The sequence below is a fragment of the Pseudomonas sp. SHLD1 genome (genome assembly GCF_028640935.1).
In the GTDB taxonomy this organism is placed as follows: domain Bacteria; phylum Pseudomonadota; class Gammaproteobacteria; order Pseudomonadales; family Pseudomonadaceae; genus Chryseomonas; species Chryseomonas aestiva.
Window position 1 is genome coordinate 388457 of record NZ_JAQZAD010000035.1, and the last position, 54300, is coordinate 442756.

A 54300-nucleotide genomic window follows, 5' to 3' on the forward strand; every position below is an offset into this window, starting at 1 on the left:
GCGCCATGGACCTGCCTGCCAAGCTGTACCGCCTGCAGGTCTCTTCCTGCACGCTGCCCGCTCAGTGGGGTGGCGATAAGCCGCCGCTGGAGGGCTACCCGTGAACGGCAAAGAGATGACCACCTGGATATTCGGCTTGCTCATGGCCGCCGTAGTGCTCTGCGCACCCGTCGCCTGCACCATGAGCCGCCAAGCGACTGTGGCTGAAGCCATCCGTAACGGCGCCGATCCGATCTCGGCCAAGTGCGCCATTGAGGCGGACACCGGTCAATCGGCCGTTTGCGTGGCCGCCGCGGTTAGGAGCAGCCAGGCGAAAGAGCAGGTGAGGCCATGATCAAGCCTGACAAGCCCTGGCCTCGCCGCTCCGGCACTACCGATGGGTGCTGGCAGGATCGGGATCGCATTGAGGTTCCGGTCAAAGGTTGGGCCGAACAGCCTCCTGCCCCACCAGGACCGCGCTTTGTTAGGGATGGCGACCTGCCGCCACCTCCTACGGTCGAGTACGCATTCCGTACCAGGCCAGCTGACCCATGCGCGAGGCCATCCGCCGGGGCAATCTGGCAAATGCTCGCCGTTATCGCGGTATCGGTGACCATCGGGATCTACATCGGCCGCCATCTCGCGGGCAGCTAAACGTGACATGTCACGAAATCATCTATCGGAGAGTCACCAGTGAGCGACGACCAAAGCATCGAGCAAGAGATCCAAGCCAAGGGCCTGACCGCGCCGCGCGTTACCCCGGCCGACATCGAAGCCAACATCCTCAGCGAGCACTACTTCACCGCTGGCGATGGCTATGCAGGCGCTGCTGCGCTGACCATCGAAGAGGACGGCGTCATCCAGCCGCCGGAGCAGTTGGACCTGATGACCTTCTGCGTGCTGATCCTGCAGAACGGCTACACCGTCACCGGTGAGAGCGCCTGCGCCAGCCCGGAGAACTTCGATGCCGAGGTCGGCCGCAAGATCGCCCGTACCAACGCCGTTAACAAGATCTGGCCGCTGATGGGCTACGCGCTCAAGCAGCAGCTGCACAACGACAAGGAGTAGCGCCATGGTCTCCCAACGCTTCCGCGGTATCGCATTCGCCTTGATCGCCGGCCTGGCATTGGCGCTCAGCCGCCTGGATCGCTGTATCGGTCTCCGCGAGCGAGCGAGCTATGTCTGCCGTGATCTGCCGGCAGTAGCCTCCGCCAAGTTCAGGCTGGTCATGGCCCAGTGGCGGGCCTATGCGGCAGCGCGCTCGACTCGCCCAGGTGCGGATCTGATGGCGTCCAGCAACCACTTCACCCTGGTTGGCGTGCAACCGGTCCGGCCTCGCGTGGTCGGTGACTGGCTGGGCGATGGCTGCTGCTGATGCGCAGTATCGCGTGCTACCAAGCCGAGAAGGCCAGGCGCCTTGACCCATGGCACCCCGCTCGCCGCTCCAAAGGAGAGAAGCGTGACATGTCACGCTTCAAGAGGACTCACCGATGATGAATGCCCAGATCGAAACCCTTGGCGAGATGGCCAGCACCACTCTGCAGGCATCTGTCGCCTACGAGTTGGAGTCAGCGATCGCTTCGACTGTGGCGCTGGTGAAGGAATCGGAGGGCCACTTGGCTGAGCGCCTGAGCCGTCATCTTGACGATCTACTGGCCGAGCAGCTCCGGCAGGTGACTGCTGACAAACCTGTCGAGCTGCAGCCCGTCGAAGCCTGAGGCCAGGGCAAATGATCAAGATCACTGCCCAAGGCCTGACCGACCAGCTCTCCGAGCTGACCGACCTTGAGCAGCGGCAGATCCCATTCGCTACAGCACTCGCGCTCACCCGCACTGCCCAGGATGTGAAGGCCGCCATCGAGGCAGAGATGCCCACGGTGTTCGACCGCCCCACCAACTGGACGCTGAACAGCCTGCGCCTGATCCCTGCTCGCAAGGACAGGCTGCTGGCCAGGGTGTGGATCAAGGACGAGGCGGACAAGTCATCGCCCGCCACCAAGTGGCTAGCACCTGAGGTCTACGGTGGTGATCGCCCGGACAAGCGCAGCGAAGCGATGCTGCGAGCGCGAGGCATCCTGCCCGCCGGCAAGTACGTGGTGCCAGGCGCAGGGGCTGACCTCGATCAGTACGGCAACATCAAGCGCGGCCAGCTGACCAAGGCGCTGTCCGGCATCCGAGGCTTCGGTGAGACGGGCTACAACGCCAACGCCACCGACAGCAAGCGCAGCCTGGCCAAGCGCAATGCTCAGTCGTTCTTTGTGCTGACCAAGGCGGGCAAGCCCATCGGCATAGCCCGACGCACTGGTCGCAAGCGAGAGGACCTGAGCATCTTCCTGGCCTTCGTCGACAAGCCGACCTATCGCAAACGTCTGGACTTCTTCGGCATCGGTGAGCGCGTCGCCAATGAGCGACTCGCGTTCCACTTCGAGGAAGCCATGGCCCAGGCCCTGCGCACCCGCCGTCGATAACGACGCACCACTATGGTGCAGGGTGGGGTCTTGGGTCCTTCCCGGGGGAGGGCCCATTGGGGGTGATTCGAGCCCCGCCAGACACACATGTATGACCTTTTTTCGGAGGTTGGTTGTTGTTTAGTCATGGCTAAAAACGAAACAACCAGGCAGCCGGGATGGTTGAACAAATCCGAGATGGCCAAAAGCCTCGGGATATCCCCGCAAGCCTTTGATAAATGGGGCGTTGAGCCCATTTCTCGGATTGGGCGCGAGGCGTTTTATCGGGTGCAAGATGTGGTGCAAAACCGCGTCGACCATGCCACTCGGAAACAACAACCTGAGGTGGGTGACAGCGAAGGTTTCGATCCGATGATCGAGTACAAGCTGATGCAGGAGAAGCTGCGACTCACTACTGCCCAGGCGTATGCCATCGAGAAAAAAAATCAGGTGAATGATCGCCTGTTGGTGCCGGTGCCGTTCGTGACGTTCGCGCTGGAGAAGATCGCCTCGAAGATCGGAGCAAAGCTTGAGACGGTCGGTAAGACCATCAGCCGCCGACACCCTGACATCGATGCCCGAATACTCGAAACCACGGAGCGGGAGATCGCCCTGGCTCGCAATATCGCCATGACGTTGGGCGATGAACTACCGGGATACCTCGATGAGTACCTTGCAACCCTGGATGACTGATCTCGGTAAAGCCGTCAGTCTAGGTCTGCAAGGTCTGTACAAAGAGCCGCCCATGACCGCGGTCCAGTGGGCGGACGAGCATTTCTACATGTCGTCCGAGTCCTCCTACCACGAGGGCAAGTGGACAACCGACCCCTTTCAGGTGGCGATCCTTAATGCGATGGGGAATGACCTCATCGCCGTGGTCAACTTCGTGAAGTCGGCCCGGATCGGCTACACCAAGCTGCTGATGGCGAACATCGGCTACAAGCTCCACCACAAGCGCCGCAACATCGTGATGTGGAGCCCGACGGATACCGACGCCAAGGGCATCAGTAAGCGGCACGTCGACGGCATGATCCGTGACGTGCCAGCGATCAAGGAGCTGGCGCCCTGGTTCGAGAAGAAGCACAAAGACAACACCATTGAGGCGAAGACCTTCGCCAATCGGAAAAGCCTCTGGATCCGCGGTGGTACCGCCTCCGGTAACTACCGGGAGCTTTCGGCTGACGAAACGATCTACGACGAGCTCTCCAACTTCCTAGCCGACATTGACGGCGAGGGCGATGCGGTCACCTTGGGCGACAAGCGCCTCGACGGAGCGACCTACCCGAAATCGATCCGCGGGTCGACGCCGAAAAAGGCCGGCACCTGCCAGGTCAGCAAGGCGGCCGAGGAATCGCCGATCCGGCTGCGCTTCCACGTCAAGTGCCCTCACTGCCAGGCGGAGCAGACGCTTAAGTTTGGCGGCAAGGATTGCGATTTTGGCCTGAAGTGGGAAAAGGACGAGCTAGGTCAGGCGACCCGCGCCTGGTATGTCTGTGAGCACTGTCACAAGGATTTTCATCACCAGGATATGGTCGCCGCGTCCCCAGAAGGGCGATGGATCTGCGAGCAGACCGGGATCTGGACGCGCGATTCCATGGACTGGTTCGACAAGAAGAGCCAGCCGATTCGGACTCCGCTGTCCGTGGCGTTCTACTGCTGGGCCATCTACAGCACCTGGTCACCCTGGGTAAAGATCGCCAGTGACTGGCTGAAGATCAAAGGCGACCGCGAAAAGCTGGTCACCTTCACCAACACCACGCTAGGCGAAACCTGGGAAGAGGACGAGGGCGAGAAGGTCGAGTGGGAGCTGCTCCATGCTCGGCGCGAGATCTGGCCGGCAATTCCTGAGCGAGCCGTCATCCTGGTGGGCGGCGTTGATACCCAGAACGACCGCTATGAGGGGCGAGTCTGGGCATTCGGGCCTGGCGAGGAGAGCTGGCTAGTAGATCGCTGGATCCTCTACGGAGACCCGGCAGGCGAGGAGCTGCGCCGGCAGGTTGGGGTGCGCCTGCACAACACCTATCGCCGTGCCGACGGGCAGATGATGAGGGTAGCGCTATGGGGCTGGGACTCCGGCGGTCACTACACCGACGAGGTTTACAAGGAAAGTATCCGCCACGGCATTCGTTGGGTGATACCGACCAAGGGCCACTGGCAAGCTGGGCGCCCGATTGCTGACTTCCCGCGCAAGACGCACAAGTCGGGCACCTACCTGACGATGATCGGCACCGACAACGCCAAAGAACTCATCTACAGCCGCCTCAAGATCCAGCCTCAGCCCGGGCAGGCAACGCCTGGCTGCATCCATCTTCCGCTCGATGACGACCTGTGCGACGAAGCTGAGATCAAGCAGCTCACCGCCGAGAAGAAGGTCTTCCGGTTCGAGAAGGGTAAGCGCGTTCACAAATGGGAGTCCGGTGGCCGCCGTAACGAGGCGCTCGACTGCTGCGTCGGCGCGTTGGCGATGGTCCGGATCGCGCAGCAGCACTTTGGAATTGATTTGAGCGTGGTCCTGGCGCCGGCTAAACCCCGAGCGACTCGAGGAACCCGCAGCACTGTTCGATGAGGAGCTCCATGATCAACAAAACTGATGCCCAAGTACGTCTCGAACAGGTCCGCCTTGCTATCACCAAAATCCTGACCGGGGCCCAGTCGGTCCGCTATGGCGAGCGTCAGCTGACTCGCGCTGACCTCGGCGAACTGCGTCAGCTGGAGATTCAGTACCGACAGGAAGTCGAGGCCGAGCAGAGCGTCGCAAGAGGCCGGGGCCGCAACCGCATCACCTACCTAGGAATCTGATATGGCCTGGTTCAAACGAACGCCGGAGGAGAAAGCCCTCCGCGCGGCGCTGGCGCTCGTCCAGAGCCAGCCGCAGGCCCAGGGTGGGGGCGGTGGTAGCGAGACCCGGTGGCGCGGCGCCTCTCGGGTGCTGCGCAGCATGGCCAGCTGGATCCCCTACCTTGGCAGTCCTTCCAAAGACCTGTCTACGGTAGAGCGCAAGACCCTAGTAGCGCGGTCGCGCGATGCCATGCGTAACCACCTGATCGGCCGCGCCGCAGTCATGCGTCTGCGTACGAACGTGGTGGGTACCGGACTGATCTGCCGGCCTCAGGTCGACTTTGAAGCCTTGGGCATCTCGGAGGACGAAGGCGAGCGAATCAACTCCATGCTCGAGCGAGAATGGGGGCTCTATGCCGAAGACCCGCGCGAGTGCGACGCCGAGGCCAGTAGCACCCACTACCAGCTCCAAGGCATTGCCTTGATCTCGGCGCTTACTGGCGGCGACGTATTCGTCACCACGCCGGATGTGGAGCGGCAGGGCACGATCTACAGTACTCGCCTGCAACTGGTCGAGACCGATCGGGTGAGCAACCCGAACGGAAGTCCCGATACCGATACGCTGGTGGAAGGCGTCGAGTTCGATACCGCCGGCGCCCCGGTCTTTGTCCATGTGTGCAGTGGCTACCCGGGCGAAAAGAAGCTGTCCAAGACGCTGACCTGGCAGAAGCTCCGGGTCTTCGGCGAAGCCACCGGCCGCCGCCGGGTGCTGCAAGTCTGGTGCGACAAGGAACGCCCTGGGCAGAAGCGCGGCGCGCCGTACCTTGCCCCGGTGCTTGAACCGCTGCAGAAGCTGGAGCGCTACAGCAGCGCCGAGCTGATGGCCGCGGTGATCTCCGCGATGTTCACCGTATTCCTTAAGAAGGGTGACGGCTTTAACCAGGGATCGCTGCCGCTCACCGCCTTTGGCAATGAGGAGCAGCTGAATCAGCCGGGTGGAACTCCTGACCTTCCCCCGGTGCAACTGGGCGAGGGCGCCGTAGTAGATCTAGCACCGGGTGAAGAGCCCATGGTGGCTAACCCGGCACGGCCCAATGCTCAGTTTGATCCGTTCTTCACTGCGGTCGTCAAGGAGATCGGCGCCGCGCTGGAAATTCCGCTCGATGAGCTGATGCTGCACTACAACAGCAGCTATAGCGCCGCGCGCGCGGCGATGCTCCAGGCCTGGCGGATGTATCTGACCCGGCGCTGGTGGCTGGTGTGCGACTTCTGCCAGCCCAGCTATGAGCTGCTGGTCGACGAGGCGGTGGCACGTGGGAGAGTGCGCCTACCGGGCTACTCGGACCCTGCGCGCCGACGGGCTTATACCCGGACGGTATGGATCGGTCCAGCCAAGGGTGCAATCGACGAGCTCAAGGAAGCCAATGCTGCCGGCCGCCGTATCGAGATTGGCGTCAGTACCGAGACGATCGAGGCTGCCGCCATGACCGGCGAGAACTGGCATCAGATTTACCGCCAGCGCCGGCGTGAAGTGCTACAGCGGCGAGCGGATGGCATGGAGCTGGACGCTGCGCCTGTCGCTGCCACGCAGCCGGCTGAACCCAAAACACCAGAAGAGGAATGACGATGCCCAGGGCATTTGAACTGGCAGCGTCTCAGCCGTGGCTGATGCTGCCTGAAGCGCTCGACAGCCTCCTGGCCGTCGCCGATGGCATGGGTGATCCCGTGGCATTGGAGACCCGGCTGGGCCACCGCCTCGAGAACACCCGCACAGTCACCGTCAAGAACGGAGTGGCTGTGATCCCGGTTGTAGGACCGATTTTCCGGTACGCCAATCTTTTCACCCAGATCAGCGGCGCCACCAGCACCCAGGTGCTGGCAACCGATATCCGGACAGCGTTAGACGATCCGAGCGTCAAGGCCATCGTGCTCAACATTGATAGCCCGGGTGGCGTGGCGTCCGGGATCAACGAACTGGCCGAGATGATCCACGGTGCCCGCGGGCAGAAGCGCATCAGCGCCTATGTCGGCGGCACAGGTGCGAGCGGTGCCTATTGGCTCGCTTCTGCCGCGCAGGAGATCGTCATCGACGAAACCGCGATCCTCGGCAGTGTCGGGGTGGTGGTAGAGGCGGTCAGCGAGGCTGAGGCCAGCACTGGCAAAAAGCGTTGGCAGATCGTCAGCAGCCGGGCACCGAACAAGCGCCCAGACATGGGCACCGAGGAAGGGCGTGCCAAGGTCGGCGAGACCGTGAACGCCTTGGAGGAAGTCTTCATCAGCAAGGTCGCCCGCAACCTGGGCGTTTCTGCCGACGATGTGCCCGCGATGGGCGATCACGGCGGCTTGCGCGTCGGGGCAGAGGCGATCGACGCCGGCCTCGCCCACCGTTTGGGCTCTCTTGAGGGCCTGATCACTGAGCTGGCGAAACCAGCAGCCACTACCCAGAGGAACCGCAACATGACGAAAGTCAGCACCACCGCGGAACTGCAGGCAGCACTCGCCGCCGGCACCGATCCGCAGAGCATCGAAATCACTTCCGTCGATACCGGCGCCTTGAAAGCCGAGGCCACCCAGGCCGGCGCGAGCGCCGAGCGCGAGCGCATCCAGGGCATTCAGGCATTGGCCGCCCCGGGCTTCGAACAGGAAGTCTCTGCTGCCATCAGCGGTGGCCTGACCGTCGAGGCTGCCGGCCTGTCGCTGTTCAAAGCAGCTTCCGATCGCGGCATCACGCTCGCCGGCATCAAAGGCGACGCCACCAAAACCAAAGCTTCCGCGCCGCCCCAGGGTAGTGAGCAAGCCAGCATTTCCACCTCGGCCATCTGGGCCGGTCGCAAAGGAGCGAAGGCATGACCATTCTCAACGAAGGCGCTCGCGCCGGTGATTTCCTGCTGAGCGAGGCTGCCGGCCAACGCTCCCGCGAACAGATCACGCTGCTGGCGATCACCGAGGCTGCTCCCGCAGGCACCGTGGTCGTGCTCGACACCAACGGCTATAAGCCGTATGTCGCGCCCAACCCGGTCGTGGCGATCACCAAGCAGGTGGCCATCCTGTTCAACAACAAGCCGGTCAGCACCGAAACCCAGGACGCCGCCGTCATCATCCGTGATGCCGAGGTGGATGGCGAAGTGCTGTTCGGTCTGAACAGTGCGGTGGCCAGTGCCCTCGCCAGCCAGGGCATCATCGTCCGCTGACCGCTGTTCACCATCCCTTTTGAAGCCCGCCACTGTGCGGGCTTCGTCGTTTTTGGAGAAACCACATGGCTTCGCTCGACGTATTCAACGACAACGCCTTCAGCGTCACCGGCCTGACCGCGGCTATCAACCAGCCGCAGGAAGGCCAGCAGCAACCCACCCGTATCGACGCGCTGTTCGAGGAAGAGGGTGTTACCACCACCTCCGTCTTCATCGAGCGCGAGCACGACACCCTGACCCTGGTGCCGGCCAAGGATCGCAATGGCCCGGCTGATCCCACCAGTGGTGATCGCCGCGACATGATCCCCTTCAGCACCATCCACCTGCCCACCCGCGCCACCATCATGGCCGATGAGGTTCAGGGCGTGCGTGCCTTCGGTTCCGAGTCCGAGCTGGAGACCGTCCAGGCCCGCGTCCAGAAGCGCCTGGACAAGATGCGCAAGCGCCTGGACGCCACCATTCGCTTCCAGCGCGTGGGCGCCATCACCGGCAAGGTGTACGACGCCAACGGCACCAAGCTGCTGCTGGACCTGCACAAGGCCTTCGGTATCGAAGAAAATACCTCGGACCTGAAATTCAGCGTCAACGAGACCAAGCTGCTGTTGGCGATCAACGACGCCAAGCGCAAAGCCGAAGACGTGATCGGTGGCAGCGGCATCATCACCGGCTGGCTGGGCCTGGCCGGTCGTGGCTTCTTCGACGCCCTGGTCACCCACCCGGTGGTTGAGAAGGCCTACGATCGCTTCAACGACGGCCAATTCCTGCGTGACGGTGGCTGGAATGCCTTCCGCTACGGCGGTGTGGACTGGGAAGAGTTCTACGGCAAGGTCGGCGATGTCACCTTCATCGACTCCAACGTGGCCTACCTGATCCCGCTGGGCATCGACGGCATGTTCATCACCCGCTTCGCGCCGGGTAACTACATGGAAACCGTCAACACCGAGGGCCTGCCGTACTACGCAAGCCAAGAGCTGTTGCCGCACAACAAGGGCGTGGACCTGGAGGCACAGAGCAACCCGCTCAGCATCAACACCATGCCCCGCGCCATCGTCAAGCTGACCAAGAGCTGATCATGGGCAGCGAGTTCGATCAGCTCGCCACCGAGATGGACGCCGAGTTGTTTTCGGCGTTCGCCGAGCAGGAGCGCACGGTCTTCCGCCCGCAGGATGGTGGGCCAGAGATCCAGGTGTCTGCGGTCATCCAGCGCAACGTCGCCGTTGCTGGGCCGGACGGAATGTTCGTCAACGTGCAGTTGATGGCCGATCTGCGCCAGGCGGAAGTAGCTGCACCTCGCCGCGGCGATCTGTTGGTGGTCGGCTGCAAGCGCTACGTGCTCGAGCAGCACTATGGCGGCGACGGCTTCGTCAATCGCTTCTCGCTGCTCATCCAGAGGTAGGCCATGGCCAACAAGCTGTCGCTTATTCGCCGTGCCCTGCTGGCACGTCTTGGCACCATCACCCCTGCCAATGGCTACCGAACGGAAGCGGGCTCAAACGTCCAGGCCGGCTGGCTGAATGAGCTGATCGCTCAGGAGGGTACTTCCTACCCACTGATCGTCGTGCAGCCAGCGAAGGACCAGGCACCCGGAAAGGGCCCTGCTGCGCTACGGATGGCTAGGGGCTTCCACGTCATCCTGGCCGTTTCCAGCCAGTTCAACGACTACGAGGATGAGCTCGACGAGATCGAGCTGGATGTCCTCGAAGCGCTGATGCCAATTGAGGGCCAGTTCCCGCAATGGGGGCGTCCTCATCTGGCCGGCATCACTGTTGGTGCGCCGGAGCGCCATCCGCCTGGCGACGGGATGAGTCCTGCCGCTGTTCTGATCCCTGTTTACCTTCACACCGTCATTGAGGGCCGCATCCCATGACCGACAAGACGCAAGAAACTACCGATCGCGAGCCCCAGCGCTTCGAGGTCACGCTCATCAAGCCGCATACCCACGCCGGCGAAGAGCTACAGCCCGGGGCGAAGATCCGGGTGACGGCCGAACAACGCGCCTGGCTCCGCGAGTCCGAAGTGATCGAAGAGCCCAAATCCACCGCCGACATCTCGAAGGAGAAATAAGATGCCGTTGAAGAAAGAGACATTCGTCATCGGCGGTTGGCTGAAGGCCCGCGAGGCCGGCACCAACCTGCCGTTCCAGAAGTGCGGCTTGGTCTCGACCATCCAGCACACCGTCGAAACCAACGACATCACCCTGGGCGACACCACCACCCCGCAGGGCGGTGAGTACGACTCGGTATCGCGCGTCACCAGCGTGGGCCTGTCGGTGAACTTCCGCGAGCTCTACACCTGGGTGCTGGGCGCCCTGGTCTGGGGTGACACCACCAGCGTGCCCTCGACGACCATCACCGACGAGACCCACCTGGCCGGCGTAGATGGCACCATCGCCCTGGCGCAGATGCCGCTGACCATCGCCAGCGTGGCGGCCGGCACCGGCTCGACCACCTTCAAGGAAGACGACGACTGGGTGATGACCGGCAGCGGCATCGAGCCGGTACCGGGCGGCGCCTTGGAAGCGGCCATCAAGGCGGCTGGCACGACGCCCTACAGCGTGAAGGTCAGCTACACCTCGGCCACCGTGGACGTCGTCCAGGCGCTGACCAACAGCGGGAAGACCTTCGAATTCCTGTTCGAGGGCGAGAACGCCGCCGGCACCCAGAAGCGCATCGAGGCCCGCTACTTCCGCGTCCGCCTGAACCCGGCATCCAGCTTCGACTGGATCAACACCGAGGACTTCATGGGCGCCGAGACCACTGCCAAGGTGTTGCTGGACTCTTCGAAGGTCGGCGCCGGTCTTTCGAAATACTGCCGGATCCGCAAAGAGGTCTGACGGCCTACAGGAAGGCCTGCTTACTCGGCAGGCCCTTCGCTCTCACTGGGCGCTGGTTCGGAACCCCTAAGGCGACTTAGCTCCTCAGAGGCCTGCTTTATAGCCCGCAAATGCTCTTCCATGCGCTTTTGCATCCTGGCTTCAACTTCTGCAAAGGCAGCTACGGTTGCGGTGGTCAGCTGTCCTTCGCGGGTCTCGTCGAAGTACGAGGCAGCCAGGCGCGCGATGATTTCCGCGTGCAAGGAGCGGTTGCCATCCCTTGCGCTGGCTTCAAGCCGATCCCGGAGTTCTGGAGGCATACGGATTGGGTAGGGGCTGATGCTGTGGCGGTCGCTCATGGGGGTGTCGCCTTGGATGAATAAGCGAGTTTACATTCGTGATCCAAAATGACTCAAGAATCCACTTGACTCATGCTGAGCCTGTGGAGTTAATATGAGTCATCGTTAACAGGAGACGACGATGAGCGAAGAGAAGAGAGCAACCCCCTTTCCGTTGCGGCTGAAAGACGAGGTGCGTGAGCAGGTCGGTACGCTGGCTAAGCAGAATCGCCGGAGCCAGAACGCAGAAATTGGACTTTTGATCGAGGAGGGATTGCGGTGGCGGGAAATGAAGAGCGGCCGAGCAGTGGCCTGAAAAAACAAAGCCCCAGCGAGGTGAGAGTCGCCAGGGCTTCAGGTGTGAACAATTCGGAGGTCATTCACGTGGAAAATCATAGCACGAACGTTATCCCTTTCAAGTTCGATCAGCGCGATGTTCGAACCATGCTGATCAACGACCAGCCCTGGTTCGTAGCTGGTGACGTGGCTGCCGCACTTGAGTATGCCGAAGCCAAGGATATGACCCGCAACCTTGATGACGACGAAAAGGGTCGGCAGATTGTGCCGACCCTTGGCGGGGATCAAGAAATGACGGTAATCAACGAGTCCGGCCTGTACTCAGCCATCCTGCGCAGCCGAAAGGCCGAGGCCAAGCGCTTCAAGAAGTGGGTGACCGCTGAGGTGCTGCCGGCCATTCGCAAGCATGGCAGCTATGAAGATGAGCAGCGCAAGATGCCGACGCTGGTCAATGAACTGATCGGCATGAGTGAGCTGAACGTCATCAAAGGCACGATCCGAGACAAGGCAAAGGACGTGCAACCTTCCAAGCGCCGCAGTTTCCATGCCGCTATGTGCAGCCGTCTGCATACGCGCTTCAACGTGCCTCGACTGGAGATGATCCCAGCCGACCAGTTCGAAGCGGCCTGTAATTTCGTGGCCGCATATGCCATGGAAGGCGAGTGGATGGGATCTGACCGTGTCGACTTGGATGGCGGTATAACCCTCACGAGGGCAGAGACTCAGGATCTCTACCTCCTGATGTCCAGATTCGCCGTGATGCACAAGCACAAGGACGACTTCCTGATCGCGGCAAGAGCTTTCCGATCTGAGGTCTTCATGACCATGTTCGATCAACTGCGGGACGGTGCCTTGTCCTTCAGAGTTCTGGATCGCCGCCGCGACGAGATATACGCGGCTTACCGTTCCTTTGGTGCAGAAGGCGGTTATGTCGCCAGGGGTGAAGCAGCATGAGCGCGGTAGCCAAGCAGGCGACAATGACCAGTCGCGAAATCGCAAAGCTTTGCGAGAAGCGCCATCCGGATGTGAAGCGCGACATTGAGAACATGCTGGGAGAGCTGGGCCTCAATGTGAGCAGTTTTGCTCACATCTACCGGGATACCCGGAACAGGGAGCAGACCGAATACAGCCTGGACCGGGAGCTGACCGAGACCTTGATCACCGGCTACAGCATCCCGCTCCGCCACAAGGTCGTGAAGCGGTTGCGTGAGTTGGAGACAGTTGTGCAGAGAGGTCTTCCGCCTGCTGCTAACGACTCAGCAGTAGAATTTGGCAAGCTAGCCCTGGCCCATCTGCCGAACCTGGGCGACAACAGCAAGCAGGCACTGCTCAGTCACCTGTCAGAACTGGCCTTCGGTCAGCGGCTGATTCCGCTACCCCTTGTCGAGCAGCATTTGATGCCGGCCGGGGAGGTCGGAGAGCTGCTTGGGATAACACCCAATAAGGTAGGTCGCCTCGCAAACGCTCACGGGCTGAAGACCACCGAGTTTGGCGAGTACCGCTTGGACAAGTCCCGCCACAGCTCGAAACAGGTTGAGTCGTTCTTCTATAACCAGGCCGGCCTGGCCAGACTTCGAGAGATTGTCGAAGCGAGCGTCCCGGTCAGCTGATTGGCCCGTCCATCAGAACCCAGCCCCGTGCTGGGTTTTGGTGCTGTACCCGGATTGATACATTCCTCTCATTTTCTTGGGAGGAACAGCCTTGAAAAAATCAGTGTTGTTGATCTATCTGGCGCTGGGTCTTGGTCATCAGGCGAGCGCAGAGACGATATTCAAGTGCGTGGACGATGCAGGGAAGATAACTTTTACAGCTCGGGCGAACTGTCCTGGCGGGCATGAGCTGGAGTCTTCAGCGAAAAAAGTAAACGTCAGGCCCAGCGGGGATGATGAGTCAGTCGTTATGGCGGATCCATCGCGCCGGTCGGCGACTGTCCCTCAGCAGCAGGTCGTTGTGGCGGGTAAGGTTCCAAAGCGCGTTGTTACCGACCCCAATGTTGAGCAGGCCTGGTCGAAGACAAGCACCTATCGACGAGGCTATGTGCCTCCCGCCCGCGTCAGAATTGTCGAGAAAACCATCCGGTCTTCCGGCAGAAACAAGGATGGAAGCACCTGGGGATCCGCTACGAGGGTTCAGGTGCCAATTATCGAATAGAGCCACTGGCCCGCCTCGGCGGGCTTTTTTATGCCCAGGAGAAAGCAATGTCCGAACTATCCAGCTCCCGAGTTTTGAATATGGATGGGCTCGAGGTGATCGTGCGAGAGCTGACAGTGGCCGGCGTACGCAAGATGCTTATGGCCGAGATCGGTGAAGACGTGGTGAACCTTCAGCTCTTCAGCGACGTTCGACTGGAAGATCTGGTGCAAATGACATCTTTGACCGCTGATCAGATTGATGCAATGCGACCCAGCCAGCTGGAGCAAGTAGTCAAGGCGTGTAAGGAGATGAACCCGGATTTTTTCGGGATGCTGGTGCGCCTGGAGGCACTCCGCGCCAAGCGCTAAACCAGCTAGATCAAACCATTTGCACGCTCATTCGCCTTGGTCATCACCAAGCGTTCAGCTACCCATGGCGACTCTTTCTCCGCTCCCTAAAGGCCTGATATGACTGACGTAGAACTGCGGCTACAGGCCGATGTGAGCGGCGCCCAGACGAATTTGAGTGGCTTCCGCAAGGAATACCAGGCCCTGGTGCGAGAGGTGCAGAAGCCCCTACAGCGGATTGATGCCTTCCGCGATATGGAGACCTCGCTTGAGGGAACCCAGAAAGCCGCCAGCTCTGCCCGCGACCGCATTCGAGACCTTGGCAACCAGATCGCCACAGCCGTAGCGCCCAGTAAGGCTCTGCAGCAGTCCTATCGCGACTCAGTTTCTGAGCTTCAGCGCCTAGAGCGCGCAGAGGCAAAGCAAATCGTCACGCTTGCCGCTATGCGCGCTGAGATGCAGGCCGCCGGCCTTGATACCACCAAGCTTGCAGCTGAGCAGGCGCGGCTTCGAGCGCAGCTTAGCACTCGGCTAGGTGTTGCCGAGCGCGGTACCGCCTTGCAATCGGCAGCTCAGAGCCTGGGCGTCAATCGCTACCGGGAACTGGGCGCCGAGTTGGGTAGCCTGCGGGGACAATATGATCTGCTGCGCAAGTCGGGGACGCTGAGCGCGGGCGAGCTGGCGATCGCACAGCAGACGCTGACACGGCGGATCAAGGAAACGAAGGCTGAGATGGATAGCCTTCAGGGCACCACCTCGCGCTTCAAGGTCACCGACGTTGGCACTGGCGCGCTAATCGCTGGCGCTACCGGTATCGCCGCCGTCGCCCAGATTGCCAAGATGACCGATGCCTACCAGCTTATGAATGCGAGACTCAGGCTTGCGACGGGCAGCCAGGAAGAGTTCAACACTGCGCAGGAATCGCTTAGGGAGATCTCGGCCCGCGCGGCGGTACCCTTGGCCTCGATGGTCAACCTGTTCACGCGGATCAACACGCCTATGAAGGAGGCGGGTGCCACTCAGAAGCAGACGCTCCAGATCGTCGAAGCGGTAGCGCTGAGCTTCCGCGTTTCAGGAGCATCAGCCGAGGAAGCGTCCAACAGTGCGACCCAGTTTGCTCAAGCTTTGGGTTCCGGTGCGCTGCGTGGCGACGAGTTCAATAGCGTGGCAGATCAGGCTCCGCGACTGATGCAGGCCCTGGCAAAGGGCCTGGGTGTCACCACCGGCGCGCTTAAGAACATGGCCGATAACGGCATGTTGACCGCCTCCGTTGTGACCAAGGCGCTCTCGGGTCAGCTGGAGACCCTGAGGGAAGAGGCCGCGAAAATGCCGGAGACGGTAGGCGGCGCCATGACCCAGCTGGGAGATGCGCTGAATGCGGCCGTGGGATCGTCTGACCTGAGTCCTTTGATCAGCCAGATCAAGGAGCTAACTGAGGTTGTGAAAGACCCTGAAGTTAAAGCAGGGCTTGTGGCTCTCGCGTCGGCTCTAGTTCAGCTGGCTAGTTGGGGCGTAAAAGGCGCAGCCGGTTTTGCAAAGTTCGGCGAAAGCATTGCTTATAACGCGGCGAAGATCACCGGCAATCTAGCCAAGATGGATTCAGTAGATAAGCAGATTGAACAGCTTAAGCAGGCTATCCAAAGTCCAGGGCCTACGTCTGACCCGCTAGGTTTCTTCGGGGCTTTGATAAGTGGCAATGACGCCGCGTTGGTTAGAAGCAAGGAACAAAACGAAGAACTGCTCAAGCAATATCAGGCCTATCGGCAGAAGTTGCTGACCGAGATGACTGGACTGACCGAGGATGCCCGCACTGCGGCCGCTGAGCGAGCAGCTCTTGAGAAAAAGCAGCAGGAGGACTTGTTTGAGGCCAATGCTGAGGCGCTGGTAAACAGGCGGACGCAGCAGAAAGCAGGCCTGAATCTGCTTTTGGCGGATGCCAAGCAGTACTTCGCGGCTCAAGAAAAGCTGGAGCAAGAACAGCTTTCCAAGATTGAGGCGATCGGCGAAAAGCGGAAGGAGATCAATAAGAAGTACTCGACCACCGTATCGCAGCTGCGTAACGGTACCGCTGAGCCTAGCTATGGCGCGGCCCAAGATCTTAAGGTGTCGGCGCAGAATGCCCTGCGCAGTGGCGACTTCAAGACGGCCATGGAGCAGGCCGAGGCGGCGCGCCAAATGCTTCTGGATATGCAGAAGGCCGGCCAGAGCACCTATGGCCTTGAAGGTTTCGCCAAGCAGCTGCAGGCCATTGAGCTGGGCGCCAACGACCTGGAGAAGAGTCAGGCCGACGCCAAGCTGGACAGCATCCGCAACAAGCTGGTGGAGCTGCAGCAAGAGGCCTCGCGCTTGCAAAACATCCAAGTCACCCCGCTCATGAGTGATGAGGCCGCGAACAAGCTGCTAGACGACATGCGGGCATTGGCGAAGAAGATCGGCAGCGAGGCCACGGTTGAGCTGACGTTCAATCTGCTTCCGCCTACCGACAACATGAAGTCGATGGGCTTGATGGGCACCCCGCTGGACTTAACCGGGAGCCTGAAGGGGTTGGGCGTAACAGTGCAGCCAACGCTGGATCAACAGGCTGCTGCGCAAGCTCAGTCCGACATGCAAGCGCTCATCGAGCGGATCACCGCCGCATCGAAGGTCGTCATCACTCCGGTGGTGGCACCTGTATCTGCTGGCGACCCTGCTGCAGCAGTTCCTGGATTCGCCACCGGTGGCCAGATCTCCGGCCCTGGCACCGGCACCTCGGACAGCATCCTGGCGCGGCTCTCCAACGGGGAGTTCGTCATGCGTGCGGCCGCGGTGCGGCACTACGGTCCCGATCTGCTGGAACAGCTGAACGCCCGGCGCCTGCCGCGTTTCGCTACCGGCGGAGCGGTAGGTCGGGTGCCGGCAATCCCCCCGGTGGCTGCGGCGCTGCTGCAGGGCGGCGATCAGGCCTTCCTCGGCACCATGGATCTGGCCCTGCCCGGCGGTGACAGCCTGACCGTGTCGGTGCCGGCCAACCAGCGCAGCGAACTGGAGATCGCCCGGAAGAAGTTCGGTCGACCCCGGACACGTGGATAACCTGGCCCGCCTCGCGCGGGCTTTTTCTTGACTGGAGTCGCTATGGCCGTTGCGCGCGTGATGCTCGGCGGAATCCCGCTGGTTGCCCATGATGGGCCGCCAAGCCAACAGTACAAGGTAGGCGCCGAAGGCCGCGCCCGGGTTCGTTTGAGCCAAGGCGCGCTGGTGAACATGCGTCACTGGTCAAAGACAGCTATCACTGTCAGCGGGAGCGGGTGGATGGGCCCAGGCCTGGACGGCCTGAACTTCGACCAGCCTCTGGAGCTGCGCTGCACCCAGCCGCGTTCGATCCGGGGCACAGGAACCAGCTTCACCCTGACCAGCACCCCGCGGCCTGACGTCGCGCCCTGGGCTCTGGCCCTTGTTGACACCGAGTGGGTCACCACCCCGGCCAGTGTGGCCGGCCAGGTGGCCACCGTAACCCCGGTCAATGGCGCCACGCTCTACCAGGTTCAGTGGATGCCCATGTTCAGCGTCTACGTTGACCGCGAAGAGGCGATGGACGCCAGCGCTGCAACCTTCGACTGGACCCTGACCGCCGAGGAGGCGTGATGCTCAACGCCTACCCGCTGAACGCCCAGCCGCTGAATGCTGGAGGGTCAGGCCAGGGCGATGGCCCTGGGCCCAATCCTCCGGTACCAGTGACGCCCGCGCTTTCCTTCACCTGGCGTCTGGTGCTGATGATCGGTGGCGTGGACTACTCCTCGCAGCTGACCGGTTCGGTATCGGTGGACCGCGAGGAGGGCGCCGCCGGCCTGGCCACGGTCATCATCTTCCTGCCGCCTGGGCCTGTCGTGCCCACCGACTGGATCGGCCGCCCGGTGACGCTCGACTATGTGAGCGAACAGGGTGGTGTGGTCACGCAGTCCCGGCGCTACACCGGCCAGGTCTCTGACCCTTCCTACGACGCTACCCAGCGCCTGCTGACTCTGAACTGCAGCGACCAGCTCCAGAAGCGGGTTGAGGCCATGGCCATAACCGACATCGACGCACTGGTCGGCGGCTACTGGTCGGAAGATGTGTTCGAGCCCACCGAGGGCCGTAGCCGCTGGGATTATGCGGGCGAGCGCCTGGGCACCATCCCTTCGAGCCTGGATGCCTCGGCCGCTGGCGCGCTGCGCGTCACATCCTGGTTCGCCAAGGCGCCGGCATTCGAGTTCGGTACCGGCACCACCGTTTACCAGAGCATCCGCGTCGAGCTGGCGCAGCTGGACCGGCTGACCAACGTCGTCGAGATCGAGGGCGGCTATCGCTACGCACGGCTCTGGCAGCAAAGCAACGGCTACACCTGGGTGCATCCCGAGACCCAGGGCGCCAGCGGTCTGGGCGGCTTCTGCCAGTGGCGCAAGGAGTCTTCGGAGACGCCAGACGTCGACATGATCGAGTCGGCGGTGAGTGGCAGCGGCCAGGCCCTCGTGGCCGGCAGCTACTACACCATCCCGCTGAGCATGCCGAACCCTTGCGGCGATGGGATCCCCTGGGTCAACGTCTACGAAGGGCTCCTGCTGTCGGCCACCTTCACCGGTGCCCGGCGCTGGACGCAGCAGGTCACCGAGACCCTGACGCTCAAGGTCTACGCACCCACCAGCGTGGCACAGGCCGGCGAGCAGGTGTCCCGCGATCGCCTGGCAGTCCAGATCGAGGATGATCGAGCCGATGCTTGGGAGAGCGATGAGGTAACCGGCGGTACTGATGGCTTCACCGACCTCGGCAATTCTGCCCGTCGCGCTGCGGCCATTGAGGTCCTGCTGCACCAGGCCCAGACCACAATCCTCAGCAGCCACCGTGACAGCACTGTCAGTTGGGACTTCCCCGCCAGCATGTGCTTGGGCGCAGATCTCGACCAGACGCTCAGCCTGGCCGATCAGGGCGTGAAGGCGGTTGGGAAATGCCGGCGGCTGGAGGAAGCCTACGACCTGGAGTCAGGCAGCGCCCTGATCACCACCACCATTGCGGTAATGCGCGGCGGTGGTACCGATGCGGACGCCCTCAGCGCGCCGGCGGAGACCACCAGCAGCCCGAGCAGCGGCAGCCGGAACTACGCGCTGGATACCCAGCTCGGCGGGCACTTCGATAGCGGCGATTATGACGAGGACCGGGACGGCTTCTCGGGGATGTACAGCAACGTGCAGGACAGCACCCTGGAGAAATTTCCACGCCGCATGAAGGTCACGGCGCCGGAGATTTCAGCCGCCCTGCGAGATGAGCAGGCCTACACCACCACCGCGGAGTACCGGGTGGTCATCCCGAACGACACCCTGGAGCTCTGACATGGCACTTGGAGACGCCCGGCGCGCCAGTGGCAAGGCGATGGAAGCCGCACGGCGCGCCATTGGCACATCGAACGAAGCGGAGCGCCGCGGGATCGGCGCAGCCATGGAAGCGTCCCGACGCGGCACCACGGTGGACGATATCAATGCCGTGGTTGCGCCGCCCCGGGCGAGCAAGTCGCTTCCTGATGTGCAGGCTCGCGGCGGTGTCCCCGCCGCCAGCGGAACCGGTGAGTTCAAGCCTCGGACGCCGACCAACACCGGCGGGGGTATCGCGAGCCCGCTGACCGAGAAGACCAAGTCGGTCGAGGGAAAGACCGTGCCCGATCGCGAGTATTACGCCGGCGGACTCACCAGCAGCGATGGCCTATTCATCCTGCCGGCCATCAAGACCATGAACATGACGGACGCCAATGGCGCTGCAGTCCAGTTCCAGTACGCCGACCCGAACGGGACGGTGGCCACCGAGGTGCCGACATGACCTCGCTCGTGTGGGGCTGCCCCTATCACGGCCTGGTCGAGGGCGGAAAGCTCAAGCTCTCCAACGGCAAGACGCTCAACCACCCGCACAAGTACGTCGACAGCTACCCTTTCACTGGATCGACCATGCTGGTCAAGCACCCGCTGGCCGAGGCGGTGGAGCGGAGCGAGGAAGAAGCCGCCGACGATGCCGAGCGCGGCTGGCAGTGGTGGGACAGGGCGATCATCGGCGGCGGCCAGCTCCATGGCGGCCAGCTGTACGGATGGATCTACATTGATCCAGACGGCGCCTGCTGGAGGGTCACGTTCAACTTCGTGAGCGCAGACTGGAGCATCAAGCTCGACAGGTTCGGCGTGCTTTCCGGCAAGCCAGAGTCCTACACCTACCCGGTCGCCCAGCCAAACCTCGGCCAGGACACGCCGGCGGTCACCCAGCCGCCTGGTACCGACGCCGGCTACGCGAAGTTCCTGCACCACGCCACGGTGACTGGTGACCGCGCGGCGATTGAGCTGGCGATGGATTTCGGCTCTGAGCAGCCCTGGCGCTATCGCCCGGTCGGCTGGCTTGAGGTGAGCCTGAAAGGGAAGGGGACTGAGTGCCAGGCCACGGTGACGACGCTCTACACGCGCGCACAGACGCTGGGACCAGCCAGCGAAGCCCTGGTGACCGGCCAGGCCAGTGACTGGTACCTGGACAACGACCAGCTCATCAATGGCCCGCGGCCGGCTGATAAGTACCTGATTGATCATCGGGTCCGCCAGGGCACTGAATCGCGCGGCTTTACCGGCTGGGTGGTGGGCATCTACTACGACCCGGATGGCATACGGCGGATCTGGAAGCTATCAATGCTCTACCAGCGGGTGCTGAACATCCCCGCTCTCGAACATGAAGGCCCAACCAGTTTCCCTAATGGCGCGCCGCTCGTGGGCAAGTGGACGCTCAAGTACTCGATCTCGGATAGCTTGAGGGCTGCGGTGTCGCTGGATGGCTCAGAGGTGGCGGGATGGAGCATTTCCACTTCCCAGCAGCTGGAAGAGACCACCGAGTTCACTGGCGACAGCACCAGAACATACCGGAGCTCGATTCAGGGCCAGGCGAACTACTCGACCGGCGAATCGCAGACGATTAATGACTCAGCCACGCTGGAGCCCGGGGACCGCCCCATCACGATGGGTGGCATCGTCGCTGCATCGCCCGGCGCGGTCGCGACTGTGCCCGGCGATGTCCCGTACTGCATCAGCAACAACTCCAGCAGCTGGTTGAAGGATGGTCAGTCGGTGGTGGTGCGCATGATCCCGCACCGGATCTCCTACCAGATGTTCGGTGCGGCTCTGGCCTATGGGTCGGTAGACCAGGGCGAGACCCACTGGCACACCGACGTGGCCGCACCCTCTGGCCTACTGCAGCTGCCGGCCATTGATTCCGACGCCAGCTTCTTCCGCGAGGGCGGCCAGCTGTATGGCAGCTGGTGCCCAGTCACCTTCGCTGCTACCCGCTCCTACAAGCCGGTCTGCTACATCTAAGGACACACCATGAACTTCGTGAACAACTGGAGCCAGGCGATAACGCTGGGCGCTGACGTTACCTCCTGCGCGCTCGGCCTGCCCGACGGTGACTACCGTCTCACCATCGCGGACTCGGCAACCAAGGCCACGGCCTGGGAGATCGTAGACGCCTCCGTGTCCGGCGGGACCGCGGCCCTGTACCGCGCCCAGGAAGGGACGCAGACCAGGGATTGGAAGTCGGGGAGCGTTATCTACTGCTCGATCACGGCTGCGATGCTCAGCCTCCTGTTTGAAGGCCAAACCAGCATCGCCAGCCTGTCGGCGCGGATTGCCGAACTTGAAGGGCGGGTGAATGCGCTTGAAGGCGGGGTCGCCCTGAGCTCCGAGTTCAAGAGCGGCGAGTTCTACGGCTTCACCATCAACCCGAATGACTATGCCTATCCGGCCGGATCAATCAGCCCGAGCGGTGCGTCCACCATCCCGGGCGCCGCTGCGGCGCCGGGCGCCGACGGCGAGCTCATGGGGCTCATCTGGAACAGCCAGTTCCAGAACCTGATCATCACCATCCGCGGCAGCTACGCCTCCAAGGCCGACCTGCCGTTCACCTCCTTCAAGATCGGCTCCCAGCAGTACGAAATCTCTAGCTTTGGCAACCTCAACCAGCTAAATGGCGCGGTCTCGTGCTTCGTGAAGGTCTTGGATAACCCTCTGCCCGAGGGTACCCACAAGATCAGCTTCAGCTAACCCCACCCAGTTCTGGAGTAGCCAGCTATGACGCCGGCCTGCATTCCCCTGCGCATCATCCAGGGAACGACGCTCAACAAGGTCCTTCGGCTGATGCAGCCGGGCCGGATCTACCGCGACATCACCAGTATCGCCGCCACGGCGCCGGTGCGCATCACGGCGCCTGGCCACGGCCTCATCGGTACCTGGCCGGCCTGGTTCGCCGGCGTGGTTGGGCTGCCGAATCTCAACCGCGATCCGGCCAGCGCCCGCCCGCATATGGTCAAGGTCATCGACCAGGACACGCTTGAGGTAAATGTCATCGATGCCAGCGCCGCAAAGCCATCGGCTGGCCGCCTGATCTACCTGCCGCCGCTGGACCTGACCGGCGTAACCGGTCGCCTGCTGGTGCGCCCTGAGATCGGCGCCGCACCGGTGCTGGAGCTGACCACGGCGAACGGCGGGCTGGTCATCGACGGCCTGGGCCTACTGCGCATCCATCTCGGCGCAGCAGCGACCTCCGTGCTCGGCTGGACCCGCGCCACCTGGGATCTGGAGCTCACATTCGCCGATGGCACGGTGACGCGCTTCGCCCAGGGCGAGGTGGAGGTCGGACTGGAGGGCTGCCCATGAGCTGCGACTCTCCTGGCCTGATCGTCGTCGAGGACGAGCACTGCATCGTCGTGGAGCCGGAGCCCGACATCCTGGTGGTTGCCTTCGGTGACCAGGGCCCACCCGGGCCGCCGGGAAAGTCCGGCAGCGGCTCCGCGATGATCAGCACCGACCGCGACAACCAGCTTATCGAAGGCTCCGACGAGGGCCTTTTCGTACCCGAACCTTCCGGCGCCGACTACCTGGCGCTCTACTACCTGGCCAGAGGCTGACCACGAATGAACATGAACCAGCGCATTACCCTGTTGGCCCAGGCCATTGCTGCCGACGTGAAATCGCTCAAGGCCTCTGTCGGCGACCTGACCGGTCTGAGCACTACGGCCAAGAGCAACCTAGTGGCAGCGATAAATGAGCTGCGGGGAATGATCACCGCCAACGCGGCAGTGATCGACGACACCAAGGGGAATGGCGATACCGGCTTCACCTGGTCGGCCGACAAGATCTACGACACCATCGAGGCGGCCAAGGCTGCGGTAAAGTCGGACATCCTGGGTGGCGCAGACGCGGCATACGACACCCTGAAGGAGCTGCAGGACATCATCAAGGCGGATGAGACCACCGCCGCTGCCCTGGCCACCGCCGTCAATAACCGCGTGCGCTTCGACGATGCCCAGACCCTGACCCAGGCCCAGAAGGCCCAGGCCTGTGCCAACATCGGGATCGGTGACCCCGACACCGACTTCGCCGCTGCCTACGCCACGGCAAAGGCCTAAGCCATGGCCACCCTAGCCGCGCGGGTAACCGCGCTCGCCCAGGCGGTAGGGGCTGACATCAAGGCTCTAGCAGCGTCGGTAGCCGGCAAGGCAGCTAAGGGCGCCAACAAAGACATCACGTCCATTGAGTCACTGACGACCCCTCTTTCGATCGGACAGGGCGGCACGGGATCTGCAAACGCCGCTGGCGCGAGGCTCAACATTGGGGCTGTTGATGCGTCGATGCCGGCTATGCGGAACGCCTTTATCAATGGCGGTCTTTTCATCAATCAAAGAGCGTTTGCGGGTGGATCGCTGGCCGCTGGGGTGTACGGCTTTGACCGCTGGAAGGCGGGACCCAACGGGGCATCCCTGACAATATCTGGCGCGACTATCACGCTATCAAGCGGCGCGATCGTGCAGGTGATCGAGGCGGATACTGCGGCCTATATGGCTGGGAAATCGGCCACCTTCAGCGTCGAGGACCCTTCCGCAACGATCAGTGTCGCTATGGCCTTCTCGACCACAGACACCACGGCGGTCAGTGGCACCATAGCTGCTGGAAGCGGGCGGAGAGGTGTCACGCTGGCACTGCCTGCTGGCACCGGGAACCTCACGGTGACCGTATCGGTGTCGGCTTCAACCACCTTCAAGCGGCTGCAACTTGAGCTTGGTGTGGTGGCGACTGGCTGGGACGCTCGACCCATCGCCCTGGAGTTTCAGCTCTGCAAGCGCTACTGCTTCCGCATCCAGCGGGGCTCTGTTTTCGCACCCACCGCCGTGCGCGGGATCATGATCGTCGAGTACGACCCAATGCGGATATCGCCATCCGCGACCGCAACGGGCGCTGTGACGATCACCGACACCAGCAATGACTACACCCAGAGCGCAGCGGGCATCGTTGTGAGCTATCTGTCGACTACGGGCGGCCAGATCTACTTCGACGGCTTCTCCGGACTGACTGCCTATCGGATTTACATCGCCCATGGCTCCAAGGGTGGCGCGGTGATACTGGATGCTGAGCTATGAAAGCTTATCGCTTAACGATCAATCCCGATGTGGTGGTTCGTACGTCTGACGGAACAGCTATCCCTCTGGGCCACCGCTGGTGGGATGACTACCAGGCTTGGCTCGCTGCCGGTAATGCACCTGATCCTGCTCAGACCCAGGAGCAGGCGCTGGAGGATCTATCCAGCACCTTCGAGCAGGCGATCCAGGGGCGCCTCGACGCAGAAGCGCGCGCCCGCGGCTATGACTCGATAGCGACAGCGGTCAGCTATGCGGAAGAACCGGCAGTAGCCAAATTCCAAGAAGACGGCAGGGCCATGCGCGCCTGGCGCTCGCTAGTTTGGGCATACGCCTACCAGGAGCTGGCCAAGGTGAAAGCAGGAGAGCGTGAGATTCCGGCGCTGGATGCTTTCTTGGCAGAGTTGCCAGCGGTCCCTGGCCAGGAGGCGGCATGAACCGATTCCCCGAGCCACTGCAGGCCGAACTGCAGACCGACCGCAAGACGTGGCGCCTCCTGGCGCCATTTTCGTATCTGGACCCCGATCAGGGGCTGCTGACCGTGCCGCCCGGCTTCGAGACCGACTTCGCCAGCGTGCCGCGCCTGCCGGTGATATTCGACCTGGTGGGTGCCTATGGCCACGCTGGCGCGGTGTTGCACGACTGGCTTTACAAAAGCTGCCTGCTGACGCGCGAGGACGCCGACCGCGTCTTCTTCAATGCCCTGCGCTCGAGCGGAATCGCCCGCTGGCGTGCATGGCTCATGCTCCTGGGAGTCAGGCTATTCGGCGCAAGCCGCTACGGCGCCTCCTGAAATCCTCACGGCCGAGCGGAATCGCCGCGCCTGACACCGACTGCCTACTTGATTCCTCACGATCATGAGGACAGCCCAACTACTCAGGATTCCTTGGTAGTTCACCAGCCCGCCCCGCGCGGGCTTATTTTCGCCTGGAGAAAACCTATGCCCATCACCGAGCAGCAGCTCGTTGCCATTCTGCCGCGCAGCCGGTCGGTGGCTGCGGCATTCGTCGGTCCGCTGAACGCCGCCATGCAGCGTTACGCCATCGATCAGAACCCGAAGCGCATGGCCGCCTTCATAGCCCAGTGCGGCCACGAGTCGGCCCAGCTCACTGTGCTGGTGGAGAACCTGAACTACAGCGCGCAGGCCTTGGCCAACACCTGGCCAAGCCGCTACGCCGTGGCACCGGCAGCCAGCCCCCGGACGCCGAACGAGCTGGCTGCCAAGCTGGCCCGGCGCCCGGAGGCAATCGCGAACAACACCTATGCCAACCGGAACGGGAATGGCCCCGAGTCCTCCGGTGACGGCTGGAAGTATCGGGGCCGCGGGCTGCTGCAGGTCACCGGCCGGGCGAACTACGTCGCCGCCGGCGCAGCCCTGGCGCTGGATCTGGCTCAGCATCCCGAGCTGCTGGAGCTGCCCTGGAACGCCTGCATGTCCGCTGCTCACTTCTGGTCGGTGAATGGCCTGAACGCGCTGGCCGACGCCGGCAACACCCTGGCGATCACCAAGAAGATCAACGGCGGCACCAAGGGCTTGGATGAGCGTCTGGCGCTGACCGGTCGCGGGATCGAGGTGCTGGCGTGAGCGCTCTGTTCGAGCAGTACAGGGCGGCCGTCATCGCGGTCGCCGTTGTCGTCTTGCTCGGCCTGGGCGCGCTGGCAGGTGCCGGCGCCGCCTACTGGCTCACCGTCGATCATTACCGACCCGTCGTCGAGAAGCTGCAAGACCAGGTGACGGCCTCTGCTAGCACGCTGGCGTCCTGCCGCACTACCAGCAGCACTCTGGAAGGGCAGGTGGGCCAGCAGAACCAGGCCCTGGCCGATCTGCGCCTAGACGCCGAGAAGCGCGCCAAGGAGGCCGAGCCGATCCAGCGGCAGGCCGCCAAGGCAGCCGGCGAGGACTACCAGGCAGCCAACCGCCTGCAGCAGGAGCGCACCGGGGGCGACCCGGCGGCGGCCGCCGCGGCCATCATCGACAAGGAGCTGGGCCTATGAGGTGGATCATCGTGGGATTGGTGGTCGCGCTGGCGGGGTGCGGCAGTCGGCCCGTTGCCGAGCCCGAGCCGCGCGTGGTGCGCGTAGAGGTGCCGGTCCAGGTGCCGTGCCGGGTGAAGGCGCCGGCGGTGCCGGCCTGGGCGGCGGATGGGCTCCGTAGAGAGGATAGCCTTGAGGTCAAGGTGAGGGCTTTGCTGGCGGAACGGCGTCAAAGGCAGGGATATGAAAAGGTGCTGGAGGCTGCCAATCGGAGCTGTCAATAATTCCGTGCCTGTTGAGGATTTCAATCGCGCTAACAAATGCCTTCAGCATATGTCTATTTAAATACAGCGTGTAGATGCCTATACAGAAAGCGATGTCATCCTCAAATATAGATTGCTGAATGAGCTCATTGGATCTGTAAACAACGCTTTTTCCATAAGCGATGTTAAATGATATGTATGAGTTTTGTATTCTATGCAGTGGTGAGTCAAGGTGGCACATGGCATTTCTGGCGACTGAAATGAGGTCAGAGACATCTTTTATTTTTCCTAATTGTTCTACATCATCGGTCCAATCAACCGGATCTCCAATGGCCTTGCATTGCATAAGCAAGTCTCTAAGGTTTATAACTGCGCCTGTAAATGCAGACTTAAATAGTGGTGATGAGCGGTTTTCTCTTTCAAATATCCTGGTGTTGATAATTCTCTCGAATTCCTTAGCTGATAAGTAAACCTCTGAATTTCTATGGAAGTTCTGTTCATCTTCTGCCTGAGGGAAAACCATAGATAGCGCCATGCAGTGACTCTCCTAATTCAGGGGTACCTCTTTCGTACATGCTATACGGGTTGCCGCTTATCGGGGCAAGGGTTGATGCCTGGTTGTCTTTTGAATACTGTATAAAAAAACAGTATCGGTTTTTTCTATGGAACAGATCGACGAATTCGGCAGCTTCGGGGGCGATGACTTCGACCCGGACTGCCTGGAGATGATCAGGAATCAGCGCGACCTCTACGTCGAGGAGATCGCGATCATGCGCGGCATGATGGCTCGCCTACGCCAGAACCTGCTGACGGTGCTGGCCGAGCGCGACCAGCTGTGGACTGAGGTTCGCATCGTCCGGGGGTTCAAGCAGCTCAGCGTGCAGAAGTGGATGGCCGGGGGAGGTGATGGAGCCCCGGCGCCGGCGCTGGAAGAGATCGACGTGAAGTATCACGAGCTGCTGCTTGTGGTGAACGTCACCCAGAAGGAGAACGAGCACCTTCGCCAAGAGTTGGCCACGGCCCGGGCGATGGCCGTCGACGAGAAGATGGACGCCGATCGGCTGCGCAGCCAGGTCAGTTGGCTGCAGGGAAAGCGGTAGGGGATTGGTGTCGGCAGAACGCCGGAGGAGGGGGAAAGCCTTCCCCAAAACTGGCGCGTAAGTATGCGTCAGCAAAGGAAAGTATCGAGCAGTAAAACGACCTATCGGAATAGGCCGTTTTCGGTCTGCAACCCTTGCGCTAGCTGGGTTTCGCCTGATTTACCATCGCATTCCAGGCCTTGATGCTAGGGTGATTCAGCATCCTGCTGGAGGGCTAGGCACTCCCTCGCAAACTGTAATGCTTCGCTGCGATCACCTAGGTACCTCGAAACACTGGGGACCTTCAAGAATCCCCCAATCTGCTTGGTTGTGTGGCCGATTATCAGCCCACCATGGCTATCATCTGAGCTGCATTTAGAGATAAATTGTGCATTGTTTGTGATGAGCATATGTTCTGGTCGCACAAGAACTTCGACGCCGTTCCTGAGGAATCTGCCTCTAGTTATCTGAACCTTATTTGGTGGACAGAAAACGAACTCAATAAGGATCTTTCCCGGGCCTTCCCTTAGTGTCAGCGTCCTGCCTATGAGCTGTATGTCCCATGGTTCAGTAGAATAGATAAGTTGGTTGCTCATGATGTGCAGCACGGGTACGTTGCACTCGTCGTAGATGACAACGCTTAGCAGAAAATGGCCGTCGGACAATACGATTGCGATGAGCGGTGTGTCATCTACCAAGAGCGGAATCATGAATGTCCCATTGCCCCTGTCTTGGCAGGTGAACGAATTTCCTCCTATCTCTACCGTCGCTTCCGATCCAGTGAAGTGAAAGGTATAGGGACTCGATGCGCCATTTCGGAGATTGTAGGGGTCTGAATTCGCTGCTCGGACCGCCTCCTTTGGAAGGAGTCCGCTGGTTTTTTCACGGTGATGCTGGTCGCACAGCAGGGTTATCTCTGCAGCTACATGCCGCTTTACTTGAGCCCACTCCTCCATGTGCTCGTACTCATATAGCGGCATGCCACATATCACGCACCCAAATCCACAGCGCTGCCGCACCTCTCTCTGGATCGGGTAAGGGATATTCCGACTAGTTGGAGGCTGGTCCATGGCGATAAATGTCCTATGCATGGGTTTGATTTTTTAGGTTAGCAAGGAAGCGAAAGCTGTCTAATTGAAACGCGGGAAACCGCGCCAATGCTGGGGCAAACTAGGCCAAATCGGCGAAACCAGATTAGACAGCTTTCGGAGCGAAGCCAGCAGCAGAGCGGCATCCAGAGCCTAGACACAACTACTGCTGCATCATGGGCGTGTGCGCGGAGAGATCGCTCATGCGGGTGTTTCGATCCGGTTGCCTGTGGATAGCCGCGTATTGTCCACCAACTGGCGGCGTTTGTCGGCCCCGCTCGGCTCAGGGCAGCGGTATCAGGCCTGCGGCCCCCGTTCGCGGGCAGCCAGCAGCTGGTCGATGCGCGCCATCAGCCTTTCCAGGGTGAAGGGCTTGGCCAGTACCCCGACGTCCGGAGCAGGCAAGGACTCCCCAGGCAGGTCGGCCTCGGCATAGCCGGTGATCAGCAGCGTCATCAGGCCCGGACGGCGTTCCCGGGCCAGGGCGGCGAGCTGGCAGCCACTCAGGCCGCCCGGCAGGCCGACATCGGCGATCAGCAGATCCAGTGGCGTATCTGATTCCAGTACCTGCAGCGCAGCGGCGGCATCGGTCGCTTCCAGGGTATGGATGCGATGTTCGCGCAGGGCTTCGTCCACCAGCATGCGCACCAGGGGTTCGTCGTCCACCACCAGGACCGTCATGCCATCCGGGTAGCGCGACGACGGAGCCTGTGGCGTCTCCACCGACGACGCGGAGGATTCCACCAGGCGCGGCAGATAGAGGGTCACCGTAGTGCCCCGGCCGGGTGCCGAGGCGATGTGGGCGACGCCGCCGGACTGCTTGGCGAAGCCATAGATCATCGACAGGCCGAGGCCGGTGCCCATGCCCACCGGCTTGGTGGTGAAGAAGGGATCGAAGGCCCGTGCCAGCACTGCGGGGGGCATCCCGGCGCCGGTGTCGAGCACCGCCAGGGTCACGTAGTCGCCAGCCGGCAACTCCAGCGCCGCGGCCTGGGCCTCGTTGAGCCGGCGATTGGCGGTGACGATGCGCAACATTCCGCCTTCGGGCATGGCATCCCTGGCGTTGATGCACAGGTTGAGCAGGGCGTTCTCCAGCTGGTGGGGATCGCAGAGGGTGAGATTCAGCGTCTCGGCCAGTTCGATATGGATCTCGACCTGGGGGCCGACCGAGCGGCGGATGAGTTCTTCCATGCCCAGCACCAGCGTATTGGTCTGGGTAGCCGAGGGGTCCAGCGCCTGGCGACGGGAAAAGGCGAGCAGGCGGTGGGTCAGGGCCGCCGCGCGCTCGGCGGCCCCCTTGGCGCCACTGGCATAGCGTTCGAGATCGGTGAAACGACCCTGTTCGAGTCTCAGACTGAGCATGTCCAGGCTGCCGATCACGCCAGTCAGCAGATTATTGAAGTCATGGGCGATGCCCCCGGTCAGCTGACCTACGGCTTCCATCTTCTGGCTCTGGCGCAGCTGTTCCTCGGTCTGGCGCAGGGCTTCCTGTTGCTCGCGGATGGCCGTGACCTCACGCACGGCGGCGTAGATGAGGCCGTCCTGCAGCACCGCGTTCCATGACAGCCAGCGATAGCCACCTGCGCGATGCCGATAGCGATTTTCGAAGCCGAATACCGGTTCACCGAGCTTGAGGCGCTCCAGCGCTGCCTCGGTGCGGGCGCGATCCTCGACGTGCACGAAGGCCATGAAGGGCTCGTGGTGCAACTGCTCGACGCTCCAGCCCAGGGTGCTGGTCCAGGCGGGATTGAGGTCCAGCAACTGGCCTTCCAGGCTCGCCGTGCAGAGCAGGTCGGGGCTGGCCTGCCAGATCAGGTCGCGCTGACGGGTACGCAGGGTCACCTCTTCGCCGAGATTGCCGGCGAAGCGATAGAGGGACTCGAGGCTGCGGCGCTGGGCGGCGCAGACCAGCGCCATGATGACGTTGACCAGCACGAACAGCGCGTGGGACACCCAGCGCTCGGAAAATAGCGCGAAATAGGCCGGCGCCTTGACGAAGAGGGTCTCGGCCAGCAGCACCGACAACAGGGTGGCGAAGATGCCGGGACCCAGGCCGAACCAGAAGGCCCCGGCCATGATGAAGGGAATGAACAGCAGATAGGGCAGGCTATCGATGCCCAGGCTCAGCCGGATTCCGGCCGCGATGGCGATCAGCAGGGTAGCGCCCAGATAGCGCAGGGGCGCCGGGGCGTCCCGCGGGGCCGGCTTGAGCAGCCGGCCGAGCAGGGTGTGGGTGGCAATGGGCACTGGCGCTAGACCTCGGGGCGCTGGTCCTTGACGTTACCGAAAGAGTTCACGACCGGCAGGCCGGATCAGGTGCCCTCGTGCCGCTCGAATTCCTCGACGGCGCGTACCACGCCGGCGTTGTCCGCCGCCGTGCTGCGCGCCTGGCGTTCGAAGGCGGTCGCCAGTTCATTGACCAGTTGCAGCAGACGCGGGATGTCGCCGCTGCGCTCGGCATCGGCGGCCTGCTCGCGTACACGGTTGACGAAGGCTTGGGGATCGTCGAAGGCGGTCATGGGGCATTCTCCGTTGGGATGATACTTGTCTGACCACAAACGACGCCCAAGGCTCACTCACGCCGTGTCCAGACCTGCGGATTGACCAGATTCGCCGGACGCCGACCGCCCAGGGCGGCCAGCAGGTTGTCCACCGCGCAGCGGGCCATGGCCTCGCGCGTCTCGCGGGTCGCCGAGCCCAGGTGTGGTGTCGGCACCACGTTGGGCAGCTGCAACAGGGGCGAATCCGGCGCCACGGGTTCGCGATCAAAGACGTCCAGTCCGGCGCCCCGCAGCCGGCCTTCCTGCAAGGCGGCGATCAGGGCGGCTTCGTCGATGACCGGGCCACGCGAGACATTGATCAGGATGGCATGGGCCGGCAACCGGGCCAGTTCGGCGGCGCCCAGCAGGTGATGGGTCTCGTCGCTCAGGGGCACGGTGACGCAGAGGAAGTCGCACTCCGCCAGCAGCTCGGGCAGCGGCAGGAAGCGGGCGCCGAAGCGCTCGTCCACCTCGGGCTTGGCGGCGTGGGCGGTGTAGTTGACCTGCATGCCAAAGCCTAGGTAGGCGCGGCGGGCGATGGCCTGGCCGATGCGGCCCATGCCCACCAGGCCCAGGGTCTTGCCATGGACGTCGCAACCGAAATGCGCCTCGCCCAGACTGGCCTGCCACTGGCCGGCGCGGACCCAGTCCGCCAGTTCGACGATGCGCCGCGCGGTGGCGAGCAGCAGGGCGAAGGCGGCATCGGCGACGCTTTCGGTGAGCACATCCGGGGTGTTGCAGAGCAGGATGCCGCGCTGTTCCAGATAGGACAGGTCATAGCTGTCGAAGCCGACCGAGACGCTGGCGATGGCCTCCAGCCGGGGGGCCAGGTCCAGCAATTCGGGCGTCAGCTTGAAACTGGAACCGAGCAGGCCCTGGGCCTCGGGCAGGCGTTCGCGCAGCCGGGCTTCGCCGCCCGGCGCCTTGACATCGACGTATTCCAGGTCGAAGGCTTCTTCCAGTCGCGCGGTCAGCGCCGGCGACAGGGCCTTGTAGTGGATCACCTTCTTTTTCATGGACAGCGTTTCCTCTAGTGACTGGTGGCGGTCTTGAGCGCCGCGGCGCGGGTGACCGGTTCCTGGCGCAACAGCAGGGTCAGGACCACGGCCACCAGCAGGGCGCCGCCCATGAAGCCGAAGGACGCACCGGGACCGCCGGTCACGCCATTGAGATAGCCCACCAGGTAGGAACCGGCAAAGGAGCCCAGGGCGCCCATGCTGTTGATCAGTGCCATGGCGCCGCCGGCGACGTTGCCGGGCAGGATCTCCGGAACGATGGCGAAGAAGGGGCCGTAGGGCGCGTACATGCAGGCACCGGCGACCACCAGCAGGGCATAGGACCACCAGAAGTGCTGGGTGCCGAGGGCAAAGGAGCCGAGGAAGGCCAGGGCGGCGATCAACAGTGGCGGCCAGACGAACAGCTTGCGATTCTGCATGCGGTCCGAGGCCCAGGACACCCCGAGCATGGCCAGTACGGCAGCCAGGTAGGGCAGCGAAGACAGCCAGCCGGCCTGGACGATGTCCAGGTGGGCGCCCTGGCGCAGGATCGACGGCAGCCAGATGACGAAGCCATAGACGCCGATGCTCCAGCAGAAGTACTGCAGCGACAGCAGGATGACCTTGGGCGAGCGGAAGGCTTCGGCGTAGTTCTTGACCGGCTTCATGCCCTGTTGCTCGGCCTTCAGCGCCTCCTCCAGGCGCGCCTTTTCGTCAGCGGCGAGCCACTTGGCATCCTTGGGTCGCTCGGCGGCCAGACGCCACCAGATAAAGGCCCAGATCACCGCCGGCAGACCTTCGATGATGAACATCCAGCGCCAGTCCAGGGCGTGGATCAGATAGCCCGAGACCACCGACATCCAGAGGATGGTCACCGGATTGCCAAGGATCAGGAAGGTGTTGGCCCGCGAACGCTCGCGCTTGGTGAACCAGTGGCAGAGATAGACCAGCATCGCCGGCATCACCGCCGCCTCGACTACTCCGAGCAGGAAGCGGATGGCGATGAGCAGGGTGACGTTGGGCACCAAGCCGGTGAGGGTGGCCAGGCCACCCCAGGCGATCAGGCTCCAGAAGATCAGCCGCTTGACGCTGCGCTTCTCGGCGTAGATGGCGCCGGGCACCTGGAAGAAGAAGTAGCCGAGAAAGAACAGCGCACCGAGCAGCGAAGACATCGCCGGGGTGATGCCCAGGTCGTCGGCCATGCCGGAGGCGGCGGCGAAGCCGTAGTTGGCCCGGTCGAGATAGGCCAGACTGTAGGTGATGAAGACCACCGGCATCAGATACCACCAGCGGCGTGGAGCGAGAGAAGAAGCGTTCATGGGGTCACCTGCTTGATTGTTCTTGTCAGGGGGTTGGCGTCGATCAGGGGAGTTCGTGGCGGTAGGGCAATCCTTCCATGTCGCCGACCACCTGTACGGCGCGGGCGCCGATCCAGTTGCCACGGGCGACGGCCGCGGCGACATCGAGGCCGTCGAGCAGGGCGCTGACGAAGCCGGTGGCGAAGCCATCGCCGGCACCGACGGTGTCGACCACCTCGGCCACCGGTACGCCGGGGATCTCGCCCTCGGCCTCGGGCGTGCGCCAGTAGCCGCCCTCGGGGCCGAGCTTGATGGCCACGGCCTTGGCGCCGCGGTCGAGGTAGAAGGCGGCGATGTCCGCCGGGGTGTCGTAGCCGGTCAGCAGGCGACCCTCGGCCAGGCCGGGCAGCACCCAGTCGGCCAGGGCGGCGAGGTCATTGAGCTCGCGGCGCATCCGGTCTTCGCTGTCCCACAGCGAAGGTCGCAGATTGGGATCGAAGGAGATGCTGCGGCCGGCGTCGCGCATGGCTTCCAGTAGATGGCGGCTGAAGGCGCGGGCGCTGGACGACAGCGCGGGTGGAATACCGGTGGCGTGCAGATGACGGGCCTGCAGGAGACTGGGGTCGAAGTCTTCCTCGATGTTGAGGTGGCTGGCCGCCGAACCGCGGCGGAAGTACTCGACCACCGGATCGCTGCCATCGGTGGCGCGAGACTTGAGCTGGAAGCCGGTAGGGTGCCGGGGATCGACGGTGAGCCGGTGGCAGTCCAGCCCTTCGGCTTCGAGACTGGCGCGCACGAAGCGGCCAAAGGAGTCATCGCCCACTCGCGACAGCCAGGCGACCTTGAAACCCAGGCGACTCAGGCCGATGGCCACGTTGTTGTCGGCGCCGGCGATGCGTTTGCCGAACTGGCCAACCGTGGCCAGCTCGCCCGGCGTCTCGGCGACGAACATGGTCATGGTTTCGCCAAAGGCGAGGATGTCGATGTCAGCCATGGCGGCGCTCCTCCCGGGCCTGCCCATCCAGGGTGCGCAGCGCCGCTACCTGGCGGCGGGTCTCGGCCAGCAGATCCGTTCCCATCAGCGGAAATTCGATGGCGCGGCGCAGGGCGCTGGGGAAGTGCGCCAGCAGGCCTTGCCAGGCCAGCAGGTCGGCGGCTTCCGGCGGCACGGCGTGCAGGCCACCGGCCCGCCGGCGCACGGCCTTGCAATGCAGGTAGCGGACGTCGGGGCCGAGCAGGCGAGCGGCCTGCAAGGGATCTTCGTCCTGCCAGCGCCAGTTGCCGACGTCGAAGGTCAGACCTACCGGCAGCTGGATTGCCCGGACCGCCTGGATGAAGGCGCGCAGCGGCTCGACCCGCCCGCCCTGGGCGGTCTGGTCGTTTTCCACCAGCAGCTGCGGACCGTCGCCGGTCAGCAGGCTGGCGAGCGGCGCCAGATCGATCGCCGTACGGTAGTGCCCGAGCGACACCTTGAGCGTATCGGCGCCCAGCAGGCGGGCCTCGGCGAGGGCCGAGGGCAGACGCGGCGAGAGGGCCGCGCCGGCTTCGGGCCAGAGTTCGAGGGGGACCGAATAGACACAGCCCAGACCAGCCGCCTGGATGGCGGCGCCCAGGGCGGCGAAATCGGGCGCATCGGTGAAGAGTTCGGCGCGGATTTCCACATGGGTGGCGCCCGCGGCGGCGATCAGGTCGAGCCAGGCGGCCTGACCCTGGGTACGGACCCCGTCGGCGCCAAAGGCCGAGGTGGTGATGGCGATCTCCAGTGGCATTGTTGTTCTCCTGAAACCGGTTTCAACAAAAGACGAGCAAAAGGGCGAAAGGTGCCGCTAGGTTCGGACGCGAGTCGACTGACGGATGCGCAGTTCCGCGCCGAAGGTCTGCTGCACCGGTGCGCTGCGATCCCCGTCAATACGCCGCTGCAACCGCTCGAAGGCGGCTATGCCCAGGGCATGGGTCGGCTGGGCGAGGGCGCTGATGCCGCCACCCACCAAGGGAAACCAGTCGAGGTCGTCGAGGGCCAGCAGGCCGAGGCGCTCGAACAGGGGCTCGCCCAGGGCCTGCAGCGCCAGGGTCGTCGCCAGGGTCGCCACGCCATTGGCGGTGAGCAGCGCCTTGGGACCGGGCCCGGGGCTGGCGAGAAAGGTGGCCAGCGCCCGCTGCAGCGCCAGGGCATCGTCGGCCTGGGCGCAATGCCCGCCACGACCGCCGGGGTATTCGGCCAGGGCCGCGTCGAAGGCCGTCAGCCGCTCGCGGCGGGAGCTGGTGCCGTCCAGGGGTTCGCTGACCAGCAGCAGGTCGCGATACCCCTGACGCTGCAGGTGGGCCACGCCGTCGGCGATGGCCTGGTGGTTGTCGAGGCCGACCAGATCGGCCTCGACGCCCGGCAGTTCGCGATCCAGCAGCACCAGCGGCAGGCGACTGCCCAGGTGGTGCAGGTCGGCGGCGTGCTGGCCAAAGGTGTTCACGATCAGGCCTTCGATGCTGTAGGACTGCAGCGCGGCCAGTTGCTGGCGCTCCTGGCGAGCGTCCTGGTCGGTGTTGCAGATCAGCAGCGAATAGCCCTGCTGGCGGCAGGCGGTTTCCACGCCATGCATCACCGCGGTGGAATAGGGATTGAGCAGATCGGCCACCAGCATGCCGATCAGGCGGCTGCGACCGCGCTTGAGGCCACGGGCCATCTGGTTGGGCTGGAAGTCGAGGGCGACCACGGCCTGCTCGATGCGCGCGGCCAGGGAGTCGGACAGCAGGCGGCGATCGCCACTGATATAGCGGGACACGCTGGCCTTGGACACGCCGGCGGCAGTGGCCACTTCGGCGATGGTCGCACGGGTGGCGCGCGGACCGGGGAGAAAGACATCGTTCATGGCGTACCGCTGTTAGGATTTTGTAGGTGCCTGAAACCGGTTTCAGTAAATCTTTTCCCACGCGGGCCGGCAAGCCGGTCTAAGGTGCAGGCCGACCAGTGGTCGCCGCAGGCAGGCGCTTGCCGCGGTCACCTTTTATGTTCCCCTTTGCACAGGAAGGTCTCGATGGACTCCCTCGACAGTCTCGCCCGGCAGCTGGGTGAGGCACTACAGGCCGCTGGCGCCCAGGTTACCACCGCCGAATCCTGCACCGGTGGCGGCATCGCCGAGGCGATCACCCGCGTTGCCGGCAGTTCGGCCTGGTTCGAGGCCGGCTTCGTCACCTATTCCAATCGCCAGAAGACCCTGCAGCTGGACGTGCCCGAGGTCCTGTTCGATCAGGTCGGCGCGGTCAGCGAAGAGGTGGTCACGGCCATGGCGCTGGGTGCGCAGCAGCGCGCCGGTGCGCGCTTCGCGGTCGCGGTGAGCGGTATCGCCGGGCCGGGTGGCGCGGTGCCGGGCAAGCCGGTCGGTACCGTCTGGCTGGCCTGGCGCGACGGCGAAAAGTTGCACACCGAACGGCAGGTCTTTGCCGGCGATCGCGCTGCCGTTCGCCAGCAGACCCAGGTCCGCGCGCTGCAGGTTTTATTGACCTTTCTGGCCAAGGAAAAAGGCCCTCAGGTGTAGCAACCGGAGGGCGACTATGGTTTAATACTGTTCACTTATACAGGTATCCACGGCCGTCTGGCCCTTCTTTCTCCGAGAGGAATCTAATGGACGACAACAAAAAGCGTGCCCTGGCCGCGGCCTTGGGACAGATTGAAAAGCAATTCGGCAAGGGCACCGTGATGCGCATGGGCGATCACGAGCGCCAGGCCATTCCGGCGATCTCCACCGGTTCCCTGGGCCTGGACATCGCCCTCGGCATCGGTGGTCTGCCCAAGGGCCGGATCGTCGAAATCTACGGTCCCGAGTCTTCGGGCAAGACCACCCTGACCCTGTCGGTCATCGCCCAGGCTCAGAAGCAGGGCGCCACCTGCGCCTTCGTCGACGCCGAGCACGCGCTGGATCCGGACTACGCCGGCAAGCTGGGCGTCAATGTCGACGACCTGCTGGTGTCCCAGCCGGATACCGGCGAGCAGGCCTTGGAAATCACCGACATGCTGGTGCGCTCCAATGCGGTCGACGTCATCATCGTCGACTCCGTGGCCGCCCTGGTGCCGAAGGCCGAGATCGAAGGCGAGATGGGTGACATGCACGTGGGTCTGCAGGCGCGCCTGATGTCCCAGGCGCTGCGCAAGATCACCGGCAACATCAAGAACGCCAACTGCCTGGTCATCTTCATCAACCAGATCCGCATGAAGATCGGCGTGATGTTCGGCAACCCCGAGACCACCACCGGCGGTAACGCCCTGAAGTTCTATTCGTCGGTCCGTCTGGACATCCGTCGCATCGGCGCGGTGAAGGAAGGCGACGAGGTGATCGGCAGCGAAACCCGCGTCAAGGTGGTCAAGAACAAGGTGGCACCGCCGTTCCGCCAGGCCGAGTTCCAGATCCTCTATGGCAAGGGTATCTACCTGAACGGCGAGATCATCGATCTGGGCGTGCAGCTGGGTCTGATCGAGAAGTCGGGTGCCTGGTACAGCTACCAGGGCAGCAAGATCGGCCAGGGCAAGGGTAACGCTGCCAAGTTCCTCGAAGACAATCCCGAGATCAAGGGCGCCGTCGACAAGGCGATCCGCGAGAAGCTGCTGAGCCAGCCGACCAATCAGAAGGCCGAAGTGGCTGTTGAAGAAGGCGCTGACGTCGATCTTTGATCGCCTGCCAGTGCTCCAGACGACCCCCGCCCCGTGCGGGGGTTTTCGCATGAGGAGGATCACCCTTGGGCAATCCGCTGGATACCACCGCTGCCATCCGTTTCGCCGCCATGGATCTGCTGGCGCGTCGCGAGCATGGCCGTGAAGAGCTGTCGCGCAAGCTGCGTCGGCGCGGGGCCGAGGAGGAGCTGCTCGGTCCGGTGCTGGATCGCCTGGCCGAGGATGGCCTGCTCGACGAAAGCCGCTATCTGGAGAGCTACATCGCCAGCCGTGCCCGTTCCGGTTACGGGCCCATGCGCATCCGCGAGGAACTGGGCCAGCGTGGCCTGAAAAGAGAGCAGGTGGAGATGGCCCTGCGCGAAGCGGATGTGGACTGGCAGGCGCAGCTGGAAGAGGTATGGCGCCGGAAGTTCGGCACGCCACCGGCCGACGCCAAGGAGCGCGCCAAGCAGGGGCGTTTCCTGGCCTACCGGGGCTATGCCATGGACGGGATCAACCGGGTGCTGAGCCGGCGGTAGTGGCTTGTGGCTTGTGGCTTGTGCTGTTGGGCTTCGCTGCGCTCAACCCAACCTACGAGAGCAGCTGGGGTAGGTTGGGTTGAGACGGCCCCCTCGTCGAAGCCCAACATCAGGTCCAGTGCCGGGGAACGTCGGGCTTCGCTGCGCTCAACCCAACCTACGAAAGCAGCTGGGGTAGGTTGGGTTGAGACGGCCCCATCGTCGAAGCCCAACATCAGGTCCGGTGCCGGAAAACGTTGGGCTTCGCTGCGCTCAACCCAACCTACGAGAGCAGCTGGGGTAGGTTGGGTTGAGACGGCCCCATCGTCGAAGCCCAACATCAGGTCCGGTGCCGGGGAACGTCGGGCTTCGCTGCGCTCAACCCAACCTGAGAGCAGCCAGCGTAGGTTGGGTTGAGACAGCCCATCGTCGAAGCCCAACATCAGGTCCGGTGACGGGGAGCGTTGGGCGTCGCTGCGCTCAACACGACCTACAAGGGCAGCCGGGGTCTGGTGCGCCAACCTAGGTGGATGCCCAATGCTCCGGCCGATTGAGCTCGTCCACCAGTTCGCGCAGGCGGCCATAGTGGCGGCCGTGGAAGTCGAAGGCGAGGCGCGTCAGGTGGGCGAATTCCGCTTCGTCGGGTTGGCCTTCGCCCGGGGCCAGTTGGGTAAAGCCCGGGGTACGGCAGAGGTCGCCGAAAGCCGTGGCCAGGTGTTCAAGGCAGGCCGGTGTAATGGCGTGCTTGAGGCGGATATGGAACAGGCCGTCACGTCGGCGGGTGGAGTGGTAGTTGCCGTAGAAGTGCTCGATCTCGGCGGCAGCGGCTTCCGGTGAACGTACCAGCCTGACCAGCTTGAGATCGGCGGGCAGGATGTAGCCTTCCTCCAGCAGATTGCGCTGCAAATAGGCCAGGGTGTCGTCCCAGAAGTGGCCATCGGGGGTGTCGAGCAACACCAGCGGTACCAGCGGACTCTTGCCGGTCTGGATCAGGGTGAGCACCTCGAAGGTCTCGTCCAGGGTGCCGAAGCCGCCGGGGCAGAGCACCAGGGCATCCGCCTCCTTGAGAAAGAACAGCTTGCGTACATAGAAGAAGTGGAAGGACAGCAGGTGATCCGTGCCCTCGATGGTCGGATTGGCCCGCTGTTCAAAGGGCAGGGTGATGTTGAAGCCCAGGCTGGCCTCGGGCCCGGCGCCCTCGTGGGCCGCGCCCATGATGCCGGCGCCACCGCCGGTGATGACCATCATGTCGCGGCGGGCCAGGGCGCTGCCCAGTTCGCGGGCGAGGGCATAGAGGCCATGATCGATGCGGGTCCGCGCCGAGCCGAACACCGTGACCTTGCGCCGCCGGCGGAAGCGCTCCAGGGTGCGGAAGGCCTGCTCCAGCTCCTTGAGGGTCTGCAGCATGATCTTGGCGTCCCAGCGTGCCGGATTGGTCTGCGCCATGCGCACCACCGTCACCAGCATCTCGCGATAGAGGCCCAGGTTGGGGCTGCCGCCCGGCAGGGCGTGCTCCAGCAATTCGTCGATGCGCTGACCCAGGTCGGCGGCGCTGGGCTCCACGTGGCGGGCCAGGTAGCTGTCGTCGCTGTCCTCGGTCATGGCCGCGGTCTCCGCTTACTTGCCCAGGCCGCAGTCGGCTGCCTGGAAGCGCTCGACCATGACCGGCTTGTTGGTCTGGTATTCGGTGAAGTCATAGACCAGGGTGGCGCCGCGGGCCAGCAACTGGCGATAGCCGTTGTTCTGGCAGACGCTCTCGGCGAGCTGCACCCGCACCGTGGCCGGATTCTCGCGCATGCGGGCGGCATGGGCCGGGCGGACGCTGAGGTTGTTGATCAGCTGCTTGCCCTGCACGGTGTAGCCGCGGTCGAGGATGTCTTCGTTGATGGCGCGGGGCGTGCCCTGGCTGCTCTCGGTGGCGACCTTGCGCAGCATCTGATTGAGCTCGTGGTCCTTGAGCGACTCGGCCGCCTGGACGGTGAAGGGCAGGGCGAGGGTCAGGGCGAGCAAAGCAAAACGAGGCATCGTGTTCTCCAGCGTAGAGGAGCCCGTTTCGACCGTGGTCGCGGGCGGGGGTTCGCAAGGCGTCTGCGCAGGGTAACCTGCCTGGCCGCCACGGGCATCCCGATCGCTCTGGTAAACTGCGCTTTTGCCCGCGAGCCCGGCATGACCACGATCAGCGACACCCCTCTGCATGCCGTGGCCCGTCTGCGCCAGGAGCGCCTGGCGCGCAGCATCAAGCCCTTCATCGCCCGTGGCTCGCGCATGGCGCGCTGCCCGAATTGCCGCCTGGCCCCCAGCCACTGCCTCTGCGACCTGCGTCCCCTGCGCCAGACCCACGCCGGCATGTGCCTGCTGATGCACGACGTCGAGCCGCTTAAGCCGAGCAACACCGGTTGGCTGATCGCCGACGTGGTGGCCGATACCCATGCCTTCGGCTGGAGTCGCACGGCGGTGGATCCAGCGCTGCCGGCACTGCTCGCGCAGCCGGAATGGCAACCGCTGCTGGTGTTTCCCGGTGAGTACGCCGCGCCCGAGCGGGTGGTCGAGAGCCTGCCGCTGGCACCCGGTCAGCGCCCGCTGTTCGTGCTGCTGGATGCCACCTGGACCGAGGCGCGCAAGATGTTTCGCAAGAGTCCCTATCTGGACCGCCTGCCGGTGCTGAGCTTCCAGCCCAATGCCCTGTCGCGCTATCGCCTGCGGCGCTCGACCCGGGGCGAGCACCTGTGCACCGCCGAGGTCGCCGCCCTGTGCCTGGAGCTGGCCGGCGAGGCACCGGCCGGTCGATTGCTGGAGGCCTATCTGGATGTCTTCAGCGAACGCTACCTGGATGCCAAGCATCACCTGCCGCTGGCGGCGGACAGCCCGGCCAGCCTGCAACTCAAGGCCCTGCGGAGTTAGTTGACCGGCTTGATCTCCACCGGCGCCTGGCGCGGCCAGAGCTGGGCCGCGAGCATGCCGGCGAACATCAGGCCGCAGCCTAGGTAGCCACGCCCGCTGAGGGCCTCGCCCAGCAGCCAGGCACCGAAGAAGGCGGCGAACACCGCCTCCAGGGAAAAGATCACCGCCGCATGGGAGGCGATGGCGCCGCGCTGGGCGAACACCTGCAGGGTGTAGCCGATGCCGGCGGCGATCACGCCGCCATAGAGCAGCTCGGGCAGGGCCAGGACGATCCCGGTCGACTGGATCGGCTCGAAGGCCAGCGCCAGCGCCAGGCTGAGCACGGCGCAGACGCCGAATTGCAGGATCGACAGCACCGTGGCGTCGTGGCGACTGGAATAGTGACCCACCAGCAGGACATGAATCCCCCAGGCCAGGGCGCCGGCCAGTTGCAGCAGATCGCCCGAGGCCACGTGGAAGTTGTCGCCGATGCTCAGCAGCCCCATGCCGACCACCGCCAGGCTGGCGCCGATCCAGGTGCCCAGGTGGCTGCGCTGGCCGAGCAGCAGCCCCAGCAGCGGCACCACGATGACATAGAGACCGGTGATGAAGCCGGAATTGGTCACGCTGGTGAACAGCAGGCCGACCTGCTGCAGGTTGATGCCCAGGGTCAGCACCAGGCCCATCAGCAGGCCGCCCTTGAAGGTGTCGCGGGTCAGGCGCTGCTGGCGGCCGCGGCGGCGCAGGAACAACAGCAGCGGCAGCAGGGTGAGGGCGCCCAGGGCGAATCTCAGGCCGGTATAGAGAAAGGGGCCGATGTGCTCCATGCCGCCGGTCTGGGCGACGAAGGCGCTGCCCCAGATGAGGGCGGTGAGCAGCATGAGCAGATCGGCACGCAGGGCGGTGCTGGGCATGGGACGTCTCTTGGGCAAAACGGCAACTGTGCCGCAAACCGCAGGGCCTTGCCTACCGTCGGCGGTCCGCCCGGCCTTGCCCCCGTCCGCGCCGTTCGGCATGCTTGCGTGCAGCCCGCGCGCCAGCTAACTGGTCGACGTGGGCGCTCACGACAACAAGGAAAGCTACACCATGGCGGCTGCCTACCAGATACTGATCGCCGACGATCATCCGCTGTTTCGCAGCGCGCTGCAGCAGGCCCTGACCCTGGGCCTGGGCGCCCAGGCACGGCTCACCGAGGTGGCCGACATCGCCGAGCTCCAGGCCTGCCTGGCCGAGCGCACCGACTGGGATCTGGTCCTGCTCGATCTCAACATGCCCGGCGCCTATGGCTTTTCCGGCCTGGTCCTCCTGCGGGGTCAGTTCCCCCAGGTGCCGGTGGTGATGATCTCGGCCCAGGAAGAACCGGCGGTGGTGCAGCGTGCCCGTGAATTCGGCGCCAGTGGCTTCATTCCCAAGTCCAGCGATCTGAGCACCCTGCAGCAGGCGGTCAGTCAGGTGCTGGATGGCGATACCTGGTGGCCGCCCCAGGTAGAAGGCGCCGCCGCCCTGAGCGAGGAAGCCAAGGCCGCCAGCGCCGGGCTCGCCAGTCTCACCCCACAGCAATTCCGGGTGCTGACCATGCTCTGCGAAGGCCTGCTCAACAAGCAGATCGCCTTCGAGCTCAATGTTTCCGAGGCCACGGTCAAGGCCCATGCCACGGCCATCTTCCGCAAGCTCGGCGTCCGCACCCGCACCCAGGCGGCGCTGCTGCTGCAGCAACTGGAGAGCACCTCCAGCTGACCCCGGCGCTATCGGCGCCCGCGCCGGGCGCGACCGTCGACTTTCACTTTCTGGCAGCTGCCGTCCACCCGGATCGGCGGTTCGCCCCTGCTGGATGGAGCTTTCGGTGATCTCTCCCTACAAAGGCAAGACCGGTCTGCGCCGGGTCATCAATGCCACCGGCTATTCCCTGGCCGGCCTGCGCACGGCCTTTCGCCAGGAAGCGGCCTTTCGTTCGCTGGTGATGCTCAATGTGGTGCTGGTGCCCCTGGCCTTCTGGCTGGACGTCAGTCGCGGCGAGCGGGCGCTGCTGGTGGCGGTCTGCCTGCTGTCGCTGGTGGTCGAACTGTTCAACGCCGCCATCGAGGCGGTGGTGGACCGCATTTCCCTGGACTGGCACGAACTGTCGAAGAACGCCAAGGATCTGGGCAGCGCTGCGCAGTTCGTGGCCATGATCATCATCGCCGTGGTCTGGGGCATCGTCCTGCTCGGTTGAGCAGGACCCCGGTCAGAGGGTAGCGCCCAGGGTGGCACCCGCCGTGGTGTCGTCCGCGGCCAGGCCCTGTTCCAGCATGCTGGGCTGGGCCGAGTGGATGACCTTGTGGATGAAGTGCAGCTTGGCGATCACCGGGGCGGGCAGGGCGAAGGGATAGAAGTCCGGCTGGCCCATGCTGCGGGACAGCTCGTTGAGCATGGCCGCCAATTCGATCCAGGCATTGGCGAAACCGAGGAATTCGTCGTCGCTGCGATCCTCGGCCTCGTACAGCGCCTCGCGGGTGAAAGGCTGGAAGTCCAGGTGCAGGCTGCCGGCGTTCATGCCCAGGCTGGCGGCGGTGGCCAGGGTGTCCATCATGTGCAGGTAGTGCGCCCAGGTCTCCGCCCAGTCCTCCCAGGGATGCATGGTGGCGTAGGCGCTGACGTACTGGCTTTCCCAGCCTGTCGGTGCGCCCTGCTCGTAGTGGCGCTGGAGGGCCTGGCCATAGTCGGCGCGTTCGTCACCGAACAGGGCGCGGAAGGGGGCTTCCCAATCGGTGCCGGCGACCAGGCGATCGAAGTAGTAGTGCCCGACCTCGTGGCGGAAGTGCCCGAGCAGGGTGCGATAGGGTTCGTGCATGTCGGCACGGACCTTTTCCCGGTGGGCATCGTCCGCTTCGAGGATGTTCAGGGTGATGAGGCCATTGGCGTGCCCGGTGGTGGGGGTGCCGGTGGCATCGGGGGCGAGGAAGTCGAAGGCGAGTCCGTGCTCGGCATCCACGGTCTGGGGGATCACCTGTAGCCCCAGGCCCAGCAACTGGGCGACCAGTTGCCGCTTGGCCAGCTCAAGCTTGCGCCAGCGCTCGCCGTTGCCCTCGAAGGACAGGTCCGGGATGGTGTGATTGAGCTGGCAGGCCACGCAGAAGTTTTCTCCCGAGTCGGCCGGTACCAGCCAGTTGCAGGCGGCGGGCATGTCCAGGTTGGCGCAGCGGCGATAGAGTGCGCTGGTCGCCTCGGGCAGTTGCCAGAGGCCGCCTTCGCCTGGCAGCAGCGCCGTCGGCGTGCCCTGGTCCGGGGCGTAGCCCAGGGCGTTGCCGCAGGCCAGGCACTCGCTGTTGGGAAAGAAGATGGACTGGCCGCAGGTGCAGTTGGCGACCTTGCGCTGGACGGGCAGGGCGCGCAGGGCATTGCGCTGCTGACGATTCGAGCTGTAGCTTCCGAGAAAATTGCGCATGGGGCTGATACCTGGCGAGAGCGGCCGCGTCGGACGCCGGCGGAGCGCCGGCGTCTTGCTAGCGGATTAGTAGAGCGGCTCGACCCTGGAGTTCCGGGTTGTTCGTCGCCTGGGACGGCCGGCGAGGGCTCTGGGATCGGCTCCTGCACCGGATGGCGCGCCACAGGCAGCGGCGGCCAGCGTTAGCGGTGGCGCATCCCGACGCACATCACTACCCTAGGTTACCGGTCGCGACCGGCGCGTGCGTTCTGGCGTGCCCGTCGAGGCGACCTCTCCGAACCTGCTCGCGTACCCTGTCAGCCGTCTTCCGACCATGCCCCCGAACGCTTCCCGCAATGCCAGTGACATGACCGGCAGCTACCACGAACTCTGGAGTCCGCGGGGCGGCGTGCGGCCGCCATGGCGCCGCTTCTACGGCCATCTGGCCGGACTGCGACCCGCGCAGCTCGATCAGCGCCAGGCGTTGATCGCCCGGCAGATCCAGGAAAACGGCGTGACCTACAACGTCTATGCCGATCCCAAGGGCAGCGACCGGCCCTGGGCGCTGGACCTGCTGCCGCAACTGATCTCGGCGGAGGAGTGGGCACCCCTGGCGGCGGGCGTGGCGCAGCGGGCCCGCCTGCTGAACCGGGTACTGGGCGATCTCTATGGCGAGCAGCGCCTGCTGCACGAGCGGCTGCTGCCGCCGGAGCTGGTGTTCGGTCACAACAACTTTCTCTGGGCCTGCCAGGGGTTGCGCCCGCCGGGCGATACCTGGCTGCACGTCTATGCGGTGGATCTGGCGCGCGCGCCCGATGGCCGCTGGTGGGTGCTGGCCGATCGCACCCAGGCGCCCTCCGGCGCCGGCTATGCCCTGGAGAACCGCCACATCGTGGCGCGGGCCTTTCCCGAGTTGCACCGCGATCTGCAGGTCCAGCCACTCACTGGCTACTTCCAGGCCCTGCAGCGTACCCTGAGCACCGGCCTGGACACCGGCGAGGAGGCACCGCTGGCGGTGCTGCTGACGCCGGGACGCTACAACGAGACCTACTTCGAGCACCTCTACCAGGCCCGGCAACTGGGCTTTCCGCTGGTGGAAGGCCAGGACCTCACGGTGCGCGACGCCTGCCTCTACCTGAAGACCCTGAGCGGGCTGAGGCGCGTCCACGCGGTGTTCCGCCGGCTGGACGACGACTTCTGCGATCCGCTGGAATTGCGTACCGATTCGGCGCTGGGCGTACCCGGCCTGCTGGAAGCGGTGCGCCAGGGCAACGTCATCATGGCCAATGCCCTGGGCAGCGGCCTGCTGGAGTCGCCCGGTCTGCTGGGCTTTCTGCCCGGCGTCTGCCAGGCGCTGCTGGGCGAGACCCTGGCGCTGCCCTCCGTCGCCACCTGGTGGTGCGGCGAGACGCCGGTGCGGGAAGCGGCCCTGGCGCGGCTGGCGGAGCTGGTGATCAAGCCGGCCTATCCGGCCCAGGGCTTCGAGCCGGTGTTCGGCAAGGCGCTGGATGCCGAGGGACTGGCCGAATTGCGCGCGCGCATCCTGGCCACGCCCCATGCCTATGTGGCCCAGGAGCGCATCCAGCTGTCCCAGGCGCCGGTCTGGCAGGGCGGCAGTCTGCAGTCGCGCGCCATCGGCATGCGCGTCTATGCGGTGGCCAGCGAAGACGGCTACTGGGTGATGCCCGGCGGCCTGACCCGGGTCGCCCACGAGGGCGCCGCGGTGGTGTCCATGCAGCGCGGCGGGTCGAGCAAGGACACCTGGGTGCTGGGCGGCAGCCGCGGCGCCGCCGAGGTGCCCGGGGCGCGGGTGCTGGGGGTGCGCGACCTGGTGCGCAAGGACCCCTTCCTGCCCTCGCGCACGGCCGAGAATCTGTTCTGGTACGGTCGCTACAGCGAGCGCTGCGAAGATGCCGCGCGCCTGCTGCGAATCGTCCTGAGTCGCTACCTCGACGCCGACGACGGCGGGCCGGCGGTGCAGTCGGCCATCGATCTGGCCACGGCCCTGGAATTGCTGCCGGCGGGCGACCGGCTGGCGGAGCAACTGCGCGCGGCCCTGGGGCCGGGTGACTTTCCCAGCGGCCTGGGCGCCAATCTGCAGCGGCTGCACTGGGCCGCGGCCCAGGTGCGTGGACGACTGTCGCCGGAGAACTGGCGCGCCATTCGCGAGGTGGAGCGCGAGGCCCATGGCCTGGGCCAGGTCGGCAGCGAGCCGGGCGAGGCGCTGCAGAGTCTCAACCGCCTGGTGATGGCGCTGGCGGCGGTGGCCGGCTTCACCTTCGACGACATGACCCACGACGAGAGCTGGCGCTTCCTGATGATCGGCCGGCGCATCGAGCGGGTGCAATTCCTCGCCGGCAGCCTGGCGCACTTTCTCGAAGGCGGGGCCACCTGGGACGCGGCCGGCCTGGAATGGCTGCTGGAGCTGGGCAACAGCATCATCACCTATCGTTCGCGCTACCAGGCGGCGCCCCAGCTGATCCCGGTGCTGGACCTGCTCATGCTGCACGAGCACAACCCCTATTCGATCCGCTTCCAGCTGCATGCGCTGATCAACGCCGTGGAGCACCTGGAACGCTACTACGGCCTGCCCCGCGATCCGGCACTGCACGACGCCTACGATCGCCTGCGCCGCTTCGACCTCGCGACCCTGGAGAGCACCCTGTTCGGCGATGCCGGTCGGGTCGAGGTGCAGCAAGGCGTGGCGCGGCTGCTGCGACAGATCGCCGAGGCCAGCAGCCAGCTGTCCGAGCGGGTCATCTATCGCTGCTTCGCCCATGTCGACGCCGTCAGTCAGCGCACGGTATCCATGTGATGAATCGGGTCCGCTATCGCATCCAGCACGACACCCACTATCGCTACGCGGCGCCGGTGTCGCTGTCGCAGCAGTTGCTGCATCTGTTGCCGCGCGACTGTGGCTGGCAGCGCTGCCTGTCCCGGCAACTAGTGATCCTGCCGCAGCCGACCCAGCGCCAGGACGCCTGGGACGCCTTCGGCAATCCGCTGACGCGATTGTCCTTCGAGCGGCCCCACGACGAACTCTATGTCGGTACCGAGCTGGAGGTGGAGGTGGATTCCCGCGCCGGTCTCAGGCTGGCGGATTCGCCCGCCTGGGAGGGGGTCCGTGACGGCCTGCGCTATCCCGCCGCCCGGGTGTCGCTGGACGTCCATCACTTCCGCTTCGAATCCCCGGCAGTGCCGCTGGACGGCATCTTCGCCCGTTTCGCCGAGGACTGTTTTCCACCGGGTCGGCCCCTATTGTCGGGCTGTAGCGCGCTGATGGAAAAGATCCACCGCGAATTCCGCTTCGACGCCACCGCCACCCAGGTGGCGACGCCGCTGCGCGAGGTGCTGGAGCACCGCCATGGCGTCTGCCAGGACTTCGCCCACCTGATGCTGGCCTGCCTGCGCGCCCTGGGGCTGGTGGCGCGCTATGTCAGTGGCTATCTGCTGACCCGTCCGCCACCCGGCAAGCCGCGGCTGATCGGCGCCGATGCTTCCCACGCCTGGGTCAGCGTGCATTGCCCGCGGCTGGGCTGGGTCGACTTCGATCCCACCAACGACGTCCTGCCGGACCTGGAACACATCACCCTGGCCTGGGGCCGCGACTTCACCGACGTCTCGCCGCTGCGCGGGGTGATCCTCGGCGGCGGCGACCACGATCCGGTGGTCGAGGTGACGGTGACACCGCTGTAGCGTGTTTGGCTTGGCAGGAATTCCAGCTATGGAACACCTACCTACAGCGCCGTAGCGTGGAAAACGGCGCAGCCTTTTCCACTGGGACTTCGTGACGAGGGCGCCCTCACCCCAACCCTCTCCCGAGGGGAGAGGGGATTGTCCGAGCAGGTGTTCAGCTCTACCAGCCCTGACAAGATCGCGATCGGCTGTCGCGCCCGCTTATAGACGCGGCACTGATAGTGGCGATCTTCAAGATGGCGCCATAGGTGCGGTCAGCCTTTGGGTTGTAGCAACAGGCGACTCGCTTCTACGTCTCCGCAGATTCCTTATTGTCTATACAAAATGAGTGTCGTCTTTACCCGCAACTGAGCTTCCGTTGTCTCGCTATCGTCGTTCCTCCAGCATCGAAGCTAAGGAGCAGCTCCACTGCTTGACGATTGATCGGCTCTGGATTAAATGTATATACATTAACCGGGGAGGTCACCATGTCCGTCGCTACCCAACCGCTGCTCTGGCGCCACGTCACCCTGTTCGATGGCCTCCAGACCCGGCCCACGCCCATGGCCGTGCGGGTGGACGCTGGCCGCATCGTCGGGCTCTGGCCGGAAACCGACTTCGACCCCGCGCTGGGCGAGGGGGTCGAGCTGGCCGGGGAGGGCGGGGTGCTGACGCCCGGCCTGGTGGATTGCCATACCCACCTGGTCCATGCCGGCCAGCGCGCCGGGGAATTCGAGCAGCGGCTGGAAGGCGCCAGCTACGCCGAGATCGCCCGCGCCGGTGGTGGCATCCTCGGCACGGTGCGCGCCACCCGGGCGGCCAGCGAGGCGGAACTCTTCGCCTTGAGCTTGCCGCGCTTGCAGGCCCTGGCCGAAGAGGGTGTCACCACCGTCGAGATCAAGTCCGGCTACGGCCTGACGGTGGCGGACGAACTCAAGCTGCTGCGCGTCGCGCGCCGGTTGGGCGAGGCGCTACCGGTCCGGGTGATCACCACGCTGCTGGGCGCCCATGCCGTGCCGCCGGAATTCCAGGGCGATGCCGACGGCTACGTCGACCTGGTCTGCCAGGCGATGATTCCGGCCGCGGTGGCCGAAGGGCTGGCCGATGCGGTGGACGTCTTCTGCGAGGGGATCGCCTTTTCGCCGGCCCAGTGCGAGCGGGTCTTCCAGGCGGCACGGGCGCACGGTCTGCCGATCAAGGCCCATGCCGAGCAGCTGTCCAACCTTGGCGGCAGCGCCCTGGCCGCACGGCTGGGAGCCTTGTCGGCGGACCATGTTGAGTATCTCGACGAAGCCGGGGTACGCGCCCTGGCCGCCGCCGGTACCGTCGCCGTGCTGCTGCCTGGCGCCTTCCTGATGCTGGGCGAGACTCAACATCCACCGGTCGAACTGCTGCGTCGCCACGGGGTGCCCATGGCGCTGGCCAGTGACGCCAATCCCGGCACCTCGCCGCTCTATCTGCCCACCCTGATCGCGCACCTGGGCTGCACCCTGTTTCGCCTCACGCCCCGCGAGGCCCTGGCCGGCATGACCGCCCACGCCGCCCAGGCTCTGGGGCGACCGGAGTTGGGTCGTATCCAGGTGGGTGCCCCGGCGGATCTCTGCCTGTGGGACGTCGATCAGCCGGCGGAGCTGGCCTATGAGGTGCGTCCGGGGCGCTTGCGGCAGCGCATCTTCGCCGGGGAGGTGCAGCATGTTCGCTGATCGCCAGACCCTGGAACTCTGGACCGGCCGGACCGATCCTGAAGCCGACGCCCTGCGCTGGCACCAGTGCATCCAGCCGCTGGCCGCAGGCAGCGCGCCGGGTATGGCGCTGCTGGGTTTCGCCTGTGACGAGGGGGTGCGGCGCAATCAGGGTCGCACCGGCGCTGCCGAGGGGCCCGTCGCGCTGCGGCGCGCCCTGGCCAATGTCGCCTGGCAACGTCAGGGTCCGGCTTATGACGCCGGTGATATCCGCTGCGCCGACGGTGATCTGGAAGGCGCCCAGCAGCGCCTGGCCGAGGGCGTGTGCCTCTTGCTGGATGCCGGTCACCTGCCGCTGGTGCTGGGAGGCGGTCATGAGGTGGCCTGGGCCAGTTGGTCGGGCCTGGCGCTGCACCTGGCCAAGACCCTGCCCAAGCCGCGCATTGGCATCGTCAATTTCGACGCCCACCTGGATCTGCGCGATCCGACTCGGGGAGCTACCTCCGGTACGCCCTTCGCCCAGATCGCCGCTCACTGTGCCCACCACGACTGGCCCTTTCGCTATGCCTGCCTGGGCCTGAGCCTGGCGGCCAATACCCGCACGCTGCTCAGGCGTGCCGCCGAGCTGGACGTGCTGATCCGCGAAGACCATGAAATCCGCGAAGGCAGCCTGGAGCGGATCGGCGCCGAGCTGGACGCCTTCGCCGCCGGGTGCGACGCCCTCTATCTCACCTTCGACCTGGACGTACTGCCCGCGGGCGAGGCGCCCGGGGTCAGCGCGCCTGCCGCTCATGGCGTGAGCCTCGCGCTGCTGGAACCCCTGATCCGCCGGCTCAAGGCCAGCGGCAAGTTGCGCCTGGCCGACGTGGCCGAACTCAATCCCGCGCTCGACCAGGACGGCCGCACGGCCCGGGTCGCGGCGCGGCTGATCCATACCCTGGCACTGGACCTCCAGGGCCTGTCGCGAACAACAAGAGAGGAAGATCCCCATGACCCGCTTTCGTGAAGGTGAGATCCGCGCCCCCCGCGGCACCCAGCTCAATGCCAGGAGCTGGCTGACCGAGGCGCCGCTGCGCATGCTGATGAACAATCTCGATCCCGCGGTCGCGGAAAATCCCGAGGAGCTGGTGGTCTATGGCGGCATCGGCCGGGCGGCGCGCGATTGGGAAAGCTACGACCGCATCGTCGCCACCCTCAAGGAACTGGGCGACGACGAGACCCTGCTGGTGCAGTCGGGCAAGCCGGTCGGGGTCTTCAAGACCCACGCCGACGCCCCGCGGGTGCTGATCGCCAACTCCAACCTGGTACCGCACTGGGCCAGCTGGGAGCACTTCAACGAACTGGATGCCAAGGGCCTGGCCATGTACGGCCAGATGACCGCCGGCAGCTGGATCTACATCGGTAGCCAGGGCATCGTCCAGGGTACCTACGAGACCTTTGTCGAGGCCGGGCGTCAGCACTACCAGGGTGACCTGCGCGGCCGCTGGGTGCTCACCGCCGGTCTCGGCGGCATGGGCGGTGCCCAGCCCCTGGCCGCGACCCTGGCCGGCGCCTGTTCGCTGAACATCGAGTGCCAGCAGAGCCGTATCGACTTCCGCCTCAAGACCCGCTATGTGGACGAACAGGCCAGCGACCTGGACGACGCCCTGGCGCGCATCGCCCGGCACACCGCCGCCGGTGCCGCGGTCTCCGTCGCCCTGCTGGGCAACGCCGCCGAGATCCTGCCCGAACTGGTCCGCCGCGGCGTGCGCCCGGATATGGTCACCGACCAGACCAGCGCCCACGACCCCCTCAACGGCTATCTGCCGATCGGCTGGACCTGGGCCGAATACCGGGATCGCGCAGCCACCGATCCGGCTGGCGTGGTCCAGGCTGCCAAGCAGTCCATGGCCGTGCACGTCCAAGCCATGCTCGACTTCCAGAAGAGCGGCGTCCCGACCTTCGACTACGGCAACAACATCCGTCAGATGGCCCAGGAAGCCGGCGTCGCCGATGCCTTCGCCTTCCCGGGCTTCGTCCCGGCCTATATCCGCCCGCTGTTCTGCCGCGGCATCGGCCCCTTCCGCTGGGCCGCGCTGTCGGGCGACCCCGAAGATATCCATCGCACCGACGCCAAGGTCAAGGAACTGATCCCCGACGATGCCCACCTGCACCGCTGGCTGGACATGGCTCGCGAGCGCATCGCCTTCCAGGGCTTGCCGGCACGCATCTGCTGGGTCGGCCTGGGCCAGCGGGCCAAGCTGGGCCTGGCCTTCAACGAGATGGTGCGCAGCGGCGAACTCAAGGCGCCCATCGTCATCGGTCGCGACCACCTGGACTCCGGCTCGGTGGCCAGCCCCAACCGCGAGACCGAAGCCATGCAGGACGGCTCCGATGCCGTCTCCGACTGGCCGCTGCTCAATGCCCTGCTCAATACCGCCAGTGGCGCCACCTGGGTCTCGCTGCACCACGGTGGCGGGGTGGGGATGGGCTTCTCCCAGCACTCCGGCATGGTCATCGTCTGCGACGGCACCGACGCCGCCGCGGCCCGTATCGCCCGGGTCCTGCACAACGACCCGGCCACCGGGGTGATGCGCCACGCCGACGCCGGCTATGACATCGCCATCGACTGCGCCCGCGAGCAGGGCCTGAAGCTGCCCATGATTGGCAAAGGAGTCTGATCGATGCACACCCTGACCCTCAAACCCGGCACTCTCGACCTGGCCCAGCTGCGCCAGGCCTATCAGCAGCCACTGCGCGTCGAGCTGGATCCGGCGGCCTACCCGGCCATCGATGCCAGCGTGGCCTGCGTGGAAAACATCCTGGCCGAAGGCCGGACCGCCTATGGCATCAACACCGGGTTCGGGCTGCTGGCCTCGACGCGGATCGCGCCGGCGGACCTGGAAAAGCTGCAGCGCTCCCTGGTCCTGTCCCATGCCGCCGGGGTGGGCGAGGCGCTGGACGACGACCTGGTGCGGCTGATCATGCTGCTCAAGGTCAACAGCCTGGCCCGTGGCTTTTCCGCCATCCGCCGCCAGGTCATCGAGGCCCTGATCGGCCTGATCAATGCCGAGGTCTATCCGCACATTCCGCTCAAGGGCTCGGTGGGCGCCTCGGGGGATCTGGCGCCGCTGGCGCACCTGTCGCTGGTGCTGATCGGCGAGAGCAAGGCGCGCTACCGGGGCCAGTGGCTGCCGGCCCGCGAGGCGCTGGCGGTGGCGGGTCTCGAACCCATAACCCTGGCCGCCAAGGAGGGCCTGGCGCTGCTCAATGGCACCCAGGTGTCCACCGCCTATGCCTTGCGCGGGCTGTTCGAAGGCGAAGACCTGTTCGCCGCGGCCACGGTCTGCGGCGGCCTGAGCGTCGAGGCCATGCTCGGCTCCCGGGCGCCCTTCGATGCGCGCATCCATGCCGCGCGGGGCCAGCGCGGCCAGATCGACGTGGCTGCGGCCTATCGCGAGCTGCTCACTGACAGCAGCGAGGTCTCCCGCTCACATGCCAACTGCGACAAGGTCCAGGATCCCTATT

General features: G+C 64.5%; 64 protein-coding genes (2 of these 64 only partly in view). 50 read left to right on the forward strand and 14 right to left on the reverse strand.

Annotated elements, in window-relative coordinates:
- From PVZ77_RS25475 to PVZ77_RS25555, 17 genes are all read left to right on the forward strand, one after another.
- Positions 1-104 carry the 3' end of a hypothetical protein gene (locus PVZ77_RS25475; RefSeq protein WP_273808787.1) on the forward strand. The gene continues 148 nt to the left of window position 1, outside the view, so the window shows 104 of its 252 coding nt (coding positions 149-252); its start codon lies beyond the left edge, outside the window; its stop codon occupies positions 102-104.
- A complete protein-coding gene (locus PVZ77_RS25480; RefSeq protein WP_273808788.1) occupies positions 101-334 on the forward strand; it encodes a hypothetical protein in 234 nt (77 codons plus the stop codon). Before PVZ77_RS25475 ends, PVZ77_RS25480 begins: the two co-directional genes overlap by 4 nt.
- 338 nt (positions 335-672) lie before the next feature.
- Positions 673-1047 carry a Gp49 family protein gene (locus PVZ77_RS25485; protein ID WP_273808789.1) on the forward strand — a complete coding sequence of 125 codons (375 nt, stop codon included), beginning with the start codon at positions 673-675 and terminating at the stop codon, positions 1045-1047.
- A gap of 4 nt (positions 1048-1051) precedes the next feature.
- On the forward strand, positions 1052-1354 hold the full coding sequence (locus PVZ77_RS25490) for a hypothetical protein (RefSeq protein WP_273808790.1): 303 nt from the start codon (positions 1052-1054) through the stop codon (positions 1352-1354).
- A gap of 118 nt (positions 1355-1472) precedes the next feature.
- A complete protein-coding gene (locus PVZ77_RS25495; protein ID WP_273808791.1) occupies positions 1473-1697 on the forward strand; it encodes a hypothetical protein in 225 nt (74 codons plus the stop codon).
- An 11-nt stretch (positions 1698-1708) separates the two neighbouring features.
- A complete protein-coding gene (locus tag PVZ77_RS25500) occupies positions 1709-2446 on the forward strand; it encodes a hypothetical protein (protein ID WP_273808792.1) in 738 nt (245 codons plus the stop codon).
- Between the two features lie 126 nt (positions 2447-2572).
- On the forward strand, positions 2573-3118 hold the full coding sequence (locus PVZ77_RS25505) for a terminase small subunit (RefSeq protein WP_273808793.1): 546 nt from the start codon (positions 2573-2575) through the stop codon (positions 3116-3118).
- A complete protein-coding gene (locus tag PVZ77_RS25510) occupies positions 3090-4991 on the forward strand; it encodes a phage terminase large subunit family protein (protein ID WP_273808794.1) in 1902 nt (633 codons plus the stop codon). The genes PVZ77_RS25505 and PVZ77_RS25510 overlap by 29 nt, the downstream gene beginning before the upstream one ends.
- 8 nt (positions 4992-4999) lie before the next feature.
- Positions 5000-5224 (forward strand): hypothetical protein, encoded by a 225-nt coding sequence (locus tag PVZ77_RS25515; RefSeq protein ID WP_273808795.1) that lies wholly within the window; start codon positions 5000-5002, stop codon positions 5222-5224.
- A 1-nt stretch (position 5225) separates the two neighbouring features.
- Positions 5226-6827 carry a phage portal protein gene (locus PVZ77_RS25520; protein ID WP_273808796.1) on the forward strand — a complete coding sequence of 534 codons (1602 nt, stop codon included), beginning with the start codon at positions 5226-5228 and terminating at the stop codon, positions 6825-6827.
- 2 nt (positions 6828-6829) lie between these two features.
- Positions 6830-8053, forward strand: coding sequence for a S49 family peptidase (locus tag PVZ77_RS25525; RefSeq protein ID WP_273808797.1), 1224 nt, complete (start codon positions 6830-6832; stop codon positions 8051-8053).
- Entirely contained in the window at positions 8050-8394 is a 345-nt protein-coding gene (locus tag PVZ77_RS25530; RefSeq protein ID WP_273808798.1) for a head decoration protein, read from the forward strand. The genes PVZ77_RS25525 and PVZ77_RS25530 overlap by 4 nt, the downstream gene beginning before the upstream one ends.
- A gap of 65 nt (positions 8395-8459) precedes the next feature.
- Positions 8460-9464, forward strand: a complete 1005-nt coding sequence (locus tag PVZ77_RS25535; RefSeq protein ID WP_273808799.1) for a major capsid protein — start codon at positions 8460-8462, stop codon at positions 9462-9464.
- 2 nt (positions 9465-9466) lie between these two features.
- Positions 9467-9790: a head-tail joining protein gene (locus tag PVZ77_RS25540; protein ID WP_273808800.1), complete on the forward strand. Its 324-nt coding sequence runs from the start codon at positions 9467-9469 to the stop codon at positions 9788-9790.
- A gap of 3 nt (positions 9791-9793) precedes the next feature.
- Positions 9794-10261 carry a hypothetical protein gene (locus PVZ77_RS25545; RefSeq protein WP_273808801.1) on the forward strand — a complete coding sequence of 156 codons (468 nt, stop codon included), beginning with the start codon at positions 9794-9796 and terminating at the stop codon, positions 10259-10261.
- A complete protein-coding gene (locus PVZ77_RS25550) occupies positions 10258-10458 on the forward strand; it encodes a DUF7210 family protein (RefSeq protein ID WP_273808802.1) in 201 nt (66 codons plus the stop codon). Before PVZ77_RS25545 ends, PVZ77_RS25550 begins: the two co-directional genes overlap by 4 nt.
- A gap of 1 nt (position 10459) precedes the next feature.
- Positions 10460-11227 carry a hypothetical protein gene (locus PVZ77_RS25555; protein ID WP_273808803.1) on the forward strand — a complete coding sequence of 256 codons (768 nt, stop codon included), beginning with the start codon at positions 10460-10462 and terminating at the stop codon, positions 11225-11227.
- A gap of 20 nt (positions 11228-11247) precedes the next feature.
- Here PVZ77_RS25555 and PVZ77_RS25560 read toward each other — a convergent pair whose 3' ends face one another.
- The gene (locus PVZ77_RS25560) at positions 11248-11565 is read right to left on the reverse strand and encodes an Arc family DNA-binding protein (RefSeq protein ID WP_273808804.1); all 318 of its coding nucleotides are present in this window, start codon (positions 11563-11565) and stop codon (positions 11248-11250) included.
- 121 nt (positions 11566-11686) lie between these two features.
- Between PVZ77_RS25560 and PVZ77_RS25565 the strand changes: the two genes are divergently transcribed.
- The 20 genes from PVZ77_RS25565 (at position 11687) to PVZ77_RS25660 (ending at position 27017) form a co-directional block, all read left to right on the forward strand.
- Positions 11687-11860 (forward strand): Arc family DNA-binding protein, encoded by a 174-nt coding sequence (locus PVZ77_RS25565; protein ID WP_273808805.1) that lies wholly within the window; start codon positions 11687-11689, stop codon positions 11858-11860.
- Positions 11824-12795 carry a BRO-N domain-containing protein gene (locus tag PVZ77_RS25570; RefSeq protein ID WP_273808806.1) on the forward strand — a complete coding sequence of 324 codons (972 nt, stop codon included), beginning with the start codon at positions 11824-11826 and terminating at the stop codon, positions 12793-12795. Before PVZ77_RS25565 ends, PVZ77_RS25570 begins: the two co-directional genes overlap by 37 nt.
- Complete coding sequence (locus tag PVZ77_RS25575; RefSeq protein ID WP_273808807.1) at positions 12792-13451, forward strand: Rha family transcriptional regulator; 660 nt, start codon at positions 12792-12794, stop codon at positions 13449-13451. Before PVZ77_RS25570 ends, PVZ77_RS25575 begins: the two co-directional genes overlap by 4 nt.
- A gap of 91 nt (positions 13452-13542) precedes the next feature.
- A complete protein-coding gene (locus tag PVZ77_RS25580; RefSeq protein WP_273808808.1) occupies positions 13543-13992 on the forward strand; it encodes a DUF4124 domain-containing protein in 450 nt (149 codons plus the stop codon).
- A gap of 47 nt (positions 13993-14039) precedes the next feature.
- Positions 14040-14342, forward strand: a complete 303-nt coding sequence (locus PVZ77_RS25585; RefSeq protein WP_273808809.1) for a hypothetical protein — start codon at positions 14040-14042, stop codon at positions 14340-14342.
- Positions 14343-14441: 99 nt separating this feature from the next.
- Positions 14442-17390: a tape measure protein gene (locus tag PVZ77_RS25590; protein ID WP_273808810.1), complete on the forward strand. Its 2949-nt coding sequence runs from the start codon at positions 14442-14444 to the stop codon at positions 17388-17390.
- A 219-nt stretch (positions 17391-17609) separates the two neighbouring features.
- The gene (locus tag PVZ77_RS25595; protein ID WP_273808811.1) at positions 17610-17942 is read left to right on the forward strand and encodes a hypothetical protein; all 333 of its coding nucleotides are present in this window, start codon (positions 17610-17612) and stop codon (positions 17940-17942) included.
- The gene (locus PVZ77_RS25600; protein WP_273808812.1) at positions 17942-19660 is read left to right on the forward strand and encodes a hypothetical protein; all 1719 of its coding nucleotides are present in this window, start codon (positions 17942-17944) and stop codon (positions 19658-19660) included. The genes PVZ77_RS25595 and PVZ77_RS25600 overlap by 1 nt, the downstream gene beginning before the upstream one ends.
- Position 19661: 1 nt before the next feature.
- Complete coding sequence (locus PVZ77_RS25605; protein ID WP_273808813.1) at positions 19662-20141, forward strand: hypothetical protein; 480 nt, start codon at positions 19662-19664, stop codon at positions 20139-20141.
- Positions 20138-21664, forward strand: coding sequence for a hypothetical protein (locus PVZ77_RS25610; RefSeq protein ID WP_273808814.1), 1527 nt, complete (start codon positions 20138-20140; stop codon positions 21662-21664). Before PVZ77_RS25605 ends, PVZ77_RS25610 begins: the two co-directional genes overlap by 4 nt.
- A gap of 9 nt (positions 21665-21673) precedes the next feature.
- The gene (locus tag PVZ77_RS25615) at positions 21674-22390 is read left to right on the forward strand and encodes a hypothetical protein (protein WP_273808815.1); all 717 of its coding nucleotides are present in this window, start codon (positions 21674-21676) and stop codon (positions 22388-22390) included.
- A gap of 27 nt (positions 22391-22417) precedes the next feature.
- The gene (locus PVZ77_RS25620) at positions 22418-23002 is read left to right on the forward strand and encodes a hypothetical protein (RefSeq protein ID WP_273808816.1); all 585 of its coding nucleotides are present in this window, start codon (positions 22418-22420) and stop codon (positions 23000-23002) included.
- The gene (locus PVZ77_RS25625; protein WP_273808817.1) at positions 22999-23253 is read left to right on the forward strand and encodes a hypothetical protein; all 255 of its coding nucleotides are present in this window, start codon (positions 22999-23001) and stop codon (positions 23251-23253) included. The genes PVZ77_RS25620 and PVZ77_RS25625 overlap by 4 nt, the downstream gene beginning before the upstream one ends.
- A gap of 12 nt (positions 23254-23265) precedes the next feature.
- Positions 23266-23754, forward strand: a complete 489-nt coding sequence (locus tag PVZ77_RS25630) for a hypothetical protein (RefSeq protein WP_273808818.1) — start codon at positions 23266-23268, stop codon at positions 23752-23754.
- A 3-nt stretch (positions 23755-23757) separates the two neighbouring features.
- The gene (locus PVZ77_RS25635; RefSeq protein WP_273808819.1) at positions 23758-24762 is read left to right on the forward strand and encodes a hypothetical protein; all 1005 of its coding nucleotides are present in this window, start codon (positions 23758-23760) and stop codon (positions 24760-24762) included.
- Entirely contained in the window at positions 24759-25196 is a 438-nt protein-coding gene (locus PVZ77_RS25640; protein ID WP_273808820.1) for a hypothetical protein, read from the forward strand. The genes PVZ77_RS25635 and PVZ77_RS25640 overlap by 4 nt, the downstream gene beginning before the upstream one ends.
- Positions 25193-25552: a DUF1353 domain-containing protein gene (locus PVZ77_RS25645; RefSeq protein ID WP_273808821.1), complete on the forward strand. Its 360-nt coding sequence runs from the start codon at positions 25193-25195 to the stop codon at positions 25550-25552. Before PVZ77_RS25640 ends, PVZ77_RS25645 begins: the two co-directional genes overlap by 4 nt.
- 147 nt (positions 25553-25699) lie before the next feature.
- Positions 25700-26344, forward strand: a complete 645-nt coding sequence (locus tag PVZ77_RS25650) for a glycoside hydrolase family 19 protein (protein WP_273808822.1) — start codon at positions 25700-25702, stop codon at positions 26342-26344.
- The gene (locus PVZ77_RS25655) at positions 26341-26754 is read left to right on the forward strand and encodes a hypothetical protein (protein ID WP_273808823.1); all 414 of its coding nucleotides are present in this window, start codon (positions 26341-26343) and stop codon (positions 26752-26754) included. The genes PVZ77_RS25650 and PVZ77_RS25655 overlap by 4 nt, the downstream gene beginning before the upstream one ends.
- Positions 26751-27017 (forward strand): hypothetical protein, encoded by a 267-nt coding sequence (locus PVZ77_RS25660; protein WP_273808824.1) that lies wholly within the window; start codon positions 26751-26753, stop codon positions 27015-27017. Before PVZ77_RS25655 ends, PVZ77_RS25660 begins: the two co-directional genes overlap by 4 nt.
- On the opposite strand, the gene PVZ77_RS25665 is transcribed toward PVZ77_RS25660, so the two are convergent.
- Entirely contained in the window at positions 26932-27531 is a 600-nt protein-coding gene (locus tag PVZ77_RS25665) for a hypothetical protein (protein ID WP_273808877.1), read from the reverse strand. The genes PVZ77_RS25660 and PVZ77_RS25665 overlap by 86 nt on opposite strands.
- Positions 27532-27658: 127 nt before the next feature.
- On the opposite strand from PVZ77_RS25665, the gene PVZ77_RS25670 reads away from it, so the two are divergent.
- The gene (locus tag PVZ77_RS25670; protein ID WP_273808825.1) at positions 27659-28096 is read left to right on the forward strand and encodes a hypothetical protein; all 438 of its coding nucleotides are present in this window, start codon (positions 27659-27661) and stop codon (positions 28094-28096) included.
- Positions 28097-28281: 185 nt separating this feature from the next.
- Here PVZ77_RS25670 and PVZ77_RS25675 read toward each other — a convergent pair whose 3' ends face one another.
- From PVZ77_RS25675 to PVZ77_RS25710, 8 genes are all read right to left on the reverse strand, one after another.
- The gene (locus PVZ77_RS25675) at positions 28282-29145 is read right to left on the reverse strand and encodes a hypothetical protein (RefSeq protein WP_273808826.1); all 864 of its coding nucleotides are present in this window, start codon (positions 29143-29145) and stop codon (positions 28282-28284) included.
- Between the two features lie 315 nt (positions 29146-29460).
- Complete coding sequence (locus PVZ77_RS25680; RefSeq protein ID WP_273808827.1) at positions 29461-31410, reverse strand: ATP-binding protein; 1950 nt, start codon at positions 31408-31410, stop codon at positions 29461-29463.
- Between the two features lie 65 nt (positions 31411-31475).
- Positions 31476-31682, reverse strand: coding sequence for a hypothetical protein (locus PVZ77_RS25685; RefSeq protein WP_158895980.1), 207 nt, complete (start codon positions 31680-31682; stop codon positions 31476-31478).
- A gap of 53 nt (positions 31683-31735) precedes the next feature.
- Positions 31736-32719 carry an NAD(P)-dependent oxidoreductase gene (locus PVZ77_RS25690; protein ID WP_273808828.1) on the reverse strand — a complete coding sequence of 328 codons (984 nt, stop codon included), beginning with the start codon at positions 32717-32719 and terminating at the stop codon, positions 31736-31738.
- A 14-nt stretch (positions 32720-32733) separates the two neighbouring features.
- The gene (locus PVZ77_RS25695) at positions 32734-34017 is read right to left on the reverse strand and encodes an MFS transporter (RefSeq protein ID WP_273808829.1); all 1284 of its coding nucleotides are present in this window, start codon (positions 34015-34017) and stop codon (positions 32734-32736) included.
- 43 nt (positions 34018-34060) lie between these two features.
- The gene (locus PVZ77_RS25700) at positions 34061-34990 is read right to left on the reverse strand and encodes a sugar kinase (protein ID WP_273808830.1); all 930 of its coding nucleotides are present in this window, start codon (positions 34988-34990) and stop codon (positions 34061-34063) included.
- A complete protein-coding gene (locus PVZ77_RS25705) occupies positions 34983-35765 on the reverse strand; it encodes a sugar phosphate isomerase/epimerase family protein (protein ID WP_273808831.1) in 783 nt (260 codons plus the stop codon). Before PVZ77_RS25705 ends, PVZ77_RS25700 begins: the two co-directional genes overlap by 8 nt.
- 57 nt (positions 35766-35822) lie before the next feature.
- On the reverse strand, positions 35823-36860 hold the full coding sequence (locus PVZ77_RS25710) for a LacI family DNA-binding transcriptional regulator (RefSeq protein ID WP_273808832.1): 1038 nt from the start codon (positions 36858-36860) through the stop codon (positions 35823-35825).
- A 165-nt stretch (positions 36861-37025) separates the two neighbouring features.
- Here PVZ77_RS25710 and PVZ77_RS25715 point away from each other — a divergent pair, with 165 nt between their 5' ends.
- From PVZ77_RS25715 to recX, 3 genes are all read left to right on the forward strand, one after another.
- A complete protein-coding gene (locus PVZ77_RS25715) occupies positions 37026-37526 on the forward strand; it encodes a CinA family protein (RefSeq protein WP_273808833.1) in 501 nt (166 codons plus the stop codon).
- Between the two features lie 86 nt (positions 37527-37612).
- Positions 37613-38656, forward strand: a complete 1044-nt coding sequence (gene recA / locus PVZ77_RS25720) for a recombinase RecA (RefSeq protein ID WP_273808834.1) — start codon at positions 37613-37615, stop codon at positions 38654-38656.
- Positions 38657-38721: 65 nt separating this feature from the next.
- Positions 38722-39174 (forward strand): recombination regulator RecX, encoded by a 453-nt coding sequence (recX, locus tag PVZ77_RS25725; protein WP_158895966.1) that lies wholly within the window; start codon positions 38722-38724, stop codon positions 39172-39174.
- 501 nt (positions 39175-39675) lie between these two features.
- Here recX and PVZ77_RS25730 read toward each other — a convergent pair.
- Positions 39676-40755: a TIGR00730 family Rossman fold protein gene (locus PVZ77_RS25730; RefSeq protein ID WP_273808835.1), complete on the reverse strand. Its 1080-nt coding sequence runs from the start codon at positions 40753-40755 to the stop codon at positions 39676-39678.
- A gap of 15 nt (positions 40756-40770) precedes the next feature.
- The gene (locus tag PVZ77_RS25735; RefSeq protein ID WP_027597050.1) at positions 40771-41178 is read right to left on the reverse strand and encodes a quorum-sensing-regulated virulence factor family protein; all 408 of its coding nucleotides are present in this window, start codon (positions 41176-41178) and stop codon (positions 40771-40773) included.
- A 141-nt stretch (positions 41179-41319) separates the two neighbouring features.
- Here PVZ77_RS25735 and PVZ77_RS25740 point away from each other — a divergent pair, with 141 nt between their 5' ends.
- Positions 41320-42054 (forward strand): tRNA-uridine aminocarboxypropyltransferase, encoded by a 735-nt coding sequence (locus tag PVZ77_RS25740; RefSeq protein WP_273808836.1) that lies wholly within the window; start codon positions 41320-41322, stop codon positions 42052-42054.
- Here the strand turns inward: PVZ77_RS25740 and PVZ77_RS25745 are convergent.
- Positions 42051-42947: a DMT family transporter gene (locus tag PVZ77_RS25745; protein WP_273808837.1), complete on the reverse strand. Its 897-nt coding sequence runs from the start codon at positions 42945-42947 to the stop codon at positions 42051-42053. The two genes, PVZ77_RS25740 and PVZ77_RS25745, sit on opposite strands and share 4 nt — an antisense overlap.
- Positions 42948-43119: 172 nt before the next feature.
- Here PVZ77_RS25745 and erdR point away from each other — a divergent pair, with 172 nt between their 5' ends.
- Both erdR and PVZ77_RS25755 read left to right on the forward strand, forming a co-directional pair.
- Positions 43120-43770 carry a response regulator transcription factor ErdR gene (gene erdR, locus PVZ77_RS25750; protein ID WP_273808838.1) on the forward strand — a complete coding sequence of 217 codons (651 nt, stop codon included), beginning with the start codon at positions 43120-43122 and terminating at the stop codon, positions 43768-43770.
- A 94-nt stretch (positions 43771-43864) separates the two neighbouring features.
- A complete protein-coding gene (locus tag PVZ77_RS25755) occupies positions 43865-44245 on the forward strand; it encodes a diacylglycerol kinase (protein ID WP_178083871.1) in 381 nt (126 codons plus the stop codon).
- A 12-nt stretch (positions 44246-44257) separates the two neighbouring features.
- Here the strand turns inward: PVZ77_RS25755 and PVZ77_RS25760 are convergent, their stop codons facing one another.
- Positions 44258-45457, reverse strand: coding sequence for a zinc-binding metallopeptidase family protein (locus tag PVZ77_RS25760; RefSeq protein ID WP_273808839.1), 1200 nt, complete (start codon positions 45455-45457; stop codon positions 44258-44260).
- Positions 45458-45770: 313 nt separating this feature from the next.
- On the opposite strand from PVZ77_RS25760, the gene PVZ77_RS25765 reads away from it, so the two are divergent.
- The 6 genes from PVZ77_RS25765 to hutH form a co-directional block, all read left to right on the forward strand.
- Complete coding sequence (locus PVZ77_RS25765) at positions 45771-48251, forward strand: circularly permuted type 2 ATP-grasp protein (protein WP_273808840.1); 2481 nt, start codon at positions 45771-45773, stop codon at positions 48249-48251.
- Entirely contained in the window at positions 48251-49132 is an 882-nt protein-coding gene (locus PVZ77_RS25770; protein WP_273808841.1) for a transglutaminase family protein, read from the forward strand. Before PVZ77_RS25765 ends, PVZ77_RS25770 begins: the two co-directional genes overlap by 1 nt.
- 467 nt (positions 49133-49599) lie before the next feature.
- Positions 49600-50814 (forward strand): imidazolonepropionase, encoded by a 1215-nt coding sequence (gene hutI, locus PVZ77_RS25775; RefSeq protein WP_273808842.1) that lies wholly within the window; start codon positions 49600-49602, stop codon positions 50812-50814.
- Entirely contained in the window at positions 50804-51799 is a 996-nt protein-coding gene (gene hutG, locus PVZ77_RS25780) for a formimidoylglutamase (RefSeq protein WP_273808843.1), read from the forward strand. Before hutI ends, hutG begins: the two co-directional genes overlap by 11 nt.
- On the forward strand, positions 51783-53453 hold the full coding sequence (gene hutU, locus PVZ77_RS25785) for a urocanate hydratase (RefSeq protein WP_273808844.1): 1671 nt from the start codon (positions 51783-51785) through the stop codon (positions 53451-53453). Before hutG ends, hutU begins: the two co-directional genes overlap by 17 nt.
- A 3-nt stretch (positions 53454-53456) precedes the next feature.
- Positions 53457-54300, forward strand: the 5' portion of a protein-coding gene (hutH, locus tag PVZ77_RS25790; RefSeq protein WP_273808845.1) for a histidine ammonia-lyase. 689 nt of this gene lie beyond the right edge of the window; the window shows 844 of its 1533 coding nt (coding positions 1-844); the start codon lies at positions 53457-53459; its stop codon lies beyond the right edge, outside the window.

Coding starts and splice junctions, on each gene's coding strand:
- hutU (WP_273808844.1), top strand. CDS start 51,783: ATGACCCGCTTTCGTGAAGGTGAGATCCGCGCCCCCCGCGGCACCCAG.
- PVZ77_RS25735 (WP_027597050.1), bottom strand. CDS start 41,178: ATGCCTCGTTTTGCTTTGCTCGCCCTGACCCTCGCCCTGCCCTTCACC.
- PVZ77_RS25770 (WP_273808841.1), top strand. CDS start 48,251: ATGAATCGGGTCCGCTATCGCATCCAGCACGACACCCACTATCGCTAC.
- PVZ77_RS25630 (WP_273808818.1), top strand. CDS start 23,266: ATGAACCAGCGCATTACCCTGTTGGCCCAGGCCATTGCTGCCGACGTG.
- PVZ77_RS25640 (WP_273808820.1), top strand. CDS start 24,759: ATGAAAGCTTATCGCTTAACGATCAATCCCGATGTGGTGGTTCGTACG.
- PVZ77_RS25605 (WP_273808813.1), top strand. CDS start 19,662: ATGGCACTTGGAGACGCCCGGCGCGCCAGTGGCAAGGCGATGGAAGCC.
- PVZ77_RS25600 (WP_273808812.1), top strand. CDS start 17,942: ATGCTCAACGCCTACCCGCTGAACGCCCAGCCGCTGAATGCTGGAGGG.
- PVZ77_RS25615 (WP_273808815.1), top strand. CDS start 21,674: ATGAACTTCGTGAACAACTGGAGCCAGGCGATAACGCTGGGCGCTGAC.
- PVZ77_RS25495 (WP_273808791.1), top strand. CDS start 1,473: ATGAATGCCCAGATCGAAACCCTTGGCGAGATGGCCAGCACCACTCTG.
- PVZ77_RS25650 (WP_273808822.1), top strand. CDS start 25,700: ATGCCCATCACCGAGCAGCAGCTCGTTGCCATTCTGCCGCGCAGCCGG.
- PVZ77_RS25535 (WP_273808799.1), top strand. CDS start 8,460: ATGGCTTCGCTCGACGTATTCAACGACAACGCCTTCAGCGTCACCGGC.
- PVZ77_RS25765 (WP_273808840.1), top strand. CDS start 45,771: ATGCCCCCGAACGCTTCCCGCAATGCCAGTGACATGACCGGCAGCTAC.
- PVZ77_RS25715 (WP_273808833.1), top strand. CDS start 37,026: ATGGACTCCCTCGACAGTCTCGCCCGGCAGCTGGGTGAGGCACTACAG.
- PVZ77_RS25490 (WP_273808790.1), top strand. CDS start 1,052: ATGGTCTCCCAACGCTTCCGCGGTATCGCATTCGCCTTGATCGCCGGC.
- PVZ77_RS25705 (WP_273808831.1), bottom strand. CDS start 35,765: ATGCCACTGGAGATCGCCATCACCACCTCGGCCTTTGGCGCCGACGGG.
- PVZ77_RS25515 (WP_273808795.1), top strand. CDS start 5,000: ATGATCAACAAAACTGATGCCCAAGTACGTCTCGAACAGGTCCGCCTT.
- PVZ77_RS25695 (WP_273808829.1), bottom strand. CDS start 34,017: ATGAACGCTTCTTCTCTCGCTCCACGCCGCTGGTGGTATCTGATGCCG.
- PVZ77_RS25620 (WP_273808816.1), top strand. CDS start 22,418: ATGACGCCGGCCTGCATTCCCCTGCGCATCATCCAGGGAACGACGCTC.
- PVZ77_RS25555 (WP_273808803.1), top strand. CDS start 10,460: ATGCCGTTGAAGAAAGAGACATTCGTCATCGGCGGTTGGCTGAAGGCC.
- PVZ77_RS25540 (WP_273808800.1), top strand. CDS start 9,467: ATGGGCAGCGAGTTCGATCAGCTCGCCACCGAGATGGACGCCGAGTTG.
- PVZ77_RS25520 (WP_273808796.1), top strand. CDS start 5,226: ATGGCCTGGTTCAAACGAACGCCGGAGGAGAAAGCCCTCCGCGCGGCG.
- PVZ77_RS25530 (WP_273808798.1), top strand. CDS start 8,050: ATGACCATTCTCAACGAAGGCGCTCGCGCCGGTGATTTCCTGCTGAGC.
- PVZ77_RS25550 (WP_273808802.1), top strand. CDS start 10,258: ATGACCGACAAGACGCAAGAAACTACCGATCGCGAGCCCCAGCGCTTC.
- PVZ77_RS25755 (WP_178083871.1), top strand. CDS start 43,865: ATGGAGCTTTCGGTGATCTCTCCCTACAAAGGCAAGACCGGTCTGCGC.
- PVZ77_RS25740 (WP_273808836.1), top strand. CDS start 41,320: ATGACCACGATCAGCGACACCCCTCTGCATGCCGTGGCCCGTCTGCGC.
- PVZ77_RS25645 (WP_273808821.1), top strand. CDS start 25,193: ATGAACCGATTCCCCGAGCCACTGCAGGCCGAACTGCAGACCGACCGC.
- PVZ77_RS25505 (WP_273808793.1), top strand. CDS start 2,573: ATGGCTAAAAACGAAACAACCAGGCAGCCGGGATGGTTGAACAAATCC.
- PVZ77_RS25635 (WP_273808819.1), top strand. CDS start 23,758: ATGGCCACCCTAGCCGCGCGGGTAACCGCGCTCGCCCAGGCGGTAGGG.
- PVZ77_RS25745 (WP_273808837.1), bottom strand. CDS start 42,947: ATGCCCAGCACCGCCCTGCGTGCCGATCTGCTCATGCTGCTCACCGCC.
- PVZ77_RS25575 (WP_273808807.1), top strand. CDS start 12,792: ATGAGCGCGGTAGCCAAGCAGGCGACAATGACCAGTCGCGAAATCGCA.
- hutI (WP_273808842.1), top strand. CDS start 49,600: ATGTCCGTCGCTACCCAACCGCTGCTCTGGCGCCACGTCACCCTGTTC.
- PVZ77_RS25590 (WP_273808810.1), top strand. CDS start 14,442: ATGACTGACGTAGAACTGCGGCTACAGGCCGATGTGAGCGGCGCCCAG.
- PVZ77_RS25660 (WP_273808824.1), top strand. CDS start 26,751: ATGAGGTGGATCATCGTGGGATTGGTGGTCGCGCTGGCGGGGTGCGGC.
- PVZ77_RS25710 (WP_273808832.1), bottom strand. CDS start 36,860: ATGAACGATGTCTTTCTCCCCGGTCCGCGCGCCACCCGTGCGACCATC.
- PVZ77_RS25500 (WP_273808792.1), top strand. CDS start 1,709: ATGATCAAGATCACTGCCCAAGGCCTGACCGACCAGCTCTCCGAGCTG.
- PVZ77_RS25585 (WP_273808809.1), top strand. CDS start 14,040: ATGTCCGAACTATCCAGCTCCCGAGTTTTGAATATGGATGGGCTCGAG.
- PVZ77_RS25690 (WP_273808828.1), bottom strand. CDS start 32,719: ATGAAAAAGAAGGTGATCCACTACAAGGCCCTGTCGCCGGCGCTGACC.
- PVZ77_RS25610 (WP_273808814.1), top strand. CDS start 20,138: ATGACCTCGCTCGTGTGGGGCTGCCCCTATCACGGCCTGGTCGAGGGC.
- PVZ77_RS25670 (WP_273808825.1), top strand. CDS start 27,659: ATGGAACAGATCGACGAATTCGGCAGCTTCGGGGGCGATGACTTCGAC.
- PVZ77_RS25700 (WP_273808830.1), bottom strand. CDS start 34,990: ATGGCTGACATCGACATCCTCGCCTTTGGCGAAACCATGACCATGTTC.
- PVZ77_RS25730 (WP_273808835.1), bottom strand. CDS start 40,755: ATGACCGAGGACAGCGACGACAGCTACCTGGCCCGCCACGTGGAGCCC.
- PVZ77_RS25665 (WP_273808877.1), bottom strand. CDS start 27,531: ATGGCGCTATCTATGGTTTTCCCTCAGGCAGAAGATGAACAGAACTTC.
- PVZ77_RS25565 (WP_273808805.1), top strand. CDS start 11,687: ATGAGCGAAGAGAAGAGAGCAACCCCCTTTCCGTTGCGGCTGAAAGAC.
- PVZ77_RS25560 (WP_273808804.1), bottom strand. CDS start 11,565: ATGAGCGACCGCCACAGCATCAGCCCCTACCCAATCCGTATGCCTCCA.
- recA (WP_273808834.1), top strand. CDS start 37,613: ATGGACGACAACAAAAAGCGTGCCCTGGCCGCGGCCTTGGGACAGATT.
- hutG (WP_273808843.1), top strand. CDS start 50,804: ATGTTCGCTGATCGCCAGACCCTGGAACTCTGGACCGGCCGGACCGAT.
- PVZ77_RS25685 (WP_158895980.1), bottom strand. CDS start 31,682: ATGACCGCCTTCGACGATCCCCAAGCCTTCGTCAACCGTGTACGCGAG.
- PVZ77_RS25760 (WP_273808839.1), bottom strand. CDS start 45,457: ATGCGCAATTTTCTCGGAAGCTACAGCTCGAATCGTCAGCAGCGCAAT.
- PVZ77_RS25595 (WP_273808811.1), top strand. CDS start 17,610: ATGGGCCCAGGCCTGGACGGCCTGAACTTCGACCAGCCTCTGGAGCTG.
- PVZ77_RS25545 (WP_273808801.1), top strand. CDS start 9,794: ATGGCCAACAAGCTGTCGCTTATTCGCCGTGCCCTGCTGGCACGTCTT.
- erdR (WP_273808838.1), top strand. CDS start 43,120: ATGGCGGCTGCCTACCAGATACTGATCGCCGACGATCATCCGCTGTTT.
- PVZ77_RS25625 (WP_273808817.1), top strand. CDS start 22,999: ATGAGCTGCGACTCTCCTGGCCTGATCGTCGTCGAGGACGAGCACTGC.
- PVZ77_RS25675 (WP_273808826.1), bottom strand. CDS start 29,145: ATGGACCAGCCTCCAACTAGTCGGAATATCCCTTACCCGATCCAGAGA.
- PVZ77_RS25510 (WP_273808794.1), top strand. CDS start 3,090: ATGAGTACCTTGCAACCCTGGATGACTGATCTCGGTAAAGCCGTCAGT.
- PVZ77_RS25525 (WP_273808797.1), top strand. CDS start 6,830: ATGCCCAGGGCATTTGAACTGGCAGCGTCTCAGCCGTGGCTGATGCTG.